Below are 55,229 nucleotides of genomic sequence, written 5' to 3' on the forward strand. Positions count from 1 at the left end.
ACAAGAAATAGGCTGCTTCGGCGGCCTCGTTTTGTTTGTGCCTCGCGCGCCTCAAGAAGCGTGAACACGGTCGCTCGAAGTTTGGAAACCGACCCGCAGAGCCAAAAGGGGTATGCATGAAGACCGCCAAAGACGTCCTGAAATCGATCAAGGACAACGACGTCAAATACGTCGACCTGCGCTTCACCGATCCGCGCGGCAAGTGGCAGCACGTCACCTTCGACATCAGCATGATCGATGAGGACATTTTCGCCGAAGGCACGATGTTCGACGGCTCATCGATCGCCGGCTGGAAGGCGATCAACGAGTCCGACATGTGCCTGATGCCCGATCCGGTGACCGCGACGATCGATCCGTTCTTCGCCGAGACCACCATGGTCATCACCTGCGACGTGCTCGAGCCGACCACCGGCGAGCCCTACAACCGCGATCCCCGCGGCATCGCCAAGAAGGCCGAGGCGATGGTGAAGTCGATGGGCGTTGGCGACACCGTCTTCGTCGGCCCCGAAGCCGAATTCTTCGTGTTCGACGACGTGCGCTTCTCCGCCAATCCCTACAGCACCGGCTTCCGCCTCGACTCCTCGGAGCTGCCGACCAACTCCGACACCGAATATGAAGGCGGCAATCTCGGCCATCGTGTCCGCACCAAGGGCGGCTACTTCCCGGTGCCGCCGCAGGATTCCGTGCAGGACATGCGCTCGGAGATGCTCGGCGCCATGGCCAAGATGGGTGTGAAGGTCGAGAAGCACCATCACGAAGTCGCCTCCGCCCAGCACGAGCTCGGCATGAAGTTCGACACGCTGACGCTGATGGCCGACCACATGCAGATCTACAAATACTGCATCCACCAGGTCGCGCACATCTACGGCAAGACCGCCACCTTCATGCCGAAGCCGGTCTTCGGCGACAACGGCTCGGGCATGCACGTGCACCAGTCGATCTGGAAGGACGGCAAGCCGGTGTTCGCCGGCAACAAATACGCCGACCTGTCGGAGACCTGCCTCCACTACATCGGCGGCATCATCAAGCACGCCAAGGCGATCAACGCCTTCACCAATCCGTCGACCAACTCCTACAAGCGTCTGGTCCCGGGCTATGAGGCTCCCGTGCTGCTCGCCTATTCCGCGCGCAACCGCTCGGCCTCCTGCCGGATCCCCTACACTGCTTCGCCGAAGGCCAAGCGTGTCGAGGTGCGCTTCCCCGATCCGCTCGCCAATCCCTATCTCGGTTTCGCCGCGATGCTGATGGCTGGCCTCGACGGCATCAAGAACAAGATCGATCCGGGTCCGGCGATGGACAAGGACCTCTACGATCTGCCGAAGGAAGAGCTGAAGCAGATCCCGACGGTGTGCGGCAGCTTGCGCGAGGCGCTCGAAAACCTCGACAAGGACCGCGGCTTCCTGAAGAACGGCGGCGTGTTCGACGACGATTTCATCGACGCCTATATCGAGCTGAAGATGACCGAAGTCGCCCGCTTCGAAATGACCCCGCACCCGGTCGAGTTCGAGATGTACTATTCGGGCTAGGCGGCCCGAACGACCACGACGCACGAAAGGCGCCCCTCGGGGCGCCTTTTTTGTGGTCATCGAGTTTCGTTCTGCGTCTGACTCCATTTCGTTCTCAAAGAACGAATCGGAATCGAGAAAACTGGCGCGCATCAATTCTTGATATCTGGTTTATTGCGCCCGAGAGATCGCGAGCGCTGTTGGTAATTCGCAGGATGCATTCAGCGCCGCGAAATCCATCCTGGAGACTAGTTCTCGTGCCTGTTTGCGAAAATCGCCAATCCTCCGCCGCCGGTCGCAACGATCGATAGCCTTATAGGCCTCGGCGCAGCCCCGCAGCTACGCCGCCGCGCGCTGCTTCGCCACCATGGCCTGACCGAACGCCTCGAACAGTTTTCGGTTGATCGGATTGTGCTGCGGGTCGTATTCGGCGTGCCATTGCACGCCGAGCGCAAAGGTCTTGGCTTCCGCGATGCGGATCGCCTCGATGGTGCCGTCCTCGGCAATGCCCTCGATCAGCACGCGCTTGCCGGGATCGAGGATGCCCTGGCCGTGCAGCGAATTGACCCTGATCTTGTCACAGCCGAGCAATTCCGCGAACGCGCCGCCCGGTGTCAGATCGACGTCGTGACGATCGGCGAACACCACTGTCGGGTCGGGATGGATCTCACCATTCTCAAGCCTTGGCATGCGATGGTTCATGCGGCCCGGGATTTCGCGGATCTCGGGATGCAGCGAGCCGCCGAAGGCGACGTTCATCTCCTGGAGGCCCCTGCAGATGCCGAACAGCGGGATACCGCGGGCAACGCAGGCGACCGAGAGCGCCAGCGCCACCTCGTCGCGGTGGATGTCGTAGGGCTCGTGCGCCTCACACGGATCGACGTTGAAACGGGTCGGATGGACGTTGGCGCGGGCGCCGGTGAGCACGATTCCGTCGACGGTATCGAGCAGCGCGCCGATATCGGTGATGTCGGGCGAGCCCGCGAACATCACCGGCAGACCGCCGGAAACCTCGGCCACGGCGCGCAGATTACGCTCGCCGACCATCTGGACCTGAAATCGATTCTCAACGCGATGGGCGTTCCCGATCACGCCGACGACCGGCTTTCTCATCTCCCGTTCAGACCTCTCGCCGAAGACGATTCTCCAAACATGCCCCTGGGGTGGAACAAATTCAACAGAAGGGTACGCGGGACGGCAATGCTATTTTCGCGCAAATGCCTCCCGGGCCACGATCGCGCCGCCAAGGGGCAGGCCGGCGGTCTTCAGCGCGGTCGCCGCCGGGTCGCCCGGCGCAGCCAACCAGGGCAGTTTCGTCTCGATTCCGCGCGTCACGGGCTCCCCGAGCGCGCCACCGAAATCGATCGGCCAAAGCCCGTTGGGCACTATTTCGGCGGTAAGGCCACGGAGTGCGTAACCGTCGCCCAGCACCGCCTCCACATGGTCGCCGGCGACAAGGCGCGCGGTCGTAGGGTCCAGGGGATCGCCAAAGCTCACCAGCGTGGGCATTAGGTCGCCCTGCACCGCGACGACGCCGGTCTGCCGGTTGAGCTCGTTGAACGAGACGCGGTTGCCTCGCGCAGCGCCATAAGCGCGGAGCGCGACATAGTTGATGTCGTCGAGATCGAGCTTCGCGCCCTGCTGATGCGCGAGCAATGCCACCACATTCTTTCCCCGGCCGAGGTCGACGAACACGGCCTCGCCGCGCATCGTGGTGCGGCCGCCCCGGCTATAGCCGCGATCGGGCACGACGGACAGAATGCCCGACCCGGTCTTGATCCCGTCAGGCGTCGTCACCTCGACCCCGAGGCGATATTTGTGACCGGGCCGATTGATCCGGATCTGGTCGCCAATCACGAGCACGGCCAGAAGCCCGAGCAGACCCACCCATTTGCTGATGAAACTCAAGCGCGCCCCACCTGTTCTCTCCTCGTCGGTCTGCACCGTTCATACGGCAGCGTCAAACCAGCGCGTTGACGCGGTCTTGATCAAAAGCGTGTTTGTCGAAAGAGTGCCCCCCGTTCCACCTAAAGGCCATTGCGTGATCACATTCCCGAATGAACGACCCCCGACCCGTTTTGATCTGGCTTGGGGCATTTCGGTCGGCGGCATCGGTGTGGTGCTGTTCGCCGTGCTGCTCGCGTTCTCCTGGTACTTCGCGACCACCCTGCTCCTGATCTTCGCCGGGGTGCTGCTGGGCCTTGGGCTCAACGCGCTGACCAACGCGCTTGGCCGGCACGCGCGTCTTCCGCATACGCTGCGGCTCGCGATCGTCTGCTTGGCCCTCGCGCTGATGCTCGCGGGCATCGCATATCTCGGCGGCGCCACCATCGCCGATCAGGCGGCGGGACTCAGCAAAACCATCAAATCCCAGATCGGCAACGTCAAATCATTCCTGGACAATCACGGCATCGACACCAGCTTCTTCGATTTCGGGAGCTCCGGACCCGGTTCGTCTCCCGACGCGCAACCGGAGCCGACGCCGTCGGCCGGCACGGCGTCGCGCGGGGCAATACCCGGCGCAGGCGCCCTTGCCTCCAGCGGCGGGGCGATCGTGAGCCAGACGTTCAAGCTGCTGCTTGGCACCATCCACGGCGTGGGAAACATCTTCATCGTGCTGTTTCTGGGAGTCGCCTTCGCCGCCCAACCCAGCGTCTATCGCGAGGGATTGCTGTTCATCGCGCCTGCAAAACATCGCGCGCGCACGGCCGTCATCATCGACCGCGTCAGCGAGACACTTGAACGATGGCTGATCGCACAGATGATCGTCATGCTCGCGGTCGGCGCGGTAACCTGGATCGGGCTTCTCATCATCGGCATCCCGGGCTCCTTCATTCTCGGGATTCAGGCGGGACTGCTCGGCTTCATTCCGACCGTCGGCGCCATCATAGCCGGCGTCGTGGTCGTGCTGGCGAGCCTCGCCTCAGGATGGATTCCGGCGCTGTCGGCGTTTCTCCTCTTCATGGGCGTCCACGCCATGGAGAGCTACGTGCTGACGCCCCTGCTGCAGCGGCAGGCACTGGACATTCCGCCGGCCACGCTGTTCGCGTTCCAGATCCTGCTCGGCGTCGTGTTCGGGATCTGGGGCCTGGCGCTGGCGCTGCCACTGGTCGCCATCGCCAAAGTCGTGATCGACCATTTCAAGACGTATGAAGCGCCGCCTCTGGCGGAGGCGGCCTGAGCCGCCTCAGGTGATGAGCACGGTTTCGGTGTGCTCCACCTCAGGCGGTGCCGCAAAATACTGGCCGACGAGGCCGCGCCATTCGGTGAAATTCTCGGAGCCGCGAAAATCGACGGTGTGGTTCTCGAGCGTCTCCCACTTCACCATCAGACGATAGCGCTGCGGCTTCTCGATCGACTTGTGCAGCTCGAAACCGTGAAAACCCTTGGAGCGGCCGAAAGCGGCCTTCGCCTTGGCAACGGCGGCCTCAAAATCCTTCTCGCTGCCCGGCTTGACGTCGATTTGCGCGATCTCGGTGATCATCTGTTTCCACCCATTTTGTTCGATGGGCGTGTCTACCGCAGCCCGCGACAAAGAAAAAGGCGCCGAAACGGCGCCCTGCCCGGTCCAAGAATGCAGATCACTCAGGCGAGCAGCAGAACGGTGCCCACCACCATCAGCGCACAACCGGCGAACAGCGCGAGCGGCCAGTAATTGCGGCCTTGCGTGTAGCGCCCCTGGGCGCGGCGCTCGGTGATCAGCGCGCTCTCGTATTCGTCCGCGGTCGAGAACAGGCACGCGAAGCCGCCGCGTGCCGAAGTCGCCGCGGCTTCGAGCGACATCAAGGCGGTCTGCGGGTTCTGTCGACGGATCGATTCCATGACCGCAATGGTAGGGATCGAATGGTAAACAGGGGATTACCGCGAGGCCTCCTTTGCCTAGGCCGTCGCCGGCTGCGCTTTGGACTGCGTGTTGGGCACGCCGATCCGCGCGGCGCTCTGGCGGCGCCAGTTCTCCAGCGACAGTGGCAGCTCCTCCGCCGACTCGACGCGGTTTCGGCCGCCGCGCTTGGCCTGGTAGAGCGCGGTGTCGGCCGAGGCCAGCAGCACTTCGAGCTCGGTGCCGGCCGGACCGCCGGCGACGCCGATGCTGACGGTGGTGTCGACCGGGCCCTCGTCGACGACGACGCCGGAGGTCTCGAAGGCCTCGCGCACGCGCTCAGCGACCAGCACGCCCTCCTCGAGCGAACACGGCAGGAGGGCGGCGAACTCCTCGCCGCCGATGCGACCCGACATGTCGCTGATGCGCAGATTGCTGACGACGACGGTCGAGAACAGTTTCAGCATCTCGTCGCCGGCGGGATGGCCGAACCGGTCGTTGATCGACTTGAAATGATCGATATCGAAGATCATCACGGTCACGGGACGTCCGGCCTTTGCCTCGCGCTCGATCACGCGCCCGCAGGCTTCCGAGAAGCCGCGGCGGTTGAGCATGCCGGTCAGCGGATCGGTGGAGGCGGCGGTCCGGTGCGCGGTGACGGTGCGCTCGGACACCAGCATGAAGATCACGAACACGGTGCCGACGGCATAAAGCACGAGCTCGACCGCGAACACGGTGACCCAGATGCTGCTGGCGAAACCCGCATCGTGCGGACGCAGGAAGCTGCCGAGCACGATCGGCAGCATCAAGACGCAGCCGTGCATCACCGGCACCACGAAGGCCGGCCAGCGCCGTTGCAGGCTCTTGCGTCGCTCGACCCAGAGCTCGCTGGCGGTCAACGCCGCATAGACCGACACGATGCCGGCGCCGACGATCATGCGCAGCATGGACGCGGCGGGATCGAGCAACGTGGCGGCAGCGACCCAGGCGAGCGCGCCGACCAGGAGACCCGGCCAATTCGGCTTGCGGCCGCGGAAGACGCGCGCCGCATTCCACACCATGCCGCACGCGACGAAGCCGACCGCGTTCAGCGCAAGGTAAAGATGCGGCCCCAATCTGTCGCCCGCCGCCGTCCAGAGCGCGACCGATGCGGCGCCGAGGAGATAGGCGGTGCCCCACCATTTCAGCGCAGCGCTATTCTCCTGCCTTCCGAAAAACACCATCATGGCGCCGAGCAGTGCGGCGACCATGGTGGCGACCAAATAGAGCGTGATGCTATCGAGCGACATCATGTCGGCCCCCTTCTAGACATAGCAGTTACGCGATCGGATCAACCGATTTGCGCGCCCTTCCAAAAGCGACGCTATGTCCCGCGGGTTCCATTCAGGTTTTCATGCGAGCCCAAGTTTTCAGGAAACACGCCATCAATTTGCATACAAACGAACAGCAAAAAGGGCGCTGAAATCAGCGCCCTTTTGCATCTCATTGAAGCCGCTTTCGCGACGAATGCGACCGATGCGATTAACGCTTCGAGAACTGGAAGGACCGGCGGGCCTTGGCCTTGCCGTACTTCTTGCGCTCGACCACGCGGGAGTCGCGGGTGAGGAAGCCGCCCTTTTTGAGCACGGTGCGCAGCTCCGGCTCGAAATAGGTCAGTGCCTTGGAGATGCCGTGACGGACGGCACCGGCCTGGCCGGACAGACCACCGCCGGCGACGGTGCAGATCACGTCATACTGGCCGGACCGCGCGGCCACGGAGAACGGCTGCTCGATCATCATGCGCAGCACGGGACGGGCGAAATAGACCTCGACCTCGCGCGCGTTGACCGTGACCTTGCCGGCGCCTGGCTTGATCCAGACGCGGGCGACCGCGTCCTTGCGCTTGCCGGTGGCATAGGCGCGGTTGAACTTGTCGACTTTCTTCTCGTGCTTGGGCGCGTCGGGCGCGGCCGCCGTCTTGAGCTGCGAGAGCTGGTCGAGCGACTGGATGGATTCGGCCATGTTATGCGGCCCTCGTGTTCTTGCGGTTCAACTTGGCGATGTCGATCTTCTCGGGCGTCTGGGCCTCGTGCGGATGATCGGCGCCGCCATAGACGCGGAGGTTGCCCATCTGGACGCGACCGAGCGGGCCACGCGGGATCATGCGCTCGACGGCCTTCTCGAGCACGCGCTCGGGATGCTTGCCCTCGAGGATCTGGCGCGCGGTGCGCTCCTTGACGTGGCCGACATAGCCGGTGTGCTTGTAATAGGTCTTCTGCTCGCGCTTGCGGCCGGTGAGAACCGCATGCTGCGCGTTGATGATGATGATGTTGTCGCCGCAATCAACGTGCGGGGTGTAGGTCGGGAGGTGCTTGCCGCGCAGGCGCATGGCGACGATGGTGGCGAGACGGCCGACGACCAGACCCTTGGCGTCGATCAGTACCCACTTCTTCGTCACCTCAGCCGGCTTTGCCGAAAAGGTTTTCATGTCAGAGTTTCCGTGAACGGGGAGCATCGGCGCGAACACCGCACCGGACTGGCGGTTTTCTAGAGAACAGAGGCGCCGCGGTCAATGCCCAAAGGCGGAATTTACTTGTTAAATATCAACGACTTGGAAATATGGTATTAAGATACCCGTAAAAAGTTCAAACGTTTGGAATGGAATAGGTCGAGGTGACATGCGCAATCGGATCGGGCGAGGTGCCGGACAATAGCTTCACCTCACCGACTGCGAGGCGCTTGCCGAGCTTGAGCAGCCGCGCCTCCGCCAGCACGTCCTGCCCGGGCTGGCCCTTGCGCAGGAAGTTAATGTTGAGATTGGTGGTCACCGCGAGCCCGATCGGCCCGATCGCGGACAACAGCACCACGTACATCGCGAAATCGGCGAGCGCCATCAGGGTCGGGCCGGACACGGTTCCACCCGGCCGCAGCATCTTTTCGCTATAGCGCTGACGCAAAAGGCAGGCCTGACCGTCCGCGCTCTCGATCGTGATGTCGTCGCCGCTGAAGGCCTGGGGAAACTCGTTGCGGAGGAACTGCTCGAGCTCCGCCACGCTCATTTTCGCTAACGCCATGCTGCCCCTCACCCTCGCTTCACGTCCCCTGTTACATTAAGTTATCTGCGTCATCCAATCGCAATAATCCAACCGGAAACGCTTTGATGTCCGTCCAGGCCGCCCGCGCCCCCTCCCCGCAACTGCCGATCCTGCTGCGCGAGACCGTCGGCCCTATCGCGGTCCTGACCCTGAACCGCCCGGCGGCCCGCAACAGCCTGTCGGCGGCGATGATCGCAAGCCTGCATGCCGAGCTCAACGAGATCCGCGACGACAAGTCCGTCCGCGGCGTCGTGATCGCGGCCAACGGTCCCGCCTTCTCCGCCGGCCACGACATGAAGGAGCTGACCGCGCGTCGCGGCGACCCGGATCGCGGCCGTGCCTTCTTCGCCGAGATGATGACCGCCTGCAGCGCGATGATGCAGGCGATCGTGCACCTGCCCAAGCCCGTGGTCGCATCCGTTCAGGGCATCGCCACTGCCGCCGGCTGCCAGCTCGTGGCCAGCTGCGATCTCGCGATCGCCTCGGAAGCAGCACACTTCGCCACTCCGGGCGTCGACATCGGCCTGTTCTGCTCGACGCCAATGGTGGCGCTGTCGCGCAATGTGCCGCGCAAGCAGGCGATGGAGATGTTGCTGACAGGCGAGCCGATCCCGGCCGCACGCGCTCGCGAGATCGGGCTCGTCAATCGTGTCGTCGCCGCCGGCAGCGAGCGCCATGCCGCCATTGCGCTCGCCGAACAGGTCGCGCTGAAATCCGCCTATACCGTCAAGCTCGGCAAGGAGGCGTTCTACCGCCAGGCCGAGATGAACCTTGCAGATGCCTATCGCTATGCGGCAGAGGTGATGACCGAGAACATGATGGCGCGCGACGCCGAGGAAGGCATTGGCGCCTTCATCGAGAAGCGCACGCCGACATGGCGGGATGAGTAATTCGTCATTGCGAGCGAAGCGAAGCAATCCAGAATCCCTCCTCGGAGACAGACTGGATTGCTTCGTCGCTTCGCTCCTCGCAATGACGGCGAAAGATGAGCCCGAAAAGATGAGCCAATGAACCACGACGCCTATCCCGACAATTACATCCGGGGCATCCTCAACAACGTGAAGTCGATCGCGATGGTCGGCGCTTCGCCTGCCAACGTGCGGCCGAGCTATTTCGCGTTCAAATATCTGGCCCAGCGCGGCTACGACATGATTCCGGTTAATCCCGGCCATGTCGGCAAGGAGCTGCTCGGAAAACCCTTCGTCGCCTCGCTGTCCGACATCGGCCGTCCGGTCGACATGATCGACATTTTCCGCAACTCCAGCCACATCATGCCGGTGGTCGAGGAAGCCCTCACGCTCGATCCGCTGCCGATGGTGATCTGGATGCAGTTGGGGGCGCGCGACGATGCGGCGGCGCTGAAGGCGGAATCGGTCGGTATCAAGGTGGTGATGAACCGCTGCCCCAAGATCGAATATGGCCGCCTGTCGTCGGAGATCTCGTGGATGGGCGTCAATTCGCGCACGCTGAGCTCCAAACGCGCTCCGGTACCGACGCAGGGCATGCGGCTATCCCTCAATCGGATGAGTGTCGGCGGCGGCGACACTGCGGCATCGGACCGCGCCGCCAAAAACAAGACCGAGCAAAGCTGACGCAATTGCGAAGGTTTCATTCGCGAACGCGACAATGCGTAGCACGATCGTTCCGATGTGAAGCCGCGCCTTGACGGCAGCCGCGGCGCCAATCAGCATGCCGCGCGATTTCAGACCACGAGAACAGGACGCCCTCAATGAGCGATCGCCTTCCGGGATTTTCGACCCTCGCCGTGCATGCCGGTGCACAGCCCGATCCCACCACCGGTGCGCGCGCGACTCCGATATATCAAACGACGTCGTTCGTCTTCAACGATGCCGACCACGCCGCCTCTCTGTTCGGCCTGCAGGCGTTCGGCAACATCTATACCCGCATCGGCAATCCCACCAACGCCGTGCTGGAAGAGCGCGTCGCGGCGCTCGAAGGCGGCACGGCCGCGCTGGCGGTGGCCTCGGGCCATGCCGCGCAGGTCGTGGTGTTGCAGCAATTGCTCCAGCCCGGCGACGAGTTCATCGCCGCGCGAAAGCTCTATGGCGGCTCCATCAACCAGTTCACCCACGCGTTCAAGAGCTTCGGCTGGAACGTGGTGTGGGCCGATCCCGACGACATCGCGAGCTTCGAACGCGCGGTCACGCCGCGCACGAAAGCGATCTTCATCGAGTCCATCGCCAATCCCGCCGGCAGCATCACCGACATCGAGGCGATCTCGACGGTGGCGCGCAAGGCGGGCGTACCGCTCATCGTCGACAATACGCTGGCCTCGCCCTATCTGATCCGCCCGATCGACCACGGCGCCGACATCGTCGTGCACTCGCTGACGAAATTTCTCGGCGGCCACGGCAATTCGATCGGCGGCATCATCGTCGATGCCGGCACTTTCGACTGGTCGACAGGCGGCAAATATCCGATGCTATCGGAGCCGCGGCCCGAATATCACGGCATCCGGCTCCAGGAGACGTTTGGCAATTTCGCCTTCGCGATCGCCTGCCGCGTGCTCGGCCTGCGCGACCTCGGACCCGCGCTGTCGCCGTTCAACGCCTTCATGATCCTCACCGGCATCGAGACATTGCCGCTGCGCATGCAGAAGCACTGCGACAATGCGAAAGCGGTCGCCGAATTCCTCGCCGGCCATCCGGCGGTGGCCGCGGTGAACTATGCGGGCCTTGCAAGCGACAAGTACAACCAGCTCGCGCGCAAATACGCGCCGAAGGGTGCCGGCGCCGTGTTCACCTTCAGCCTGAAGGGCGGCTACGATGCCGGCGTCAGCCTGGTGTCGAAGTTGCAGCTGTTCTCGCATCTGGCCAATGTCGGCGACACCCGTTCGCTGGTCATCCATCCGGCCTCGACCACGCACAGCCAGCTCGACGACGCCGCCAAGGTCAAGTCCGGCGCCGGCCCCGACGTGGTGCGGCTCTCGATCGGCATCGAGGACAAGGAAGATTTGATCGCCGATCTGGAACAGGCACTGGGCACGTAGCTGTCCTGGACATTCCGGGGCGCTTTGATGTGCCCCGGGAGTCCGGCTCCAGTTAACAGTCATTAACCATATCTGCCGCATACATCGTCACTGGATCGCCCCCTTTGATTCGGAGCCGACGATGCTGCGCTGGATGGTGCCTGCCCTTGCGGCGATGTTGACAGTCTCAGCTGCGTTCGCCGCCGATCTGCCGGCCACGCCGAGGCGGCGGGCCGCCGCTCCGCCGCAGGAGCCGCCGCAGGTCTATGTCGAGACCGATCCGGATGCGCTGATCTCGCCGGCCTACGGCATCGGCAGCTACGTCCGCAATTTACCGGGTACGCCACTGCTGCCGGGGTCGCACACGCTGCCGGGCTATTACGGCCGCCCCTGGGACTACGATTACCAGGGCGCGTATTACGGCGGGAAGCAGGTCGATTATTTCTGGCGCCTGCCCTACTCGTGCGGCATCTACGGCTATTGCTGAAGAGCAGATCCGATCAGCCGGCCTGACCGACGGGAACGGCGCGCGGCTGCGCTTCGGTTGCGCCACGCGGCGCGAGCCGCTCTGTCTGCATCACCGCAAGCGTCAGCACCACGATCGCAACTGCCTGATGCGCGAGCGCGAGATCGATCGGCACCTGGTTGAGCAGCGTGAGGATGCCGAGCACGCCTTGCAGGCTGACCGCGCCCAGCAGCAAGAGCGCGCCGCTTGCCGCAGAACCCGCGCGTGAACGGACCGCATCGAACGCGTGCAACGCCGCCAGCGCGAACAGCGCATAGGCCGTCATCCGGTGCTCGAACTGCACCGTCAGCACATTGTCGAACATGTTGCGCCACCACGGCGTCTCGAACCACAGCCGCTCCCCTGAGGGAATGAACGCGCCGTCGATCTGCGGCCAGGTGTTGTAGGCGCGGCCGGCGCGCAGGCCCGCAACCAGAGCACCAAAATAGATCTGGATAAAGGTCACCGCGAGGAGCAAGGCGCTGGTAAAGCGCAGCCGCGACGATGCTGCGATCTGCGGACGCCCGGCGAGCCGCCGCACCGTCCAGACGATGCCGGCGAAGATCACGAGCGCGAGCATAAGATGTGTCGCCAGCCGATATTGCGACACCTCGACGCGTTCGGACAGCCCCGAGGCCACCATCCACCAGCCGACCGCGCCCTGGAGGCCGCCGAGCCCAAACAATAGCCACAGCCGCCGCTTCAACTCACCGGACAGGCCGCCGCGCCAGAGGAAGAACAGGAACGGCAACAGATAGGCGACGCCGATGAAACGGCCGAGCAGCCGATGGCTCCATTCCCACCAGAAGATCTCCTTGAACTCGGACAGGCTCATGCCGGCGTTGAGTTCGCGATATTGCGGGATCGTCTTGTAGGCCTCGAAGGCCGCCGTCCACTGCGCTTCCGAAAGTGGCGGCACGCTGCCCGTGACCGGCTTCCACTCGACGATCGAGAGCCCGGATTCCGTCAGCCGCGTTGCGCCTCCGACCAGCACCATCAGCGCGATCAGCGCAGCCACTGAGATCAGCCACCAGCGCACGGCGCGATACGGCTCGGACGGGGCGGAATTCGTCGTCATTCGAGGCAAAACCAGAGCTTGAACCGGACTGCGTGCCCCTTATAGTCCCCCGCTCCCGCAGCGCAAGTTACGCGAAAGCCGCGATATTCCGTCATGACGATCCGCACTCGCAAGTTCCTCGGCACCATCCTGCTCCTGGTGCTCGCCACCGTCTGGGCACTGCTCGGCATGGCGCTGGCGCAGATGCCGTGGATCGCCGAATCCGGCTGGCGGCAGGCGATCTACTACGTGGTGGTCGGCATGGGCTGGGTGCTGCCGGCGATGCCGATCGTGAGCTGGATGCAGCGGCCGGACCGGGCCAAGTCGAGTTCGTAGCGCTTCCAGTTCGTAGCGCTTCTAGGTCCCAGCAGTGCCAGTCGGCTTCACCGGCGCAAAAGCGACCCCCGACACCAGCACCCGCATCATGCGCAGCGAGCGCACCCGGCCGTCCCAGGAAATGCGCGGCAGCGCGCGCAGATTGGTGCGTCCCTCCGCGTCCACCACGCCCGGGATCGTCGTCACCGCGCTGGCAAAGCCCGCCTCCTCCGCCATGATGACATGGCTGCGCCGGAACGAGGCGCGATCACCGAACGGAAAGGCGAGATGCCGGATGTCGCGATCGAAGGCCGCCTCCGCCACCGCCTTGCCCATCGTCATCTCGCGCAGTGCGGCCGCATCCTTCATGTTGGCGAGAACGGGATAGTTCACGGTCGCACTGCCGATTGTCACCAGCGGATCGGCCGAAAGCCTTGCCAGATCCTCCCAATTCATCGATGCCTCGCGTGAGAGCGCGGCAAGGTCGACCCGGTAGCGCGTGCAGAGGTCTGCGATCGCAGCCGACACATCCGCCGGCGGCAGCGAGCGCAGCCAGGCCTCGAGGAACGAAAACAGCGCCTGCTTCTCCGCGTTGCCAGTCACAGTGAAGCGCTGCTCCTTCTCGCCCATCAAGAGACTGACACGGCTCTCGCGCGCGATCACCTGTTCGAGTCCGAGCCACCAGGCCTCACCGACGCCGTCGGGAAACGCCGTGGGCACATAGATCGTGAAGGGCACGGCGTGGCGCGCCAGCACCGGATAGGCAAAGTCGATCAGATCCTTGCCGGCGCCGTCGAAGGTGAGTGCCACGAAGCGCCGCTGTTCCGACAGCGTCACCGCGCGCCGGCAGACCTCGTCCATGCCGACGAAATCATAGTTCCACCGCTTCAGCGCGCGAATGGCGCGATCGAGGAAATGCGGCGTGATCTCGTTCTCGCGCAGCGGCTGAAACCCGCCGCGCCGGCGCGACCGCACATGCGCAAAGCGCAGGATGGCGCCGGCTCCACGACTGCGCAGCGCAGCCTGGCCCGTGAACCAGGTCAGCTCAAGTCGCAGCCGTTCCAGCCATCTGTCGTCGGATGCCAATGTCCCACCTCGCGCCCGTCGGCGGCCGGTCCCCTCTTATAGTCATTACCCTTTGTTGACATTTCTTTGCAAAGGTCGGCCACAGGCCGAATTACGCATATTTTTGATTTCTCGACAGGTTCGCGAATGACCATGGCTGCGGCGATGCAAAGCCGGACGGCAGAATTGCCAGCGCAGTCGAAAGCGGGCCGCATCGCGCATGTCGATATCGTGACCGATCTCGGCGCGGCCGAGGCCGTCTGGCGCGCCTTCGAGCAGCCCGGTCATCTCTTCACGCCCTATCAGCGATTTGATCTGCTCAGTCCCTGGCAGCGTCTGGTCGGCGAGCAGGAACGCGCCCGCCCCTTTATCGTCATTGCCCGCGACTCCGAGCATCGGCCGCTGCTGCTGCTGCCGCTCTCGCTGCGCCAAAGCCACGGCGTGCGCACCGCCTGCTTCATGGGCGGCAAGCATACGACCTTCAACATGGGCTTGTGGAACGCCGAATTTGCAGCGCAGGTCGCCAGCGGTGATCTCGACGCGCTGCTTGCGCCGCTCAACGAACATGCCGACGTGCTCGCACTGACGCAGCAGCCGCTGCACTGGAACGACCAGCAGAACCCGTTCGCGCATTTGCCACGCCAAAGCGCGATCAACGGCTGCCCGCTGCTCACGATGGAACCGGGCGGTCCGCCGGCATCGCGGATCAGCAACTCCTTCCGCCGCCGCCTCAAGAGCAAGGAGAAGAAGCTCCAGGCGCTCGCCGGCTATCGCTATCATTTGGCGACCACCGATGCGGACATCACCCGCCTGCTCGACTGGTTCTTCCGTATCAAGCCGGCTCGGATGGCCGAACAGAAGCTGCCCAACGTCTTCGCAGAGCCCGGCGTCGAGCAATTCGTCCGCAGCGCCTGCCTTGCACCACGCGGCGACGGCCGCGTCATCGACATCCACGCGCTCGAATGCGACGACGAGGTGATCGCAATCTTCGCTGGCGTCGCCGACGGCCAGCGCTTCTCGATGATGTTCAACACCTACACGATGTCCGAGCACGCCCGCTACAGCCCCGGGCTGATCCTGATGCGCTACATCATCGACCGCTGCGCCGAGCGCGGCTACCGCTCGCTCGACCTCGGCATCGGCTCGGACGAGTACAAGCGGATGTTCTGCAAGGACGACCAGGACATCTTCGACAGTTTCGTTCCGCTGACGTCACGCGGAAAGCTCGCGGCCATGGCGATGTCCTCGCTGAGCCACGGCAAGCGGCTGGTGAAACAGAACCAGATGTTGTTCGACCTGGCGCAGCGGCTGCGGCGAGCGTTCGGGTAGCTCTCGCCATTGCACGACTGCCCACCTTCTCCCCTTGTGGGAGAAGGTGGCGCGAAGCGCCGGATGAGGGGTTGTATCAGCAAGTCAAAATGCGAGAGGCACGCGCGGAGAGAGACCCCTCACCCGTCTCGCCGCTATCGCGGCGAGCCACCCTCTCCCACAGGGGGAGAGGGTAAGAAACGCCTACGCCGCCACGACGCGCGGCGCGTCCCTCGCATCCGACGGCTGCACCGGTCTGTTCAGCATCGTCACTTCATTGAATCCGACGGCGCTGAGCTGCTCGCACATCAGTGCGCGCGCATCCGGCGCCATCGACGCGTCGGGCACGACGACGGCGCGGGCATTCGCCGTCAGGAGCTCCGCCGGAAGGTCGGAGGCACTGCCGGCATCGAGCAGCACGTGGTCGTAGGCGCGCAGCAGCGCGTCGATCGCGAGCGTCACGCGGGGCGACTGCAACAGGCTGCGATCGAAGCCGGGGCGGCCTGCCATGACCAGATGCAGCCGCGAGAGCTTGTCCCGGGTGATGATCTGCGCGAACGACGCCTCGCCCTGCATCAGTTCGGCGAGGCCGGGTGCCGAGGCATCGACGGACACGGCGGCCATGGTCGGCGAGGACGCGGCGAGATCGACCACGACGACCCGCGCATCGCGCGCCAGGTGCCGGGCCAATGTCAGCGTCGACAGCGTGATGGCTTCGCCGCTCGCAGTGCCGAGCACCGTGACCTTCTTCGCCATGGCTCCGGCGGCGCGCAGGCTGTCGGCCAGATGCTCGATCTCCGCGAATTCGGCGACATCGGCATCGGCCGTCATCTCCGGCTGCAGCGGCGCGGGTTCTGCCATGACCGGGTCGACGACCGGATCGGCGAAGGGCTCGACGACCACCGGTTGGACGATTTGTTCCTGGCGAGCCGACGCCCGCATGAGCGTTGGCGTGAACACCGCCACCGCACGGGGCGCGGTCTGGCGCAACAACTCTCCGGTGACGACGACGCCCGACGAGAGCAGCAGTGTCGCGATCGTCGCGATCAGCACGATCGGCAGCTTCTTCGGGTAGGCCGGCGTGTTCGAGACGACGGCGCGCGAGATGATGCGGCCATCCGTCGGCGCGGTGTCGATGGTCTCGCGGGTGTTGGCCTCACGGTACTTCGCGAGATAGGTTTCGAGCAGGTCGCGCTGCGCCTTGGCCTCACGCTCGAGGGCGCGGAGCTGCACGTCCTGGCCGTTGGTGGCCGTCGCCTGCTTCTTGAGCTGCTCGAGGCTCGCCGACAATTCCTGAACGCGCCCGCTGGCGGCACGCGCATCGTTTTCGAGCGTGCGGGCGAGCTTGGCGGCCTCGTCGCGGATCTGGGTGTCGAGGTCGGCGAGCTGCGCCTTCAACTCCTTGATGCGCGGATGGTTGCCGAGCAACGTCGACGATTGCTCGGCCAGCTGGGCCCGCAACGCCACGCGCTGCTGCGAAGGCGTGCGCATCGATTCCGAGTTCAAAATTTCCGACGATTCGATCGGTTTGCCGCTCTGGATCATCTCGCGGATCAGGCGCGCCTTGGACTCGGCATCGGCCTTGAGCGCGCGCGCATTGTTGAGCTGGGTGTTGACCTCGCCCATCTGCTGGTTCGATAGCGTCGTGTTGTTGGTGCCGACGAACAGGCTCGACTTGGAGCGGAAGTCCTCGGCCTTCGCTTCGGCCTCGGAGACATTCCGTCGCAGCTCATCGATCCTGCCGGCATACCACTGGCTGGCGTTTCGGGCCTGGTCCTGGCGCGCATCCTGCTGGAGCACGAGATAGCCGTCGGCGATCGAATTGGCGACGCGCACGGCGAGATCGGGATCGGCAGACTGGAATTCGATCACGATGACGCGTGACTTGTCGACGGCGTAGGCCTGGAGGCGCTCGTAATAGGCGTCCAGCACCCGCTCTTCCGGCGTCATCGAGAACGGATCGCGGCCGATGCCGACCAGCGCCGCAAGAGACTTCAGCGGCGAAACGCCTTGCAGCACCGGATCGAACTCGGGCCGCTCCGCAAGCTTGTTCTTCTTGATGATCTCGCGCGCGAGATCGCGCGACAGCACGAGCTGCACCTGGCTGGTGACGGCTTCGGCGTCGAGCGCCTGCCGTTCCTCGGCGCGATCGCTATTGGGCCGCAGAAACACGTTCTCACGGCCGTCGATCAGGATACGGGATTCAGACTTGTAGCGCGGCGTGATGAGATTGACGATTGCGATGGATGCGACGAGCGCCAGCACCGTCGGAACGATGATCCAGCCGCGCTTGCGCGCCAATGCCGCGCCGAGCGCGTGCAGGTCGATGTCGCCGGATTCGACTGGCGCCGACCGCGGAGCAACGGGCGCAGGCTTTGCTTCAATGCTGGGCTCGAGTTCAGCCCGCTTGGCTGCTGCCTTCGAGACAGCCCGCTTGACCACCGCCTTGTCCTTGCCGGCACGCCAGAACGCTAAACGCATCGAACACTCCCGCAGGCGCAACGCCACGAACCTACCTCAACCAGGGCGATTACACTCCATTAAGGTTGCCGCTGGGTTAATCGCAGCGTCGGGCGGCTCGCGCAGGTGCGTCCGTCACCGTTTGTTAACCACGAGGCCTCTTAATCCGTCTCGATATTTCGTCAGATTGTTCGAGCATTCGCCGTCGAGCGCTGGTTTTGATCATGCCCCCCTCTCCCGACCAGCCGCTTCGCATCCTGCACGCCGTGCGCGCTCCGGTCGGCGGCATCTTCCGCCACATCCTCGACGTCGCCAACGGCCAGGTCGATCGTGGCCATCACGTCGGAATTCTCGCCGACAGTCTCACCGGCGGTGAGCGCGCCGACAAGGCCCTTGCCGAGCTCGCACCGCGGCTGAAGCTCGGCGTGCACCGGATGGCGATCCGCCGCGAACCGTCGCCTGACGATGTCCTGGTCTGGTTTCGCTTGCGGCGCCTGATCGCCACGCTCAAGCCCGACGTCATGCATGGCCACGGCGCCAAGGCCGGCGCTTTCATCCGGATGCGGCGGCGATCCGACGACACCATCCGCATCTACACCCCGCATGGCGGCTCGTTGCATTATCCCCTCAACACCCTCAAGGGCGAGTTTTACGCGCGGCTCGAGCGTGCGCTGATGGATGCGACCGACCTGTTCCTGTTCGAAAGCGCGTTTGCCCGCGACACCTATCAGCGCATCGTCGGCAAGCCGAAGGGCGTGGTGCATTGCGTCTTCAACGGCGTGACGCCGGAGGAATTCGAACCTGTCGTCATGGCCGACGACGCCACCGACCTCGCTTATGTCGGTGAGTTCAGGCACATCAAGGGCGCCGATCTGCTGGTCGACGCGGTGGCGCGCCTGCACGAGGGCGGTAAGAAGGTCACGCTGACGCTCGGCGGTGACGGCGAGGAGACCGCGGCGCTCAAAGCGCAAGTCGAGAGGCTCGGCCTCTCCAGCGCCATCCGCTTCATCGGTCACGTCAAGGCACGCTACGGCTTTTCCAAGGGGCGGCTGCTGGTCGTTCCCTCGCGTGGCGATTCCATGCCCTATGTCGTGATCGAGGCCGGTGCCGCCGGGATACCGATGATTGCGTCCAAGATCGGCGGCATTCTCGAGATTTTCGGCGCGGAGAACCCGGCGCTGTTTGCGCCGAGCAACGCGGAAGCCATGGCGGAGGCGATCGCGGCCGCGCTCGACAATCCGCTGGGAACAGCGCAGCGCGCCTTGTCGCTTCGCGAGCGCATCTCCGCGCATTTCTCGCAGCAGGCGATGGTCGAGGGCGTGCTCGCGGGCTATCGCGACGCATTTACCAATCACTAACCATTCTTAAGACCCGCTTTAGAGAATCTTCCGATTTGTCCGATAACCCAAGCGCCAGGGGATACTCGCCCGGGACGCAAGGACGCGGCCCGCGGGTTTTTGGAATGGACGTGGACGCCCGTGGAACCGCTCAACGCACGCTCGATGCTCGATGCCGCGACCAGCGCCGCGGCGAAGCCGGCTGACCGGCCCTTTGTGGAGCGGCGTCAACGGCTCTCGGCCGCCGCGCTCGACGTCGTCAACCAGAAGGTCGCCCGCGCCTATTCGCCGATCGTGATCACCGGCTTCGTGCGCCTCGCCGATTTCGCGCTGCTGAGCCTCGTCGGCATCGTACTCTATCTCGGCTATGTCATGCCGCACGCCGGCTCCTTCAGCTGGATCTATCCCGCGCAGATCATCGCCGTCGCGGTCTCCGCCGTGGTCTGCTTCCAGGCCGCCGACATCTATCAGGTGCAGTTGTTCCGCGGTCAGCTCCGGCAGATGACGCGGATGATCTCGTCCTGGTCGTTCGTCTTCCTGTTGTTCATCGGCATCTCCTTCTTCGCCAAGTTCGGCAGCGAAATATCGCGGCTCTGGCTTGCCGCCTTTTACGTCCTCGGGCTCGCCGCGCTCCTCTGCGAGCGTCTGGTGCTGCGCTCGCTAGTGCGCGCCTGGGGGCGCGAGGGCCGGCTCGACCGCCGCACCATCATCGTCGGCTCCGACCGCAACGGCGAACAATTGGTCGAGGCGCTGAAGCAGCAGGAGGATTCCGACATCCATGTGCTCGGCGTGTTCGACGACCGCAACGACAGCCGCGCGCTCGACACCTGTGCCGGCGCGCGCAAGCTCGGCAAGGTCGACGACATCGTCGAATTCGCCCGCCGCACCCGCGTCGATCTCGTGCTGTTCGCGCTACCGATCTCCGCCGAGACGCGCATCTTGGAGATGCTGAAGAAGCTCTGGGTGCTGCCGGTGGACATCCGCCTCTCCGCACACACCAACAAGCTACGCTTCCGCCCCCGCTCCTATTCCTATATCGGCGAGGTACCGACGCTGGACGTGTTCGAGGCGCCGATCACCGACTGGGACCTGGTGATGAAATGGCTGTTCGACCGCGTGGTCGGCACCCTCGCGCTGCTCGTGGCCTTGCCGGTGATGGGATTGGTGGCGCTGGCCGTGAAGCTCGACAGCCCCGGACCCGTGCTATTCCGCCAAAAGCGCTTCGGCTTCAACAACGAGCGCATCGACGTCTACAAGTTCCGCTCAATGTACCATCATCAGGCTGATCCGACGGCCTCGAAGGTCGTGACCAAGAACGACTCGCGCGTCACCCGCGTCGGCCGCTTCATCCGCAAGACCAGCCTCGACGAGCTGCCGCAGCTCTTCAACGTGGTCTTCTCCGGCGATCTCTCTTTGGTCGGCCCACGTCCGCATGCGGTACAGGGCAAGCTGCAAAGCCGCCTGTTCGACGAAGCCGTCGACGGCTATTTCGCCCGCCACCGGGTCAAGCCCGGCATCACCGGCTGGGCCCAGATCAACGGCTGGCGCGGTGAGATCGACAACGAAGAGAAGATCCAGAAGCGCGTCGAGTTCGACCTCTATTACATCGAGAACTGGTCGGTGCTGTTCGATCTCGTCATTCTGCTGAAGACGCCGATCTCGCTGCTGACCAAGAACGAGAACGCGTATTGAGTTGAATTTTTCCGTCATGCCCCTCCTTGTGCGCTGTTGCGCACTGGGGCGGGGCATCCGGTACTCCGCGGCGCCGGCCGCTTCCGCAATAGACGCCGCGGAGTACTGGATCGCCCGGTCAAGCCGGGCGATGACAGCGGTATTTGTGGCGTACCAGTTGCGTAAACGTATGAGCGTGTGATGGCGTATGCGGCAACAGCCGGGGAGATGAATGCAGCGGTTCGGGCTGCGCCCGGCGTGTTGGCGCTCCAGCGCGCGCTGGTATGGCTGGTCGGCGCCTCCGGCGCGATCGTGTTCATCGAGCCGAGCCCCTACGAGATCGTGACGCTGCTGGCCACCGTCACCTTCTTCGCCACCGGACTGCGTCTGCGGCTCGCTTTGATGCCGCTGGTGCTGATGCTGGTCCTGCTCAATATCGGCTATACGATCAGCGCGATCCCGCTGTTCGAGCAGTCCGAGGTGGTGAGCTGGATTGCGACCTCCTGGTACATGGCGGTCACAGTCGTGTTCTTCGCCATGGTCACGTCGGAGGACACCGCCGCCCGGCTCGATATGCTCCGCCGCGGGCTCGTGATCGGCGCGATGGTCGCCTCGCTGTCGGCGGTCGCCGGCTACTTCCACCTGGTTCCCGGCGGCGACGACCTCCTCACGCTGTACGGACGCGCGCGCGGCACCTTCAAGGATCCGAACGTGCTCGGCGCCTTCCTGATCCTGCCGGCACTGTTCTCGCTGCAGAGCGTCGTCTCCGACAAGTTCGGCAAGGCGTTTCGCAACGTCATCGCCTTCGGCATCATGTCGCTGGCGATCCTGCTCGCTTTCTCCCGCGCCGCCTGGGGCGGGCTGGTGCTGACATCCGCCTTCATGCTGGCGCTGATGGTGCTGACCAGCCGCACCAACGCGCAACGCTCGCGTATCATCGTCATGGCGATCCTGGCCGCGGTGCTGGGCCTTGCGCTGATCGCGGTGTTGATGTCGTTCGATTCCACCGCCGAGATGTTCAAGCAGCGCGCGAGCTTCGATCAGAGCTATGACGAAGGCCGCTTCGGCCGGTTCGGGCGGCACATCCTGGGAGCGGAGATGGCGCTCGACCTGCCGTTCGGCATCGGCCCTCTGCAATTCCACCGCTTCTTCCCCGAGGACACCCACAACTCCTATCTCAACGCCTTCATGTCCGGCGGCTGGCTGTCAGGCATCTGCTATCCCGCGCTGGTCTTCACGACCGTCATCATGGGTGTCAGGCACATCTTCGTGCCCGTGCCCTGGCAGCGCGCTTATCTGGCGGTGTTCTCCGCCTTCGTCGGCACCGTCGGCGAAAGCTTCGTGATCGACACCGACCACTGGCGGCACTTCTGGATGATGCTGGGCGCGATGTGGGGCATGATCGCGGCTGCACAGATCTACAAGGCTAGGTCTGGCGACGAAGCTTCTTCAGCTTGAGATCGGGGCGTTTCTCCGGCGGCGTGTCGAGCAGGCCCTTCAGCGCCGCGGTCGCCGCGAGCACGCCCTTGTAGCCCTCATTGGCGAAGCGCAGCAGCAGGCGCAATTCCTGGTCGGAATAGCCGCCAAAAACCTTCTCCATCGCCTGCTGCATCGGCACGTAGAACTGGCCGAGCCTTTCGATCGCCTCCGGCACGACGGCAATGAAGACCTTGCGACGATCGGCATCGTCGCGCTCACGACGGACCAGGCCCGCCTTTTCGAGCCGGTCGACCACGCCGGTGATGGCGCCGGTCGTGAGCCCCGTGACTTCGGCGAGCCGGCCGGCGGTGACGCGGCCTTCGAGGTACAGGATGTCCATGCATTCGAGGTCGGAATTGGCGATTCCGGCAACGTTCGCAACGGTCTGGCCATAAAGCACGCCCTGCGCGGACGACCTGCGCATCGCCTCCTCGAGCTCCTGCAGCAGCGCGGCGCGCGCCTTCGTCCTTGACAAGGCAAACCTCGTATCTTAGTCGATATATATCTTAGTCACTAAGAGATTTAGCGACTGTAATTCTCCTAGCACCACGGAAACGTCGGGAGCAAGCCATGTCCTATCGTCCTCGCAAGGCCCTGATCATCGGCGCCGGCATCGCCGGCCCCGTCGCGGCGGTCCTGCTGCGCCGCGCCGGCATCGAGTCCGCGATCTACGAAGGCTGGCCCTATTCGAAAGGCATCGGCGGCGGCCTTCAGATCGCGCCGAACGGCATGCAAGTCATGGACGAGATTGGCCTTTCCAATGAGCTGATCAGCCGCGGCTCGATCGCGGAATCGTTCGACTTCTATTCGCAAGCCGGAGAGAGGCTCGGCTCGATCAATCGCGACATGGCGCGGCGCTTCGGCCAGCCCGCGGTCAATGTCTGCCGCGCCACGCTGAACGAGATGCTGATCGACAAGGCCTGGTGCGCATGCGTTTCACTTTATTTCGAGAAGCGCCTGATCAAGATCGAGGATCGCGCCGACCAGCCGATCATCGCCTACTTCGCCGACGGTACCACGGCCGAAGGCGACTTCGTGATCGGCGCCGACGGCGTGCACTCGGTGACGCGGCGCCAAGTCGTCCCGGACGGGCCGCAGCCGTTCGATACCGGACTGATCGGCTTCGGCGGCTTCGTGCCGCACGCCGTCCTGGATGGCCGGCCGATCGGCCGGCACGTTGAAACCACGTTCGGACAGAGCGGCTTCTTTGGCTACGGCTATTGCAGCCCCGATCCGAACGACGGCGTGATGTGGTGGAGCACGCAACCCGCGCACGGCATGGACGCGGCGATGTTTCGCGCGCTCGACCATGCAACGCTGAAGCAGCACCTGCGCGGCTTCCACCGCGGCTGGCACGATCCGATCCCTGGCATCATCGAGGCAGCCGAGAACATCGTGGTCACCGACACGCTCGACGTCGCCACCCTGCCGACCTGGTCGCGCAAGCGCTCGCTGCTGATCGGCGATGCCGCCCATGCGACCAGCCCCCATGCCGGCCAGGGCGCCTCGCTCGCGCTGGAGGATGCGATGCGCCTCGCCCGGTTGATGCAGCAAGGCCGGGAGCTCGGCGCCACCTTCCAGGCCTTCGAGGCCGAACGGCGCCCGCGCACGGAAAAGATCGTCGCCATGGCCCGCCGTAACGGCAACAACAAGCGCGAGTTCAGCGCCACCGGCGCGTGGATTCGCAATCAGATGATGAAATGGCTGCTGCCGCTGGGCGCGAAAAGCATGGAGTTCATGTACGCCTACGACGCGCGGGCGGTGTAGTGGCACGAACGCTGTCATGCCCGCCTTGTGCGCACTTGCGCACCGGGGCGGGCATCCAGTACGCCGCGGCCTCTCGATTCAATCGGTGCCGTCTCTGGAATACTGGATCGTCCGGTCGAGCCGGACGATGACACCGTGATTGCGGCAAGTGACCGCCTCTACTTCTCCACCGCGAACGTCAGCCCGGCATTCTCGACCAGCCGCTTGATCAGCTTGTGCTGCATCGCCGCGCCCGGGGTCCAGAAGCCGGCTGCGACGTCAGTCGTGTCCCGCAGCATGCAGATGGCGCATTCGGAGATCATCTTCGAGGTCGAGCCGTAGCCGGGATCGCGGTCGCCGGTGACGCCGGCGCGAACCATGCGGCCATCGGGTGCGATCGCGACATAGAGCAGATCGAACAGACCGTTTTCACGCTCTTCCTTCGACGGCCCCTCGCCCGGCTTCGGTGCGTCGGGGCCGGTCTTGCCCGCATTGGCAGCCATCACGAGCTTGGCGTTGGCCTCGCCCTTCTCGCCGGGACCGGTCAGGACCATCTCGTCGTAGACGAAGTCCTGGCCGTAGGGGAATCCCATCAGCATGTTGGAGCGGTGAACGTTGCGCGTGTTGATCAGCGCCATCGTGAACGGCGCGGCCCAGGATTGCAGATCCTCCTCGAAGGCGGCCCTGTTGCCTTTCGGCTGCTTCGGGCCGGTGAAGCCGGGCGTCAGCGCAAAATGATCGTTGAGAATGGCGACAAGGCTGAGATCCTTGGCCACCGCATCGAAGGTCGCCTTAGCGCTGGCGGCGGTGCCGCCCGAGAGCGTGCCCCGCATGTCGCGCACACGCCCTTTCACCCGCGGGGCCGGCGCGCCGAAGACACGTTTGGCCTCTTCCTGGACGAAGAACGTACCGAGCTCGAACGGCACGGAATCGTAGCCGCAGGAAAACACGATCCGCGCGCCGCTCTCTTTTGCAGCCGCCTCGTACTTGTCGATCATCTGGCGCATCCAGATCGGCTCGCCGCAGAGGTCGAAATAATCCGTGCCCGTGGCCACGCAGGCGGCGAGCAGTTCTTCACCATAGAGCTGATACGGGCCGACGGTGGTGATCACCGACATGGTCTGCTCCGCCATCGCCTTCAGCGAAGCCGCATCCGACGCATCCGCGACAATCAACGCCGTATTCCCGGGCGCGCCGATCGCATCGCGGACCGATTTCAGCTTGCCGAGGCTGCGGCCTGCCATCGCCCATTTGAGCGCGTGGTCGCTCTTGTAACGCTGGGTCAGGTATTCGGCGACGAGCTGGCCGGTAAAACCGGTCGCGCCATAAACGACGATGTCGAATTTCGCAGAGCTCATGATCCGCCTTTGCTTTACTTCTTCGCGTAGCTCACGCCCATGCCGGCACGGACGTCGCTTTGAATACCATAGGGCGGGATCGGATAACGCAGGCCGTTCTTCGCCAGCGCCTTCATGCCCACAACCGCCTTGGCGAGATGTTCCGGCTTCAGGGCCATCAGCATCTCCTCGTCCGGCACGCCGCCATAGCGCCGTTCGGCGTAGCATGGCAAGGACAGGCTGGGCTCACCGCTCTTGAGCGCCCTGCCCCAGGAATCGGCGCAAGCGGTCTCGCCGACCACGCCCCATTCGAACTTCTTGTAGCCGGTGTATTGCAGCCCGTTGATCAGGATGATCATCTGCCCCGGCGTCGCATAGACGAGACAGATGTCGGGCGGATCGAGCCGGCCGCTCGCCAGCGGACTGACCGCGAGCGCCTGATATTGCCCGAACGGAACCACATCCAGCGCCTCCTGGCGCTTGCGTGCGTCCTCCGCGGTGCCGTGCCAGACCCCGACATAGTTTTCGCCGGCGAGCCATTTCTCGTCCTGCGGTGCAAGGCCGATCACCGCGCGGCATTGTGCGCCGACGAGATCGTCGGCCGTGATGCCCACGGTCCAGCCCAGACGCGCGGCCATGCTGACGATCTGGTCGGTGGTGTGGACCGCGTTCGGCCGCCGGACTTTCGGAATTGCCTCCATGTCCGCGGTCCGCGTGAACAGCTTCATGCCGATCACCGTGGTCTTCAGCCGCAACAGGCTGTTGAGATCGGCGACGAGGCCGGCAAGATCGATGCTGTCTGCACTCTGCTGTTGCATGGCGTCCTCCGGGGCCGGCGACCGTGAGCCGGTGCTGTTATTGCTTCTTGAACGGTTCTAGTCCTTCGTCGGTCCCGGGAGCAACTCGCCAGTCCGGCCCATCAGGTGGTAGGCGACGAGCCCGATCCATTCGCGCACGGCGACCTCGGTTCGGCCGAGCCCGTCCGTGCCGACATTGGTGAAAGAGAAGAGATCGTCACGCCCGCCCATTCGCCAGTCCACGGGATAGGCTTCGACGTCGAATCCCGCCTTGCGAAAGATTCCCATCGAACGCGGCATGTGAAAGGCCGACGTGACCAGGAGCCAGCGTTCGCCCGCCTTCGGCGCCACCAATTGTTTGGTGAAGATGGCATTCTCGTAGGTGTTGCGGGAGTCCCGCTCGAGGATCAGGCGCTGCTTCGCGATGCCCAGATTCTCCAGGATGGGCGCGGAGTAGTCGGCCTCCCGGGAGTCCGTCGAAACCAGGTTCGCGGTGCCCCCGGTGAAGACAATGCGCGTGTTCGGATAGCGGCGCGCGAGCTCGGCCGGCGCAAACAGGCGATCGGCCGCGTGCGCGACGACCGGCGTGCGGTGCGCCGCCGACAGATCGGTGTCGATCGAGCCGCCGAGCACGATGATGCCATCGGGCGCACCGCGCGACGGATCCCACGGCGGAAAACGCGACTCCAGCGGATAGAGCAAGAGGTTGCCGAGCGGCGAAAACGCGGCGAGCGCCAGCAGGATCAGCGTGGCCGCGGCGAGCTTGCGGCCGAAGGCGGCAAAGCGCGTCGCCATCAGGACGACCGAGACGATTCCGAGCTCGATCATCAAGTTGATCGGCAGCACCGCTGCGCCGAGGGTCTTGGACAGGACAAAAAGCAGGGGAGCCTCGCTGGAATGATCGTGCCTGTTGCGCGCGGGCTTGACCCGCCCGTCGATCTTCAGAAAGCTTCTTGGAAGAGGATCGATTGCCTGGTCAAGCCCGGGCCTGTGAAACGGACGGACGCCACATGACCCATCACCACCTGCATTCCAGCCCCGAGACCTGCCATTGGGGGTTCTTCGAGGCTGCGCTCAAGCCCGTCCTCACCATCGCGAGCGGTGACGAGGTCACGGTCGACACCATCAGTGGCGGTCCGGACATGCTGCCCGACCGCAGCAAATTTCACATTCCGCCCGAGATGCACGAGGTTCATGCCCAGAACGAGCGCATGCTGCCCGGCCACATCCTCACCGGCCCGATCGCGCTCGAGGGCGCCGAGCCCGGCGACGTGCTCGCGGTCGAGATCCTCGACGTCCAGCTCCGGCAGGATTGGGGCTGGAACATGATCAAGCCGCTGTCCGGCACCCTGCCCGACGATTTCCACGAGACGCGCATTCTGAACATCCCGCTCGACCGTTCCCGGATGGTCGCCCGCATGCCGTGGGGGCTGGACCTGCCGCTCAAGCCGTTCTTCGGCGTGATGGGCGTTTCGCCGCCGCCGGCCTGGGGCCGCATCTCCTCGCTCGTTCCTCGCGCCATGGGCGGCAATCTCGACAACAAGGAGCTTGGCGCCGGGGCGACGCTGTATCTGCCGGTGTTCGTCCCGGGCGCGCTGTTCTCCTGCGGTGACGGCCATGGCGTGCAGGGCGACGGCGAGGTTTGCGTCACCGCGATCGAGACCGCGCTTCAGGGCCGCTTTCGCCTGACGCTGCGCAAGGACCTCAGGCTCGATTATCCCCGTGGCGAGACGGCGACGCATTACATGACCATGGCGATGGACCCCGATCTGGACCAGTGCGTGGTGCGGGCGCTGCGCGACATGATCGTGCTGCTCGGCGAGAGGCGCAATTTGTCGCGCGAGGACGCCTATACGCTGTGCAGCCTGGCGGCCGATCTGCGGGTGACCCAGACCGTCAACGGCTCCAAGGGCATCCATTGCATGATCGAAAAGACGATCGTGCACGGCTGAGCCGACCAGCCCACTCCTGACCGGTCGAAGCCACGCCGCCGCCGGCCTGCCGCGCGGCGTGCCTTGTCATGCCTAAATTTCCCTCGCGATTCCAACGGGCTGACCAGGCGCCGCAGCCTGCATTTGACTTCTGCCTCCAAACCTAAATAGAGTCTTAATCATAACTTTTATGTACCCGAGTAAGAGGCTAGCGTTCGGCCATGGCCACCGAAAAAGCCGAGACTGACCGCATTCCCGTAACCTTGGCGCTCTCGACCATCACCTATCTGGAGAAGCTGGTGAGACAGGGCACCCACGGCACCAGCGTTCCCGGCGTCGCACGTACCTTGATCGAGGAAGGCATCCGTCTCGCCATCAAGGACGGGCTTTTGTCGATTCGCGACAATGGCAGGACGTGAGCGCGCGCCGAACGTGAGGCGGACGGATCTCGAGAGGCGGATGGCCGACATCTGCAACCTGGGACCGTTACACATGCCTGTTCTCTCACCCACCTGGACCGACGAACGCATCGAACTTCTGAGGCAGCATTTCGAGGCCGGGCTCTCCTGCCGCGAGATCGCCGCCGACATTGGCGTCAGCCGCAACGCCGTGATCGGCAAGCTGTCTCGCCTCAATCTCACGCGCGGCCGAACCATCGACGATCGCAAGGTTCACGACAGGGGCCTGGCGCCGGCGCGCGCGCCGCGGACCGTGCCGCGGCTGCAATATGAGATGCTCGCCACGATCTACGGCGAGACCGGTGCGCCGATGGTCACCGGTCCGATCGACGACGCCAATCGCTGCTCGCTACTCGAGCTTGCCGAGAACCGCTGCCGCTGGCCGATCTCGACGCCTGGCGCGGACGATTTCTGCTTCTGCGGCAACTCCGCACCCGACGGCCAGTCCTATTGCGCCGGCCACAGCCGCCTCGCCTACCGGCCGAATTCCCGCGCGCGCGTCATGCGCGGCTAGAGCCAAGTCCTGGAGGCGAGTCCTGGAGCCATGCCCAAAACGAAAAACCTCCGGCAGGGCATTGCCGGAGGTTTCTGGAGGTTTAGCATCAAGTCAGAGCCGCAACTTTCGTCATCGGCTGGAAGTAATATAGCTTAGTAGCTCAGGTAAGTAAATAAATTTGGGCCCATCGATTCGCATGGCACGTCTTCGCCGCCCGCACGCGCCGGATTTTCCGAAGGCCCGCTCGCAAAGAAGCCCACCTCATAAAAAAGCCCCGGCGGTGTCCCGCCGGGGCTGCGTCCTATCCGAAGGTCTTGAGCTTACCAGTTGCGCTGGGCGCGAACCAACAGGCTGTAGGTGTCCTGGTCCTTCAGCTCATAGGTCGCCGCGGGCTTGGCAACGCTGGTGAGCGCCGGCGTGGTGATCACGCCCGAGTACTTCTGGTCAAGATGGCTGTAGGTGAAGTCAGCCGAGAAGGTCAGGTTCTTGATCGGGGTCCAGCGGGTGATGACACCGATCTGGCCGATGTTGAAGTCCGGGTTGCAGGCGCCGGTCAGGGTCGCGAACGCGGCGCTGCCGCAGATCATGCCCTTGGCGGTGCCGCTGTAGTTGACGGCAGCCCACGCACCATAAAGCGCCGAATTCCAGTACGGGCTCCAGTTGTGAGTGTAGGCCCCACGGAAGCCGTAGGTCTTGGTCAGCTCGAGGCCGCTGCCGGGTGCGAACACCGCGTCAGACACGCCGGCGAAGCCGATGCTCTGATACGCGCCGCCCGAACCGCCGAACATCGAGTAGCTGGTCGCTGCCAGCTCCTGGAAGTTGTAGCGGCTCGCGCCGTCGGTGTAGACGCCCGAGATGTTGATCACGTCGCCTGCACCGGTCGGGATGTTCTTGATCGACAGCGCCAGCTGGACGGCCCAGCCCCACTTGTCTTCAGGATGACCGGTAACTTCGCTCGCGCCGTAATAGCCGACGTGGTTGTCGTGCGCAGCGACCGAGGCCTGGAACAGGCCCCAGGCCTGGTCGACGCGGAGCGTGCCGACGAGATCGGGGGAGCGGGTGCCGCCGAGATCGTTGGAGCCGTAGGCACCGCCGAGGACGCCGGCGGTGGACATGCCGGCCGTATTCCAGAGCGCGGTCTGGAACACCTGCGTCTGGTCCTGGGCCGAGACGATCGCCGTCACGCCCTGGCCGAGATCGGCGGTGTAGGTGAACTGGGCAACACCGTTGGTGGTGCCGCTGCCGCCGACGAGCTGGTCGAAGTTGTTGCCGGGATAGTTGATCCAGGGCGCGTCGAACTGCGACACGGCCTTACCCATGGTGAAGCCGGCGAACTGGATGAAGGCGTAGTAGACGCCGAGCGCGCCGCCCGAGATCGTGCCGTCGGTGCCGTTGACGGCGCCGCCGCTGGAGCCGATCAGGCTCGTGCCTGCGGCGTTGAGGCCGAGCGTACCGCTGTACTGGGTCGCACCCGTTCCCGAACCGGCGCCGACATAGTTGCCGGTCGTCCAGGTGAAGACCGCATCGAAATAGGTGCGGACCACGCCGTACTCGGTTGCGGTGCGGGTGTCGATGTTGAGATCTTCACGAGCGCGCATCGAGTAATAGTTGGTCAGGCGGTTGTTGGCCGCGAAGACGTTGTTGTACTGGGCGCTGTAATTGCCGCCGGCATTGAGCGCCACTTCGGCACGCAGATAGCCGCCCAGCTTGATGCAGGTGTCGCTGCCCGGGATGTAATAGAAACCCGCGCCGTAGAGCGAGCAGACCTTCACATACTCGACCGCCTTGGCCTTGACCGGAAGATCAGCTGCCTGAGCTCCACCGACGGCGATCAGACCCGCCGCAGTGCCGAGCAAAAGGCTCTTCACCACTTTCATATTAAAACCTCCAAGTTGCTCATTTTACGAAGACCGGACCGTGAGGCCCCCCAAGATCCCCGTCTTTGAAATCCGCTCGGCCGCTTTGCGCTTCGAACACACCCTCTTTCGACGCGAGGGACGTGAGCAAACCACCTGCAACGGGACGATCGAGTACCCCCACCGCCACGAAGCAATATGCCTGCGCCTTTCGGTAATCAAAATACCTTATTTAGTCAGCTTTGTCGGTTTTGCTAAACCTGTGCCCCGTTCGCAACACCATTGCGAACCGATTCCGTGAGCTGATCATCTTTGTAGTTTTACTGACAAAATTACCCTGCTCTGCACTTGCGTCAGAGCAGGCTTGCGTGGACTATGGCTTGCACGACACCGGCCGCATACAAATCAGATCACGGGAGTGACGCTGTGTCAGCGACGAGGAAAGAAGGGGCGCGCCTCCGCACCATCGGCAATCTGGATATCATCAGGCGCTTCACCTGGGAGATATCGTCGATCAACATGTATCTGGAGGAGCTGCGTCAGTTCTGGGCGAGAACGCTCGGCATCAGCGGCCCGCAATGGCTGATCCTGATGGCGATCTCCGACCTCGACAAGGACGACGGCATTCCGGTCAACGTCGTCTCGAAACTGCTCCACGTCGATCCGTCGTTCGTCACCACCCAGTCCAAGCTGCTCGAGAAGAAGGGCCTGTTGCGCCGCCGCCCCTCGCCGACCGACGCAAGGGTGGTCCGACTATCACTGACCGAGAAGACGCAAAAGCACCTGGCGAGCCTCAACGAGCAGTACAAGACGATCAAGGAATTCGTCTTCCAGGAGTTCGACGAGAAAGAGCTGACGGAATTCACCACCAAGCTCGCGATGTTGAAGACCCGTCTCGAAAAGGCCTGCGTCCGCCTGACCCTCGACTTCTGAGGCGACGTTCTCAGATGCGCCGCGCGGCGCCGAGCCGCGATTCCAGCCAATCGAAGATGTATTCATTGGCAAGGCTCGGATTGTCCGCATGGGCCTGCGCCGCGCCGGTTTCGGCCGCGGTGAACACCTTCAACATGACATCCGAACTGCCGAGCCGGGAGGTCTGGACGATCTGACGCGCCCGATCGGCCTTGAGCCAGCCGTCCTCGCCGAGCGTGATCAGCACCGGACAGTCGGCGCTGGAGGCCATCAGCGGAGCGTGCGGCACCGGGACGATGCTGACGTCGCTCATCGCGAATCGGCTGGCAAAGAAGGCCCGCTCGTGCAGGTCCCACAGGCCGCCATCGCAGACGGCGGCGGCAAGCCGCGGCTCCTGCAGCACCGCGCGCGCCACGAAGGAAGAGCCCCAGCCATCGGCGACGATCGCGACGCGCTCGAAGTCGACCTCGCTGCACGTCTCCAGATAGTCCATGACGCACGGAATCGCACTCTCGAGATCCCGGCGCCGCAACAGCGCGTCGAGATAATCGTCGCGCTGGTCGCCGAACAGGTCCAGCGCCAGCAGCGAAAAGCCGCGCTCGCGGGCGTGCGGCGCGAGCTTGAACAGAAACTCTTCCTTGCGATGGCCGGGCTCGCCGATGCAGATCACGGTCGGGGCTCGCACGCGTTCCAACGGCGCGTGCGCGGGCAGGAAATAGCCCTGCAACGAATGTCCGTCGAGCCAGGGTATCGTCACGACTTCCCCGGCAGGGTCGCGCGCGGCGAGGAAGCGGCGGGCGCAATCCTGCATCGCGAGGACCGCGACCCAGCGGCGCTCGTCCGCCTGATCGAGCGGCATTGCGGCCGCGCTGTAGTAATTCATGGCGCGGAGCCAATTGCGCTGCGCGGTCGCCCTGTGACCTTCCGCGAACGCGGCCTCGGCACGATGGCGATTGGTCTGCGCCAGCTTCTTCCACTCGCGATGCCAGGACTGGTCGTCGCCCCGCTTCAGCTGCCGCGCGATCATCAGGCATTCGGCGATCGTGGCGCCGCCGTCCTGGGCCGCGGTGAGGAGCCGCGTGAACTCAGCGGAGATGTCCTCTCGCTCCGGGCAAAGGATCCAGTCGTCGGAGAGGCATGCGGGTATCATCGGGAGCTACGCTCTGGTCATCGCCTTACACGTGACTGAATAAACTATTTTGGTTCCCTGACCAAGCTGCGGCGCGCCCAATGAGAGCCGTTCGAGATCACCATCGCTTGAACGCAGGGATGTGTCGCATGCGTGACATTCCACAATGCGTCAGGAGTGGCCGACACGGCCAAGAAACGCCGGCAGCGAACTGGCAAGAGGTGGCACGTGAAATTGCCTGCGCGCCTCTTGCCATGATGCGCATCATACCTATATCGGCGCGCGCTCGTCGCCTGCGTCAGCCGAGCCGCCAGCCGACCTCCTGCGTGAAACTTTCGTAGAAGGCGCGGTCGTAGGCCTGCTCCGGCGTAGCACGAACGCGCTCGTCAAGGCGCTTTGCATCCTCACCCACGAGAATGCGCCATTGCTCCGCCTTGACCCCGCCGAGGATGATCCTGGCGGCCTGAGCCGCCGTCGTCGGCGCATCCTCGAGGAAGCTGCGGGCGCGCTCGGCGAACGCCGCCTGGATGTCCTCGTCCGACATCTTGTCGGCATCCGGCACGCCGGCCGCGACCATGCGCTTGCGGGTCAGCGCGACCTCGTCGCCGTTGAGCCGCTCCGAGCCGTCGGCGCTCTGCACCTTGCGCGAATTGGAGACGATCGAGGTGCCGATATGGCCGGGCATCACCACCGAGCATTTGACATGCGGCGCGTGCAGGCGGAGGTCGTTGATGAGCGCTTCGGTAAATCCCTTCACGGCGAACTTCGCCGCGCTGTAGGCGGTGTGCGACTGGTTCATGCCGATGGAGGCCCAGAAGCCGTTGACGCTCGCGGTGTTGACGATGTGGGCCTCGTCGGCCGCGACCAGCATCGGCAGGAAGGTGCGGACGCCGAGATAGACGCCGCCCCAGCAGATGTTGAAGGTGCGCTCCCACTGCTCGCGCGTGTTGGTGAACAGGCTGCCGCCGCCGCCGATGCCGGCGTTGTTGAACAGGAGGTGGATCCGGTCGGTCTTCTGCTGCTCGGCGAGCTCGTCGCGGAATCGCTTGAGATGATCCTCGATCGAGACGTCGGCGACATGGGTGGTGACGCGCAGGCCCTGCGGCAGCTTCTCGAGCTCGCACAGCCGCTTGGTCTCGGCCATCGCGGCTTCCGAGACGTCGCACATCGCGACATTGCAGCCCTCGGCGACGAGCTGCCGCGCGAGCTCGCGTCCCATTCCCGTGCCGCCGCCGGTGATGACGGCGATCTTTCCTGCAAAATCCTTCATGGGACTTTCGGCCCCTCCCCTGTCGGTATGTTTCTTCATGGCTACGCCGCGTGCATCGAAGCGCGCACAAAATGTAGCAGCGCCGCATCCGCAGGTAAAAGCGGATCGGCGCTGCCATGTTCATCAGGGATTTCGGGGCGCGGACTATTCGGCCGCCTCGACGCGCCGCCCGTTCAACGCGCCGAGGCCGTCCAGCGCCTTGCGGATCGCCGCCTGCTGCGCGCTTGAGGGCTCCGGCATCGGCGCGCGCGGGTAAGTCCTGGGCAGGCCCTGCAGCCTCTGCGCATAGCGCGTGCAGGCCGGGAGATTGTCGGCGATGACAGCGTTCCACAGCGTCAACAGCTTCTTGTGCAGATCGAGCGCGCGCGGATGGTCACCCGCCTTCACCGCATCCCACAGCGCGACGGAGGCATGCGGCGCGGCGGTCAGGATCGCGGCGATCGAGCCATGGGCCCCCAATGTGTAGGACGGATACATCAGGGCATCGACCGCGCTGTAGATCAGCTTCTCCGGCGCCATCATCATGAGGTCCGCGAACAGTTTCAGATCGCCCGCACTCTGCTTGACGCCGACCACCAGCGGCACCTCGGTCATGATCCGCGTCAGCAGCGCCGGGGAAAGATAGGACCACGGCACCACGTTGTAGATGATGATGGGCATGCCGGTCTCGTCCGCCATGGCGCGGAAATGCGCCACCATCGCCTCGTCGTCTGGCTTGAACAGATAATGCACCGGCGTGACCTGGAGCGCTGCGACATTCATGTCGCGCACCAGCTTGCCGCGGCGGATCGCATCGCGGGTGGAGTCGACGATGATGCCGGCGATGACGGGAATGCGCCCCTTCACCGCGGCTACCGTCGCCTCCATCAGGTCGCGATATTCCTCGTGATCGAGCGTATGCCCCTCGCCGGTCGAGCCGCCGGCCGCGACGCCGTGTGCGCCGGCGCCGATCATCCAGTCGACCTGGGCTGCTACGAGGGTGTAGTCGATTTCGCCATCCTTCCGGAACGGCGTCGTCATCGGCGGGATTACGCCGGTCGGTCGTGTCTTCATGGTCTGCCCTCGCGTTTCCATATCTGGCGGTCCCGATCTTTTGGCGGGTGGCCGCGGTCTGAAAGCCTAGCGGCTACAAGCGGCCTGTGAAGCGCCACCGGCGCGGCGCTGCTCCCAGCATTCGACATCCCTGCGGTTATTATTGACCCGGTTCCCCGTATTTGCCCGGCTTCGGTTTAGGGGCAATTTTTTTACAATCCGAATCGTTAAATGGAGTCCGGACGCTGGGTCGAGTCGGCCAGGTCAGCGTGTTGTTTGCGTCACAGGCTCTGGCACTCCGCTTGCATCCTCTTCGTGGTCAGAAACTACCGATGAGGTGACTGGAATGTTCGTGACCGTCGTTGCCGTGCTCTGCCGGCTGAGTGCAGCCAGCTCAGGCAGTTGCATCGAGGAAATCGTGACCGACAGCAACATGACGCCCGAGATGTCGATGATGCAGTGTGCGATCGGCGCACAGGCTCCATTGGCGAAATGGATGGGCGAGCATCCGATCTACCACGCCAACTGGCGGCTCGATCGCTACAAATGCGTTCCGGGTCGCTACGAGGTCAAGGGCCACGCCTAAGGGCCCGCAAAACTACTGATACCAAGACGACGGACCAAGACTAAAAACGAGGAAACGCCCCGGAGGCCGACTGGTCTTTCCGTGCGGGCATCGACAGCGCCAGCCCCCATTGCGGCGGCGCGCTTTGTGACAACGATCACACCTTCCCCTTAAGCCACCGCCCGCAGAATGATCGCACGCGCGCCTCGCCCCTCCGGCGTCGGCATCAGCGCGTAATTGTGCGGCTGGTCACGGAGCAGATGCAGCTCGACCGGCACGCCCGCCGCCCGCGCCCCGGCATCAAACTACAGAGTGGCTGATCCAGGTTTGAGTCGAGGGAGCCCATCAATTACTCGAGCGACGACGCTCAGCATGCTAGTCGCAAAGATTCGAGCCTCGACCAGTCTTTCGTCTTGTTCAAGGTCCAGCTGTAAGACTGACGCTAACCATTCGGCCTTGTTTCTGCGGGAAAAGCTCCTGCAAAAGCCTTCTAGCTCTCCCTCCCTTAAGATCAGAAGACCTATGGCCTGCGACGCAACACATATCTTCTCGAAGGCATTGATCAAATCTGAATCGGCAAATCCTCGATACCCGTCTTCTTTGATCCTTTGCCAAGGTGAAGCGCTCTTTCCCATCTCAGCTATTTGCTTCCGAGATTGGTCCGCAATGGCTTGGCTATTCCGCAACACAGCAGCGATCCGTTCAAGCTCCAGCGCGACTTCTATGGTTGAAGGCTCCAATCGTTTTGATTTCACTTTGGTTATCCCTATAGGTGAACCAGTGAACCAACGACATGAGTCAACTTGGAAGTGAATTGAAATGGACAGGACACTAATGTGTAGACAGGAAAAAGAGAGAGAAAATAGAGCACAAGAGAGACCGCGCCCAACTGCCCGGGGTACCACGACGGTGGTAAATGGTAAGGGCGGGGCTACAACGCAACAAATAGAAAGAAATCGCTGCGCCGCCCGACGTAGGCTTCACAATCGTTATCGCCTGGGCCAGCCTATCAAGAAGCCAGTGGCCTTGTTTCTGAAGGTAGAAAGGGTAGGAGCAGCGAGCACACCCCGAAGCGGATCCATAATCGCGATGTAGTCGGTGTTGTCCCGCTGAATCCCATAAGCGACGACTACATGAGCTGGGTTTTTCCCTTCCATTACTATGTAGAGATGGTTCCCGGACGTCCCCGCCAGAGGAAACATCTTTTCGTATACATAGTCGAACGTGAGGTCGGCTCTGTCGATTTCCTCGTAATCCATGTTGATCGAGAGGCTGTTTGCAATCTCACCAAAGTACACAAGATCGAGCGCATTTCCATTGCAGTACATCTGAAACATTTGGATGATTGAGCAATATGACCAACTGACCCCGCGAGTGGCTTCAAGCCAGGAGCTAAGGGCGCAAGCCCAACACACGGGCAGTGAAACTTCGTCGTCGCCAGTTCCTACCGATGGTTGCTTTACAATTCGGGGTTTCGATAGACGATACGTGACCATCTGATACCCTCATTCCCGACAGCATGATCCCCAGATCAAAGCCCGTACTAATGTGTCTTCATTGTTGCTGCTAAGTTCAAGCGCAGGCAAGAATTGTATTGCGGCCAACCGAAGCCGTTCTTCAATCCGCTCGAAGCCCTCGAAGCCGTCCATTAATCCGCGCGCTCGTTCGCACCGAATCGCAGCGCCCTCGCGCGCTGGATTGCAGCGCCTTAGTTCTGCTGACTAGTGCTCCGTTACGCTGCGTTACGCTAATTGCAGCACTTTTTCATGGATTCGAACCCCTTCTTTTCGAGGGCTTCCAGAGTTGCGTAAATCGTCGCCATCGGAACCGCCTTGCGCACCGCAGAAGGGCATACGTCGCCTGGCCGTTTGCCGTTTAGGGCCGCCTCCAATGCGGCAACCTTTTCCTCAAGCGCCTTCGTCCGATCAGGTATCGTCCCGAGTTCCTTCCATAGCGGTACGTCGTTTAGCCACTTACGGACGTCGTCGATTACTCCGATTGCCCTACCGCCTGGTGTGCGACTTGGAAATCAGATAGGTGAGGAACGATGCGCATGCTCCGATAAAGAAGATCGCGTCAGCTTCATCAACGTCCGCTTCAGCCTCACTTAAGAGCGCATGTCGGATGCCCTTCTCATCGCTCGTATATCCATAGAGTGATAGGAACGCCTTTTTAAGCGCCGGATGGAGAGCAATCCTCTGTTCTAATCCCGACAATGCCTTCGAAAGATCGCCAGTAGGTTCGAGCACGCGCGCAACTGACTCCGCTGCGCTGATACTTTCACGAACGCTTGCTGGGTAATCTCCTTCGGTGAGTTTCGAAGCAGCATTTTTTAAGTGAGTTTTTGCGCCACCGAATTGCGAAGCAGATAATGCTGCGTTCGCCTGGATAAGCGCGTCGGCTTCCTCTGTTGAGGCAGTCGGCCAGAACACACCGTCTTCAATGCGGTAAGCCGCGCGGCAGTTCTCTAATACCAACTGAACTGCTGGACCGAGATCAGGCGGACAATTTGGGTGCCGAAGAACAGCCTAAAGCCAACCGTACACCTTGTGGCATTCGGCTTTTTCGAACAAGTCACCGATCTTGGTGACGATCCCGTTCGGATTGAATTTGTCGATGCGAACGTGGTGGTGGTCGACATGCAGATCCTTCAGAATTCTGGACCAGTTTCCACGATAATGGAGAATGTCGGTGTAGGCTCGATCAAGCCTTGCATGAATGCAGGCCCAAAGCTTCGCCCGAAGTTCTCGACTAAGTTCCTTGCGGTCGAGCTGCGCCGGGAGAGGTGCCAAACCCTCGCTTGTTCAAAGGTCAGCGATCTACGATCCGAGGTGCCCATGTGCCTGGCTCCGGGCGAATCAACGCGCGATGGTGGTACGCCCCACGTACACGCGGGCAAGCTGTCGTTGGTTATCCGGGCTATTCACATCCCGGCGACATAAGCCCGTTACCCTATCCGTTACCCTTGAGAAAATCCGGACGCCCTGAAGTCCGGCTAAGTTTTGGTCGGAGCGAGAGGATTTGAACCTCCGACCCCTAGTCTCCCAGGCGCGGGGCAGTCTTTGATTTTGCTCACCAATTTATGGCAAATGGCAAACTAAACCGGCACTGAATCCCCTTGCCTTTCTATCTATTGTGGCAAAGGAATCGGTGGCATGCAAGGCGATCCAAAGGCGCGCTGTTAAGATCGACTATCGATGATGCGCGTCAGGATGGCGTGTACGACCATTGAGGCCGTCGGACATCAGTAGTCCATTTTGCGCCTCGCGATTTTGCGGAACTACGGGTTGTCAAAAACCCGGTTTCCTTGAGCTTCCGCAGGTTTTCATATTCGCTCGACGTTCCGAATTCCCGGCGCTTTTTGAGCATTTGTTCGCGGCCGTTCAGTTCGATCCAAAGGTAATAGGGTAGGTCGCCGGCTGTCGCCCGAGGAGGACGTGAGATCAATGATGGCGTACTCGATTGATTCGCGATCGGCGATGCAAGTAGGTAGACGTCGGATTGCAGTTTCCGCAAGCGGCCTTCGAGCACGACGAGATCCATGGCCGGATGCTGTTTCATCAAGTCGACCAACGCTTGCGCGACCACCAGTGCATTGCGGGAAGCGGTCGAAGCTCTGAGCCGCTCGTCGATGGCACGCCACGTTTCTTCCGTGACCGCAACTGGCGCCCCGGCCTCACGGCCGAGAACGGGCTCCGCCGCATGAACGCCCCCCGAAAACAGCAGGGCCGCGAAAATCGCGAAAATCCGCATCGTCGCTACCTGCATTTGCTGAATCGGCCGCTCGCGCGCAACATTGTCGGCGGACCATCTCTCGAATCAAGCGCTTCCGGGCGCCAGGGTTAACGCTATCGGCGCGAAGATGCCGTGAGTCGCTACGTCGTCGGTCTTGTGCAAACTTCGATGGCATTAACTTCCATGTTGGCGGTTAAGTCGCGCCCACGACTCGGTTAAAGCACTGAATGAGGTGCGAATATTTTGTCGAGATCGAGTGACTATGATACGCGTAGCAAGGTTGGTCTCGCTTAGACCCCTGCAATGGTATTTGTCTTTCGCTTCTTGTGGATCGCGCGTTTGAAAATGGTCACCTCCTGATTGATGACGATCTTATTGTTCGCATCGATTGGGATCGGGTGACCCGATACGCATAATCCCGCACACCGTGCAAGCCATTCCCGATTGCGGGAGCTTTGAGGTTTGCTTCCAGGACGGCCGCCCGAGCCAATATTTCTATTGGGATGACAACCCCGGCCGCCGATCCATCACGATCGGGCTCAGCCAAGAGGATGCTTTGAACCAGGCCAAGGAACTGACCCGCACCGAGCGCGACAAGCTGATCAAAGCCAAAGGTTGAGCTGGAGCCTCACCGGAGCAGCTGCCGTCCGGCGCCTGACCCAGACGCAGTGGCCTTTTGAAACTTAGGACAGGAACATTCCTGCATTTGCCAAGCTTTCCCGATGCCCTTCCCTAAGGGCGCCCCCCAAATGGCCCCAGCTCAATGCCCCCAACATAACCGCGAGCTGGGGCCTTATTTCTTTACGAGGCTATGGCCCAAGAAAAAGCCCCAGCCCCAGGCCGCCGCTTGCCACAGCGCGCGGATCGGCGCCCCGAGAATCTTCACAGCCGTACCGCAGCCGCAGAACGCGACGGCCGAACAGCCGGCGGGATGCTCGACAGTCTCAGCGCGACCGACGGAAGGCGCGAAGCGTTCCGGATTGCGTCCTCAATCTCCTGGTCGGTTGCGAGCGGATCGACAGCGTTTCGGTACCCGCCACATCGGACAGGCGCACTTTCAGATCAGCGATTGACATGCACGCCCCCGGGAATTGTTCGACGTCTCTCCGCCGTGTCACGCCTCTTTTGACCCTCGCCTTTGTCGATTGATGGCGCCGAGGTGCCCGCTGGACGTCGCGGATTCTGGAAATGGAAAACCCGCCCGCGTGGGAGACAACACGCGGGCGGGTTGGAGGGAGCGGCAACGTTCGAGGCCGCCGCTCACCGGGTACTTTCGACACAAGCCCCCGGCGGGTGAAAGCTCTCCGGCCAGTGACGGCATTAAAAACCGATTTGCGTAATTACTTTCAATCGCTTGAGCAAAAAACTGAAGGCGTCGGGGGATAACCGGAGGATAACTTCCAAAGCTGCCCGAGCGCCCGGGCTGCGCCCGGCCAGTTTTTCCAGCCGAAAAGCAGCGCGTTTTTGCTGGTTGACCGACGACGAAGCCGATAGGTACAAAGATACATTCTATGCGGTTGGCCGGGCTAGAGCGGACCAATGGGCAATTGTCGCGTTCTGATTGTGGAAGATGAATACTTCATCGGAGAGGAGTTGGCCGAGGCACTCCGAGCGTTGCATATCCATACCCTCGGTCCGATTGACGACATTGAGGAAGCTGTTTCTATTTCACTCGCGAGCTTCGATGCCGCCGTGCTCGACATAAACCTCCATGGATCAATGGCCTATTCCTTCGCCGACACGCTGACCGATGCCGGCAAGCCTTTCGTCTTTACAACAGGCTATAGTCGCGAGTTCATTCCTGACCGCTTCCACGATGTGACCAGGTAGCAGAAATCTTTCGACCCGAGCGAAGTGGCGGCGGCGGTTGTCGCTCTTCTGCGTAGAACTGGAATGCTTTCGTGATGCGGCTATGAAGCTTCTCACCGAATACCTTGAGCGGGCAATCCAGTTGGAAAAAATGGCGGCTGAGGAGTCGGATTCAGAGTTCAAGAGGGACCTGCTAAAGCAAGCGGGCGCCTATCGCAACTTGCAGCGAAACGGGCCGCGCTATACGGCCTCCCGCCTCCAAGCCCGCCAAAGCCGACGGATCTGGATAAATAGCGGATTAAACGGCTGAACGTTGCCTCGTCGAAACAGGCCCGGGAGGAACACAAAGCTACGCCGCGCATTCCCGATAGATGCCAAGATATTTCTTTCACGTCCACGACACGCCAAGCAAGGCGAAGAGTTGCCGGACGACGAAGCGGCATGGCGGGAGGCCACGACCCTCGCAGGCGCTCTGTTCAAGGAACATCGATGGCAAGTTTCGCCCCGGCGAAGAATGGAGTCTGGAAGTGACAGACGCAGCGACCAGCCTGTTTTTCGAATTTGCATAAGCAGCTGGCGAGCCCGCTAGGTTGGCTTGCCGGATTCCTTCAACAGCTTGCCAAGGGAGGCTGGCGACCGGAGATTCGGCGCGCTCAGCCAATCGCTTATCTGCGCCGCCTGTTCGGCTTGCCGAACTCTCTTCATCAGAAGCTCACGCTCGGTGCCAGGTGGCAGTTGCTGGGCGGCCTCGCGAAGCTTGGTCGCTTGATCCATAAGCCGCTCCCTAAAGGACCTTTCGTGCTTGATATGACGACGCCGCTCGCCCATCGGATCCTCGCTTCACTGCAATACTCTGCCGCAATTGACACTTTAAAGCCGAGCTTCAATATAGGTTCCAATTGTCGAACGGGGTCTGTTCTTTGGAATCGTGACTCTGTTAGGAACGGCTCAAACTGCGCAGGATTAGCGATGTGCTCGCACGAGAAGCAGTTATGGCTGATGAAGAAGACCGGGAAGCAAAACGCATCCGAAGGCTTGTCCTCGAAGTCGGGCAATCCGCGCAGCAAATCTCGGAAACGGTGAAGCAGACCCGGCAGATCATAGAGCAGAGCGAACGGATTCTAAAGCAATCTGACGCTGCCGCGAGAGTTCTCAAGAGCCGTCGGATTTCAAACTAAGGGGCGACACGGCATCAGTACTCCTTGTGGAAGACGAATCCTTCATCCGAATGATGGTCGCAGACATGTTGGCCGAGTTGGGCCACACGGTCGGGGGAGAGGCGAGCGATCTGGCAAGCGGTCTCAAGCTCGCAGTTGCACCCGGTCTCGATGCCGCCATTCTGGACGTAAAGCTCGGCAGCGACAGTTCAGAAGCGATTGCTGAAACTCTGCATAAGCGCGGTATTCCATTCGCCTTCGCGAGCGGATACGGCGTGGAAGGCGTGCCCGAACCCTTTAAGGATCACCCCGTCCTGCGGAAGCCCTTTCCAGTGGAAGAGCTTGAACGCTGCTTGGCGCGCTTGCTGGGCTAACAAATGCCCATGGTTTCCTGCATCACGCAAGATCATCTTCGGAGAATGGCTTGCGCAGCATAGGGAAGCCGAACAAGGACTCGTGGAAGAATGATGAGCACTATCTGAAGCGCCCCCGGGCAGCATGGGGACGGTTGCCGGCAGCCACGGTGACCGATGACATGGCAGCCGAGCTGCTGGATGAGATCGCAGAGACCGCACCTGTGAGTGCGAACCGAACGCAATCAGTACTGCACAAGATGTTTAGTTGGGCGAAGCAGCCGGGCCGAAAGCTTGTGCAGACCAACCCCCTCGCTGATCTCGAACGCCGGGGCGGTAAGGAAAAGTCGCGTGACCGCGTCTTGACCGATGATGAAGTCAGAACGTTGTGGTGGGGCCTCGATCACCCCGGCCTGCCGGCAGACCGTGAGGTGGCGTTGGCGCTGAAGGCAATCTTGACGACCATGGTCCGCCCGTACCAGGCGGCGCTGATGGAGCGAGCTGAGCTGATCGGAATCGATATGATGACGCCCAATACAGCATGCCACGTCACCGGGTGAAGAAACGCCGGGAGGTAATCGTTCCGCTGTCCGACTTGGCTGTTGAGGTGATCAAGGAAGCCATCAGCGGCGACGACCAGACCGTGGTTTTCCCGTCGAAGTTCAGCGATGGTGAGAGTCGCGGCCTTGCGCTTCAGCTCGCCGAGTTCAACGAGGTCGGCAGTGTTGGCTGCCAGTTCAGCCAAGATCTTGTCGCAGAACCTCGCTTGCGAGTTTCGCACGCCAGTAAAGGCCTCCTTGAAGTGGGCATCGTGCTTGCCCTTGATCTTCCAGCAATCTGCCTCGAACTGCGTGCGCAGCGCCCGGAGCTCTCCCCGCTTACCAGACGAAGCGTCCGCTGCACCCAGCGTGTCCGCCAACTGCGCAATGCCATCGTCAAGATCTTTGACTTTGCCTTGGCCTTGTCGATCTTGTCGAGCGTCTCCGCCGCAGCGGCACCGAGGGTGAAAATCCCGGGAAGTTGCGTCGCGAAGTTGCGCTCCACAAAGTCGCGATTGTAGACGCGACAGGCGAGCGCCACACCCTTCTGCCACGTCAACGTGCAGGAGGCGTGGGAGGCGGGATCATTGATAATGCGAGAGATCGTGGTCTTGCCGGCCCCGTTTGTGCCGAAGACGAAATTGATCTGCTTAAGTGGAGCGAGCTTCTCGCCTCCAACCGAATAGGTTGCGCAACCCGCAATCTTGATTTCTTGAAGCACCGAATCCCCCAGAGCTGCCCGGAGGATACCTCCTTTTGCAAAGGGTGACGAGGAAGATCTACCTGCGCGTGTAGCTCAGTACCGCCCCAAACGGATGATAGAAGGGATCAATTCTGGCGCCTTCGTCAAGCGTCGCTCGCGAATCCGGCAAATACCCAGCCGAGCCATCAGAATTGTTGACGGTCGTCGGCATTGGCTCACCGCCCCTGGAAGACTGCTGGTCGCCGCTCGATGAAGGACTGAATGCCCTCTCGCGCGTCGGCGCTGTTGAGCACACGATCACGAATCGCGGGTATGCAGCCGATCGCGGCCGCCTCGCCCTGCTCGGCATATTTCGCGGCCGCCTCTTTGGTCACCTGGATCCCGAGCGGCGCGTTACGCGCAATGATCGCCGCAAGCTCCATGGCACGAGCGATCTGCTGGCCAGCCGGTACGACCTCCTGAACGAGGCCGATCTCGCGAGCCCGCTGCGCGTTGAATTCGTCGCAGAGGAAAAGATGATACATGGCGTTACCCCAGCCCGCACGGGATAGGTACCGGAAGTGCGCGCCGCCTAGCGGGGCGATGCCACGCTTCGCTTCCATCTGGCAGAACCGGCTGTCGTCGGCGGCGACCACGATATCGCCCGCCAGCATCAGTTCGATGCCCACCGTATAAACAATCCCTTGAGTTGCTGTTACTATCGGCTTCCTGCAGCGCTTGCTGAGGCCGAAAACGTCGACATTGTCTTCCTTGATGTTCCTTTTTTCCGCGTTTGGTCCAAAGAACTTCGGCATGTCGAGCCCGGCGGTGAAGTCCCTGCCCTCTGCGCAAATGACACCAACCCAGTAGCTGTCGTTGTTGTGCAATTCGGTCAGGGCGTCCGAGAGCAAATCCATCATCAAGGGCGAGAAGGAATTCTTCTTCGCGGGATTGTCGATGATGATCTTCAGGATGTGATCATGCGTCTCGGTGCGGATTGTGCCCTCGGTGGTCATTTCGGTTCCTCCTGTTATCTGTCGTTCTTGATGGCAAGCGCGGTACGGATCGCGGCGGCCCGCTCCGACGGGAATGCGGCCGCGCCCTCATCGAGAATATCGAGGAACGACAGGACCCCGCCCCGTGAACCCCAACATCCCTCCTCGATAATGCGAAAGTTGACCCACCAGCTTGGTGCGGGCTCATTCATGTCGCAGGCATCCGCTAGAGCCCTAAGTACATTGCGAATGACTGTGGCGCGATCATCCCGCGTCCAGCAGCAGTCCATAACCACGACATCCACCACCATGACGTCGCTTGGCTGGTCGGACAGCAATTCTCCGCCGTGGGCAATCATGTCGAGCGACCGCTCGAGGAAATGGACCTGATAGCCACGCCGCGCCTGAGGAACGAGCCGTCCAACCTCCGGTACCAGCACAGCATCAGTCAGCGTCTTCGCCAGTACGCGCCGCTGCTCGCCGGTCAGTCGCCCTTGCGGAGTCATCACATGGATAAACGTCATCTGCATCTCCTGACCGTCGCCAATTATGTCAGATGACATAACTGCACAATGCTCTGGCTATGTCAATCGTCATATTCTATGTTCGATGGCACGAGGTGCCTTATGACGTCTGATACGAAAGCGAAAATGGTGGCCGGAGCCGCCGATCTGATGAGCCGCCGCGGCGTGAATGCAACCAGCATGCGCGAAGTCGTGCGTCACACGGGCACGCCGCGCGGATCGATCAGCCATCATTTTCCAGGCGGCAAACAACAACTTATCGAAGACGCCATTGCCTTCGCAGGAGCCCAGGTCAGCGGTCCGCTGCAGCATCTGACCAACGCACGCGGGGCTATCGCCGGCTTGCGCGCCTTCATCGCACTCTGGAGGAAAACTCTGGAGCAGACGAACTACCGGGCCGGCTGTCCGATCCTCGCGGTCGCTGTCGAGCAATATGTCAGCGAGACGACGGAGAGAGAGAGCGTCGGCGAACAGGAAGTGCAGCGTCATCTGCTGGATCTCGCTCAGCGCGTATTTGCAGACTGGCAGCAGATCCTGTCCGCTGCGCTGAAGCGGGAAGGCCTCGCCGCGCCGCGCGCGCGGCGCCTCGCAACACTCGTAGTCGCATCGGTCGAAGGCACGGTCGCGATGTGCAGGGCCGCACGGAGTGCGCAGCCTCTGGAGGAGGTCAGCCAGGAGCTCGAGCTCCTGCTGAAGGGTGCGATCGAAAAGCAATAGCCAGCTGCACCTCGTCCAAAAATATTCACTGCCAGTTCGCTCACTTGTTCAGAAGTGCCAGAAATTTACGAGGTTGATCCCGCCAACCCTTGGCGGACCATGCCCAACAAGCGCACCAACCCTGCCGACTCACTCAATCCGCAAACCGACCGAATTGATGACATCTCGCCATTTCGGGATTTCCTGGTCCATGAACTTCGACAGATATGCGGGACTGTTCGACGGCGCCGGGATAATCCCTTGGGCTTCGAGGATCGGTTTGATGGAGCTGTCGTTCATGGCGGCCACGAAAGCCGCATTGAGCTTTTCGATGATCGGCTCCGGTACGCCTTTGGGCACGACGACACCGAAGAAGACGCTCACGTCGAATCCCTTGAGACCCTGTTCATCGAAAGTAGGCACGTCGGGTAACACCGGCGTGCGTTCGATCGTCGTAACCCCAAGCGCGCGAAGCGTTCCCGCTTTTATATGAGGTGCCGAGACGAAGATGTCGGCGAAGCTCATCTGTACCTGGCCGCCGATGAGATCGTTTATCGCGGGTGCGCCGCCACGGTAAGGCACATGCAGGATATCGGTGCCGGCGATGGCGTTGAACATAACTCCGGCGAGATGAGTAGATGCACCATTACCGGACGAGGAGAAGCTCAGTTTCCCGGCATTCGATTTCGCATACGAGATCAACTCTTGCACATTGCTCGCGGGCACAGAGGGATGAACCGAGAGCACGTTAGGCAGTTTGCCGATCATGATGACGGGATCAAAACTCCTGACCGGATCATAGTTCAGCTTTGTGTACAGGCTCACATTGATGGCAAGCGGCCCAGACGTCCCAAACAGAAGGGTATAACCGTCAGCTGGTGCGGCTGCTACGAAGTCGGCGCCCACATTAGCGCCGGCGCCAGCGCGGTTTTCGACGATGACGGGCTGGCCAAGTCTGGATCGGACCCCTTCAGCCAGAGACCTCGCCAAGGCGTCCGTAGGCCCGCCGGCGGCAAAAGGTACGACGAATTTTATTGATCCCTCTGGATATTCCGCCCTCGCAATCGTGGGCGTGAACAGCGCAGTGATCGTCACAATAAGCAATTTGCGGCAAACGCCGATCAACCCCATAGGTTTCCCCCCTTCTTTTGAGGCAAGGCTGGCGCCACCGCGGGTCCCAGCCTCTAGACCGTTGAGTGTGGCGATCGCGACATGCTTCAGGCAAAATGGATTCTGCCTGTTCGATCGGATCACGCGTACTTCACTGTCACGGTGCCGAAGGGCCCAAAATCGGCGACGAACGTCTCGCCGGCCTTCGGTCTCAACATTCCGGTCAGTGTACCGGTGCTGATCATCTGCCCTGCCTTCAAGCCGATGCCGGCCCGAGAGAGTTCGTTGGCCAGCCACGTCACCGGCACGATCGGATGATCCAGCGCAATCGCTGCAGTGCCCTTTCGCCTCGGTGCCCCGTTGCAGGTCAGGACGACCTCTTGGCCGGCAATATCACGCTCCCGCCAATGCTCGATCGGCGAACCATAGGCGATCGTCCCGCTGCCGGCCCCGTCCGCAAGGATGGCGGCCAGAGGAGGAAACGCCGCGTCGTGGACGAAGCGACATTCCGCCAGTTCCACACCTGGATGCAGCGAGGCAACGGCCTCCCTGACTTCTGGGAAGCCGTAAGGCGTATCACGTGGCGGAAGATCAGCACCAAGCAGCGCCTGATATTCGACTTCCGGAATGGGACTACACTGACGGGCATGCTCAACCGTAACCGGCGATTGCTTGATCAGCGGCGCGTATACCCGGCCGTAGATTGGCGAGTCAGTGCGCAACGCCTTCTGCAGGTCAGCTTTCATTGCGGCGATCTTCCACCCCGCCACCTCCCAGCCGAGCTCTTCCTCCACCATGCGGGCAACCCGGTAGGCCGTCTCCTTGTCCGGGGGGAGCAATCGGACGTCCAGACCACTCTGCTGCCGGCCTTCCTTGCGGAGGGTCGCCAGAAGTCTAGCGAGTTCGCGCTGCGATCCTGTGTCCATTTGTTAACCCTGCACCAGAGAGATGGCTTGCGCGAAAGAGATCGGTACGTCGGCAAGGAGCAGGTCGATCGCGGCATCTTCCCACCGCTGAGCATCCAAGTTCATCGGAGAACGCTCTGCGGCACGATGCTCAAGGACGAACCGCGACAGCAGAAGGCGCCGGGCGTCGCCACCATTTTTCCCCAAACGAGCGCCTTCCGACGCGAGCAAAGCCGCAGTAATCGCATGGTAAAGCTTGGCGGAAGCGATTCTGCTGAAGCGTTCGTTCTCCGGATTGGTTGCGACATCCTGCGCGAATCGCACGGCATCGGTCACTGCACTAGAAAGCCGGGTACGGTACTGTCCGGGCAGACCGGGCGCATTCTCCAGGCACGCGCCAATATCCTCCTGCAATGCCTTATGGGCGCCCAGCTTTCCGACGGCGCGCTGCACGGCGTCGAGGGCGTTGATGTTGCTGGTGCCTTCCCATAACAGACCGAGATGAGCATCTCGAATGAGCCGGGCATTCGGCCAATCCTCAATGTAACCGTTCCCGCCTCTCGTTTCCATTGCACCGGTCGCGACGGTGACATTATCGCGGCAGGCCCGGTATTTGACGATCGGCGTAAGAAGCCGCAGCACCCTCTCCGATGCCGTTGCGGAATAGAGCAGCGCCGAGAGCGCCTGCTCGGTCGGCACCATGAGCTTGAGGAGCTGACGGCGCATGAGCGGATGATCGATCACCGGGCGGCCAAAGGCATTGCGGTGACGGGAGGCCTGCAGCGCCTCGTTGAGACAACGGCGCATCATGCCGGCGGCACGGGCGAGATGCGACACGCGGCTCGAATTCACCATCACGAGCATGTGCTTCAGGCCCTGATCGAGTTCGCCCAGCTGGTAAGCGACCGCGCCCTCGAACACGATCTCGCCGCTCGCCATCGTGCGGCTGCCGAGCTTGTCTTTCAACCGCACGATCCGGTAGGAATTGCGGCTGCCGTCGGGCAGCGTCTTGGGCAACAGGAAGAGACCGAGGCCGCGGCCGCCCGCCGTTGCCCCCTCAGGCCGGGCAAGCAGCACGGCAAGCTCCGCATCCACGTTGGAGCAGAACCATTTCTCGCCGTGGAGCTTCCAATGTTCACCAACGCGAACCGCGGTCAGTTCCGCCGCACCCACATCGGAGCCGCCGGCCTTCTCCGTCATGAACTGCGCACATTTGAAAAGAGCCGCCGGATCCTGACTCCACATCCGCGGAAGATATCGCTCGCGCAGTTCGTCCGTGCCGAAGCGACGGACCAGTTCCGAAGAGCTGTCGGTCAGATTCACCGGGCACAGCAGGCCGAACTCGGCCTGTGCGAACAGGTAGTGAAACACGTATTTCGCGATTGGCGGCATCGCCGAGGGCCAGCCGAGAACGCCGCCGCGGTTGCACATCGCATGCATTCCGAATTGTCCGAACGCAATCCGCTCCATTTCCCGGTAGGCCGGATGGTATTCGACCCACTCCTCATCGCGGCCATAGCCATCGCGAGGATGCAGGACGGGCTGGTGACGCTCGGCCTGATCGGACAGATCGTACAGCTTGCCGCCGGCCAGTTCTCCGAGCTCATTGAGATGCGGCTTGAGATGCGCCAGCAATGGCGCGTCCATGTAGAGCGGAAGCAGGTCCTGAACGCTCCGGTCGATGGAATAGTAGTTCAGCCCACGGCATGTGGGCGCCAGGGCGGCCGAACGCTGGGCCGATGCTTCGCGGCTCGCCAAACCGACGTGAATGGTCATGAGCTTCCTCCCCGGATGGATATGTCTTGGGCTGGGCGAGCCTGGCCAGCTTTGGGGGTATGACTTGACACGGTCGCGCGCAAACGACTTCTTGTGAGGGCGGCTTGAGCCAAACTCAAGGCGCGATCACCCCGCGGGCGGTTATCATGGCATCACGACGTCTTCCTCCCTTACATGCTGTCCGGGCGTTCGAAGCCGCAGCACGACATCTGTCGATCACGCGAGCGGCTGACGAGTTGAATGTCACGGTCGGAGCCATCAGCAGACACGTTCGCGCCCTTGAAGCGCGCATGGGCACGGCGCTTTTCCTGCGTGGGTCGCGTGGGCTAGTCTTGACCGCGCCAGGCAAAGCCTTCGCGGATTCCGCGCGCGAGGCCCTGGACCGGATTGCGGATGCCGCAGAAGGCCTGCATCTCAGACGGTTCAGGCGCTTGTCTGTCGGCGTCTACGGATTTTTCCTGTCCCGCTTTCTCCTGCCGATGTGGCCCAGCCTCAAGTCGACACATCCGGAATTGGAGTTCGATCTGCACACCAGCGCCAATCCTGTCGACCTCCTTGCCAGCCGCTACGACGCCGTGATCGCCGTCTCGGACGGACAACACAGAACCGGCCTGGTGACCCGGACCTTGCTGCCGATTGCCACTGTACCGGTTTGCTCGCCCGATCTGTTGAAGGATGGCGCGCTGGACTTCACTTCCGTTCCGCTTCTGCACAACAGGCCGCGGCCCGACGATTGGCGACGTTGGCTGGACCATGCGCAGCTCACCACCGTGCCCGTCCAGGGCGGGAGCAGCTTTGAAAATCTGGGTTTGGCCATCGAAGCTGCGGCTGCCGGGCTTGGCGTCGCCATCGCAATCGAGAGTCTCCTCGCTGCAGACCTTGCGCAACTCAACCTGGTCAGAGCGCATTCCATCGTCCGTCCGACGCGGCGCCACTTTGTGCTCGAATACGAACAACGGATGGCGGACGACCCGGGCGTCATTGCGTTCGCAAACTGGCTGTGCGGCGCCTGCAAACAGCAGGGGAAGAACAAGCCAGCAGCCACAAAGGCGACGCGCAAGGCGGTCTGATCGCTTGTTGCGTTATCGGGTGTTGAGTTTCACTCAAGGCGCACCGAAAAAACCTCGTTTGCTAGTCTGAACCGGCTCTGACACAGACCCTTTCATCACGTCGCGATGATGGGGAAACACTGATGAGGCTGGTATTCGGGATGCTCCTCGCCGGAGCCACGATCTGCGGAAGCGCGCCTGCTCGCGCGCAGTTCTCCGGCGACATCGTCAAGATCGGCGTGTTGACCGACATGTCCGGCATCGTTTCGAATGCCACCGGCGAAGGCTCGGTCGTCGCTGCTCAATTGGCGGCGGAAGAGTTCGGCAATCGGGCCGCTGGAAAGCCGATCCAGATCGTCTTCGCTGACCACCAGCTGAAGCCCGACGTCGGTGCCAGCATCGCCCGTAAATGGTTCGAGCAGGATGGCGTCGATACCATCGTCGACATCCCGAACTCGGCGGTTGCGCTGGCGGTTCAGGAAATCGCGCGCACCCGCGACCGCATCGTCCTGTTCTCGTCGCCAGGAACCACGGCGCTCACGAACAAGTTTTGCTCCCCTACCAGCATCGCCTGGACATTCGACACCTACGCACTGGCGCGCGGCACCGCGAAGGCTGTAGTCGAAGGCGGCGGCAAGAGCTGGTACTTCGTCACCGCCGACTACGCCTTCGGTCACCAGTTGCAGAAGGATGCAAGCGCGGTAGTCGAAGCCAATGGCGGCAAGGTTTTGGGAGCCTCGGCTCATCCACAGGGCACGACCGACTTCGCTTCCTTCCTTCTGCAAGCGCAGGCCTCCAAGGCAAACATCGTCGGTCTGGCGAACGCCGCCGGGGATACGGTCGCAACCATCAAGCAGGCCGAAGAATTCGGCCTGACCGCCGGCGGACAGAAGATGGCAGCGATGCTCCTGCTGCTCACCGATGTCCACTCGCTTGGCCTGCAGGCGACGCAAGGAACCTTCCTCACGACTCCATTCTACTGGGATCTCAATGATGAGACCCGAGCCTGGTCAGACAAGTTCGCCGCACGTCGCAAGGGGCAGCGGCCGACGTTCATGCAGATTGGCGTCTACGAGGCCGTCCGTCACTATCTGCAGGCGGTGGAGGCGACCGGCTCGGACGACGCAAACAACGTGATCGCCAAGATGCGGGCAACGCCGATCGAGAGCGCCTTCACCCACGGCGCCACGATCCGCGAGGACGGCCGCGTCGTTCGCGACATGTATCTGGCAGAAGTCAAGGCTCCAAAGGACTCCAAGGGAGAGTGGGACCTCTACAAGATCCTGCGCACGATCCCGGCTCAAGACCTGACCATTCCGCTGGCCGAAAGCACCTGCCCGCGCCTGAAGCACTGAGCGACACCCGACACCCGACTCCAACATCCGAGGACAATCATGACGACGCCCGAAAGCGAATGGCAGTACCCCTATGGCACCAAGCAGCGCTATCACCTCCAGCACGTGCATCTGTTTGCATCCAACGTCGATGCGACCATAGAGTTTTATAGGAAATGGTTCGACGCGGAGGTGATGTGGGATGGAGATGTCGCGGGCGCGCGTAACGTTTTCATCAAGGTCGGCATTGGTGCCCTGCATCTCTACGATCAGCTTCCGCGCGGCGAGGGCAAGAACGCGGTCCATCACCTGGGCATGCAGGTCGTCGGCATCGACGAGCTCTACGAACGCATGACCGCCGCGGGCCTTCATATTCCCAATCCCATCCGCCGTCTCGGCGGAGGTGGCGGCTATTTCATGCTTGGCGGACCCGATGGGGTCGTCATCGAGATTTTCGAACCAGGCAAGCTCCGCGAGCCGGTAGTTCGCGACTACTATGGCTTCGGGGGATGAGGCCCGTGGACATCGCTCCTCCGCTCGAGACCGTCGCTGACGTTGTTACCGTCCATGCTGCGAGAATTCCTGCCAGGAATGCCCTGACATTCGTGGACGTGACGGCTGACGGTGCTTACCGGACCGAGGAGCGCTCCTACGCGGAGCTGGAGCGAAACGGCGCTGCGCTCGCGAAGCGTCTCGCAGCGCTTGGCCTTCGGCGGGGCGATACTTTCGCCCTGATGATGGCGAATCATCCGGAATTCGTCGAAGCGATGCTGGCGGCGGCAATGCTGGGAGCGGTCTTCGTGCCGATCGATCCCAGAACGATCGGTGAGAAGCTGAGCTTCATGCTGTCACATGCCGGGTGCCGCGGCGTGATCTGCTCACCCGAATGTGCAGCCGCCATCGCCGATCTCGGCCGCAATGATCTTTCCTGGGCCGTGATCCTTACAGGGCGAAGCGCTTGGCCTCCCTCGATCGCGCGGGTGAACCTGGCGTACGGGGACGTCTTGAAGGAAGGCGGGTCCTGTGACCGCGTCAGCGTTTCATCGATCGACCCCATGATGCTGATGTTCACCTCGGGCACAACGGGCAACCCCAAAGCCGTCGTGATATCCCACGGCGCCTATATGAGCCGGGCGCGCGGCATGCACGGGATTGAGCTCAACGTCGACGATATTCTCTACACCGGCCTTTCCTTGACGCACATCAACGCACAGGGAACGCTTCGCATCGGCTTGACGGCAGGCCTGCCGGTCGTTGTCAGCCGCAAATTCAGCAAGCGGCATCTCTGGCCGATTTGCCGGAGATTTGGTTGCACGATGTTCAACATTCTCGGGGGCATGATTCCCGAGATTTACAGCATACCAGAAGCTCCCGATGATGCCGATAATCCGGTTCGCCTCATCATCAGCGCCGGCATGCCACCCGACCTCTGGAAGTAGTATGAGCGCCGCTATGGCGTGAGGATCTGCGAGATCTACGGCTCGACCGAGCGTGGCGGCGCCCTCACCAACCCACCAGGCACCGGGCCGATCGGAAGCTTGGGCAAGCCGCCCCCCGAACTCGAAGCCGGCGTATTCGATGACCGATCGTCAGTCCCTCGTCGACGATTACGCGGTGTATCGACCGCGCCCACGGTTGAAGCCCCGACCGACCCCCTGTATCGACCGAGGCAGCACGCATGCAGCCGGCTGACATCAACACGCTGCCGCAGGTGCCTCATGCACCGTTGCCCGCCATTGCCCTGTCAATTGACGAGGGCATCGCGACGATAACGTTCCAGCCTCACGTGCGGGAGCTGACGGGAGCAGAAAAGAAGGCCATCCTGGCCGCAAATCGAATCCGGGTTTTCATTGACGCCCGCGTCGCCGGCAACTTGTCGGGGCCGCAGCCCGAGCCGATCAAGCTTTCCGATTATCCAGCCGACACACTGCGGTTCTGCGTCCAACACACCACGCTCGTCTGTGTGGGAGTCGTCGATTGTCGTAAAGAACACTCGGCAGAGGAAATCGAATCGCTGCTGAGGCAGTTCGACGGGAAGGACGTCGAGGACAGTCGCTTTGTGATCAGGATGCTTACCGATGCGCCGTACGATGTCGGCGATTATATCTCCCGACACAGGCCGCATGTACCGTTTCGTGTCGCCTCGCCGCATTACACGGAGACTGAGGAGAGCGACGCGTAATGCGACGATGTCGTTAATGCCTCCCTGCAGTAGCGGCCTTCTGGCCGTGGTGGTTCGCAACCGCGCCAACCCTCGACGAGATTCGAGCATCTGACCACAGACCGGGTCGCCGAGCTGCATCGCTTCAAAGCGAAAGCCCGGCCGGAGTGACGAGCTCCGAACCGGGCTTATAAGGTTTTGCAAGTGACCAATATACATGAAGACCGCGCGCAACACAATGTTGTGCCGTTTACCCGTGCAGACGCGCCTTTGCTCTATAGGGCCCACGA

General features: G+C 62.4%; 60 protein-coding genes. 30 read left to right on the forward strand and 30 right to left on the reverse strand.

Going from position 1 to position 55,229, the window contains the following annotated elements:
* Positions 1-116: 116 nt before the first annotated feature.
* Positions 117-1,526, forward strand: a complete 1,410-nt coding sequence (glnA, locus tag IVB19_RS20130) for a type I glutamate--ammonia ligase (protein ID WP_007603494.1) — start codon at positions 117-119, stop codon at positions 1,524-1,526.
* Positions 1,527-1,844: 318 nt separating this feature from the next.
* Here the strand turns inward: glnA and IVB19_RS20135 are convergent, their stop codons facing one another.
* Positions 1,845-2,618, reverse strand: a complete 774-nt coding sequence (locus IVB19_RS20135; protein WP_018455114.1) for a gamma-glutamyl-gamma-aminobutyrate hydrolase family protein — start codon at positions 2,616-2,618, stop codon at positions 1,845-1,847.
* Positions 2,619-2,708: 90 nt separating this feature from the next.
* The gene (locus tag IVB19_RS20140; RefSeq protein ID WP_085353583.1) at positions 2,709-3,413 is read right to left on the reverse strand and encodes a hypothetical protein; all 705 of its coding nucleotides are present in this window, start codon (positions 3,411-3,413) and stop codon (positions 2,709-2,711) included.
* A gap of 136 nt (positions 3,414-3,549) precedes the next feature.
* Between IVB19_RS20140 and IVB19_RS20145 the strand changes: the two genes are divergently transcribed.
* Positions 3,550-4,686, forward strand: coding sequence for an AI-2E family transporter (locus IVB19_RS20145; RefSeq protein WP_039799329.1), 1,137 nt, complete (start codon positions 3,550-3,552; stop codon positions 4,684-4,686).
* A gap of 6 nt (positions 4,687-4,692) precedes the next feature.
* On the opposite strand, the gene IVB19_RS20150 is transcribed toward IVB19_RS20145, so the two are convergent.
* From IVB19_RS20150 to IVB19_RS20175, 6 genes are all read right to left on the reverse strand, one after another.
* Positions 4,693-4,989, reverse strand: coding sequence for an antibiotic biosynthesis monooxygenase family protein (locus IVB19_RS20150; RefSeq protein WP_018455117.1), 297 nt, complete (start codon positions 4,987-4,989; stop codon positions 4,693-4,695).
* Positions 4,990-5,090: 101 nt separating this feature from the next.
* Positions 5,091-5,327 carry a hypothetical protein gene (locus IVB19_RS20155; RefSeq protein ID WP_018455118.1) on the reverse strand — a complete coding sequence of 79 codons (237 nt, stop codon included), beginning with the start codon at positions 5,325-5,327 and terminating at the stop codon, positions 5,091-5,093.
* 57 nt (positions 5,328-5,384) lie between these two features.
* Entirely contained in the window at positions 5,385-6,617 is a 1,233-nt protein-coding gene (locus IVB19_RS20160) for a GGDEF domain-containing protein (protein WP_247385786.1), read from the reverse strand.
* Positions 6,618-6,846: 229 nt separating this feature from the next.
* Positions 6,847-7,326, reverse strand: coding sequence for a 30S ribosomal protein S9 (gene rpsI / locus IVB19_RS20165; protein WP_007603485.1), 480 nt, complete (start codon positions 7,324-7,326; stop codon positions 6,847-6,849).
* 1 nt (position 7,327) lies between these two features.
* Entirely contained in the window at positions 7,328-7,792 is a 465-nt protein-coding gene (gene rplM / locus IVB19_RS20170) for a 50S ribosomal protein L13 (RefSeq protein ID WP_018455120.1), read from the reverse strand.
* A gap of 157 nt (positions 7,793-7,949) precedes the next feature.
* Positions 7,950-8,378: a PaaI family thioesterase gene (locus tag IVB19_RS20175; RefSeq protein WP_007603483.1), complete on the reverse strand. Its 429-nt coding sequence runs from the start codon at positions 8,376-8,378 to the stop codon at positions 7,950-7,952.
* 86 nt (positions 8,379-8,464) lie between these two features.
* Here IVB19_RS20175 and IVB19_RS20180 point away from each other — a divergent pair, with 86 nt between their 5' ends.
* The 4 genes from IVB19_RS20180 to IVB19_RS20195 all read left to right on the forward strand — a co-directional run bounded on the left by IVB19_RS20180 (position 8,465) and on the right by IVB19_RS20195 (position 11,875).
* Positions 8,465-9,289, forward strand: a complete 825-nt coding sequence (locus IVB19_RS20180; protein WP_204511362.1) for an enoyl-CoA hydratase — start codon at positions 8,465-8,467, stop codon at positions 9,287-9,289.
* A 117-nt stretch (positions 9,290-9,406) separates the two neighbouring features.
* Positions 9,407-9,991: a CoA-binding protein gene (locus IVB19_RS20185; protein WP_018455123.1), complete on the forward strand. Its 585-nt coding sequence runs from the start codon at positions 9,407-9,409 to the stop codon at positions 9,989-9,991.
* A 137-nt stretch (positions 9,992-10,128) separates the two neighbouring features.
* Positions 10,129-11,409, forward strand: a complete 1,281-nt coding sequence (locus tag IVB19_RS20190) for an O-acetylhomoserine aminocarboxypropyltransferase (RefSeq protein ID WP_085353375.1) — start codon at positions 10,129-10,131, stop codon at positions 11,407-11,409.
* A 121-nt stretch (positions 11,410-11,530) separates the two neighbouring features.
* Entirely contained in the window at positions 11,531-11,875 is a 345-nt protein-coding gene (locus IVB19_RS20195) for a hypothetical protein (RefSeq protein WP_247385784.1), read from the forward strand.
* A gap of 13 nt (positions 11,876-11,888) precedes the next feature.
* Here IVB19_RS20195 and IVB19_RS20200 read toward each other — a convergent pair whose 3' ends face one another.
* Positions 11,889-12,971, reverse strand: a complete 1,083-nt coding sequence (locus IVB19_RS20200; protein ID WP_247385782.1) for a COX15/CtaA family protein — start codon at positions 12,969-12,971, stop codon at positions 11,889-11,891.
* 93 nt (positions 12,972-13,064) lie between these two features.
* Between IVB19_RS20200 and IVB19_RS20205 the strand changes: the two genes are divergently transcribed.
* The gene (locus IVB19_RS20205) at positions 13,065-13,286 is read left to right on the forward strand and encodes a DUF2842 domain-containing protein (RefSeq protein WP_007603477.1); all 222 of its coding nucleotides are present in this window, start codon (positions 13,065-13,067) and stop codon (positions 13,284-13,286) included.
* A 21-nt stretch (positions 13,287-13,307) separates the two neighbouring features.
* Here IVB19_RS20205 and IVB19_RS20210 read toward each other — a convergent pair whose 3' ends face one another.
* Complete coding sequence (locus IVB19_RS20210; protein ID WP_018455127.1) at positions 13,308-14,351, reverse strand: polysaccharide deacetylase family protein; 1,044 nt, start codon at positions 14,349-14,351, stop codon at positions 13,308-13,310.
* Between the two features lie 126 nt (positions 14,352-14,477).
* On the opposite strand from IVB19_RS20210, the gene IVB19_RS20215 reads away from it, so the two are divergent.
* The gene (locus IVB19_RS20215; RefSeq protein WP_085353381.1) at positions 14,478-15,659 is read left to right on the forward strand and encodes a GNAT family N-acetyltransferase; all 1,182 of its coding nucleotides are present in this window, start codon (positions 14,478-14,480) and stop codon (positions 15,657-15,659) included.
* 183 nt (positions 15,660-15,842) lie between these two features.
* On the opposite strand, the gene IVB19_RS20220 is transcribed toward IVB19_RS20215, so the two are convergent.
* Positions 15,843-18,119: a GumC family protein gene (locus IVB19_RS20220; RefSeq protein WP_085353383.1), complete on the reverse strand. Its 2,277-nt coding sequence runs from the start codon at positions 18,117-18,119 to the stop codon at positions 15,843-15,845.
* A gap of 203 nt (positions 18,120-18,322) precedes the next feature.
* Between IVB19_RS20220 and IVB19_RS20225 the strand changes: the two genes are divergently transcribed.
* The 3 genes from IVB19_RS20225 to IVB19_RS20235 all read left to right on the forward strand — a co-directional run bounded on the left by IVB19_RS20225 (position 18,323) and on the right by IVB19_RS20235 (position 22,564).
* Positions 18,323-19,456: a glycosyltransferase family 4 protein gene (locus IVB19_RS20225; protein ID WP_085353585.1), complete on the forward strand. Its 1,134-nt coding sequence runs from the start codon at positions 18,323-18,325 to the stop codon at positions 19,454-19,456.
* A 120-nt stretch (positions 19,457-19,576) separates the two neighbouring features.
* The gene (locus IVB19_RS20230) at positions 19,577-21,127 is read left to right on the forward strand and encodes an undecaprenyl-phosphate glucose phosphotransferase (RefSeq protein WP_018455131.1); all 1,551 of its coding nucleotides are present in this window, start codon (positions 19,577-19,579) and stop codon (positions 21,125-21,127) included.
* 180 nt (positions 21,128-21,307) lie between these two features.
* Positions 21,308-22,564 (forward strand): O-antigen ligase family protein, encoded by a 1,257-nt coding sequence (locus IVB19_RS20235; RefSeq protein WP_026232883.1) that lies wholly within the window; start codon positions 21,308-21,310, stop codon positions 22,562-22,564.
* On the opposite strand, the gene IVB19_RS20240 is transcribed toward IVB19_RS20235, so the two are convergent.
* Positions 22,533-23,009: a MarR family winged helix-turn-helix transcriptional regulator gene (locus IVB19_RS20240; protein ID WP_051112981.1), complete on the reverse strand. Its 477-nt coding sequence runs from the start codon at positions 23,007-23,009 to the stop codon at positions 22,533-22,535. The two genes, IVB19_RS20235 and IVB19_RS20240, sit on opposite strands and share 32 nt — an antisense overlap.
* Before the next feature lie 146 nt (positions 23,010-23,155).
* Between IVB19_RS20240 and IVB19_RS20245 the strand changes: the two genes are divergently transcribed.
* Entirely contained in the window at positions 23,156-24,352 is a 1,197-nt protein-coding gene (locus IVB19_RS20245; RefSeq protein WP_018455134.1) for an FAD-dependent monooxygenase, read from the forward strand.
* Positions 24,353-24,510: 158 nt separating this feature from the next.
* Here the strand turns inward: IVB19_RS20245 and IVB19_RS20250 are convergent, their stop codons facing one another.
* Genes IVB19_RS20250 through IVB19_RS20260 form a run of 3 tightly spaced genes read right to left on the reverse strand, consistent with a single transcriptional unit; the run spans position 24,511 to position 27,311 of the window.
* Entirely contained in the window at positions 24,511-25,689 is a 1,179-nt protein-coding gene (locus IVB19_RS20250; protein ID WP_085353387.1) for a saccharopine dehydrogenase family protein, read from the reverse strand.
* A gap of 14 nt (positions 25,690-25,703) precedes the next feature.
* On the reverse strand, positions 25,704-26,486 hold the full coding sequence (locus IVB19_RS20255; RefSeq protein WP_085353389.1) for a DUF169 domain-containing protein: 783 nt from the start codon (positions 26,484-26,486) through the stop codon (positions 25,704-25,706).
* Positions 26,487-26,543: 57 nt separating this feature from the next.
* Positions 26,544-27,311 carry a YdcF family protein gene (locus IVB19_RS20260; protein WP_473356854.1) on the reverse strand — a complete coding sequence of 256 codons (768 nt, stop codon included), beginning with the start codon at positions 27,309-27,311 and terminating at the stop codon, positions 26,544-26,546.
* A 164-nt stretch (positions 27,312-27,475) separates the two neighbouring features.
* Between IVB19_RS20260 and IVB19_RS20265 the strand changes: the two genes are divergently transcribed.
* The 3 genes from IVB19_RS20265 (at position 27,476) to IVB19_RS20275 (ending at position 29,368) form a co-directional block, all read left to right on the forward strand.
* Positions 27,476-28,417, forward strand: coding sequence for an acetamidase/formamidase family protein (locus IVB19_RS20265; RefSeq protein ID WP_018455138.1), 942 nt, complete (start codon positions 27,476-27,478; stop codon positions 28,415-28,417).
* Positions 28,418-28,617: 200 nt separating this feature from the next.
* Complete coding sequence (locus IVB19_RS20270; protein ID WP_007603456.1) at positions 28,618-28,815, forward strand: hypothetical protein; 198 nt, start codon at positions 28,618-28,620, stop codon at positions 28,813-28,815.
* A 73-nt stretch (positions 28,816-28,888) separates the two neighbouring features.
* Positions 28,889-29,368 (forward strand): GcrA family cell cycle regulator, encoded by a 480-nt coding sequence (locus IVB19_RS20275; protein WP_018455139.1) that lies wholly within the window; start codon positions 28,889-28,891, stop codon positions 29,366-29,368.
* Positions 29,369-29,670: 302 nt separating this feature from the next.
* On the opposite strand, the gene IVB19_RS20280 is transcribed toward IVB19_RS20275, so the two are convergent.
* On the reverse strand, positions 29,671-31,227 hold the full coding sequence (locus tag IVB19_RS20280) for a porin (RefSeq protein WP_247369835.1): 1,557 nt from the start codon (positions 31,225-31,227) through the stop codon (positions 29,671-29,673).
* A 405-nt stretch (positions 31,228-31,632) separates the two neighbouring features.
* On the opposite strand from IVB19_RS20280, the gene IVB19_RS20285 reads away from it, so the two are divergent.
* Positions 31,633-32,139 (forward strand): MarR family winged helix-turn-helix transcriptional regulator, encoded by a 507-nt coding sequence (locus tag IVB19_RS20285; RefSeq protein ID WP_007611061.1) that lies wholly within the window; start codon positions 31,633-31,635, stop codon positions 32,137-32,139.
* 10 nt (positions 32,140-32,149) lie between these two features.
* On the opposite strand, the gene IVB19_RS20290 is transcribed toward IVB19_RS20285, so the two are convergent.
* The 3 genes from IVB19_RS20290 to IVB19_RS20300 all read right to left on the reverse strand — a co-directional run bounded on the left by IVB19_RS20290 (position 32,150) and on the right by IVB19_RS20300 (position 35,570).
* On the reverse strand, positions 32,150-33,268 hold the full coding sequence (locus IVB19_RS20290) for an alpha/beta hydrolase family protein (protein ID WP_247487616.1): 1,119 nt from the start codon (positions 33,266-33,268) through the stop codon (positions 32,150-32,152).
* Between the two features lie 277 nt (positions 33,269-33,545).
* On the reverse strand, positions 33,546-34,517 hold the full coding sequence (locus IVB19_RS20295) for an SDR family NAD(P)-dependent oxidoreductase (protein WP_247487618.1): 972 nt from the start codon (positions 34,515-34,517) through the stop codon (positions 33,546-33,548).
* Positions 34,518-34,661: 144 nt separating this feature from the next.
* The gene (locus IVB19_RS20300) at positions 34,662-35,570 is read right to left on the reverse strand and encodes a dihydrodipicolinate synthase family protein (protein WP_247487620.1); all 909 of its coding nucleotides are present in this window, start codon (positions 35,568-35,570) and stop codon (positions 34,662-34,664) included.
* A 325-nt stretch (positions 35,571-35,895) separates the two neighbouring features.
* Between IVB19_RS20300 and IVB19_RS20305 the strand changes: the two genes are divergently transcribed.
* Entirely contained in the window at positions 35,896-36,135 is a 240-nt protein-coding gene (locus IVB19_RS20305; RefSeq protein WP_162496319.1) for a hypothetical protein, read from the forward strand.
* A 284-nt stretch (positions 36,136-36,419) separates the two neighbouring features.
* On the opposite strand, the gene IVB19_RS20310 is transcribed toward IVB19_RS20305, so the two are convergent.
* The 3 genes from IVB19_RS20310 to IVB19_RS20320 all read right to left on the reverse strand — a co-directional run bounded on the left by IVB19_RS20310 (position 36,420) and on the right by IVB19_RS20320 (position 38,591).
* On the reverse strand, positions 36,420-36,869 hold the full coding sequence (locus IVB19_RS20310; RefSeq protein ID WP_204511372.1) for a hypothetical protein: 450 nt from the start codon (positions 36,867-36,869) through the stop codon (positions 36,420-36,422).
* A gap of 234 nt (positions 36,870-37,103) precedes the next feature.
* Complete coding sequence (locus IVB19_RS20315) at positions 37,104-37,451, reverse strand: hypothetical protein (RefSeq protein WP_247819840.1); 348 nt, start codon at positions 37,449-37,451, stop codon at positions 37,104-37,106.
* 666 nt (positions 37,452-38,117) lie between these two features.
* Positions 38,118-38,591, reverse strand: a complete 474-nt coding sequence (locus IVB19_RS20320; RefSeq protein ID WP_085355305.1) for a hypothetical protein — start codon at positions 38,589-38,591, stop codon at positions 38,118-38,120.
* Between the two features lie 36 nt (positions 38,592-38,627).
* On the opposite strand from IVB19_RS20320, the gene IVB19_RS20325 reads away from it, so the two are divergent.
* Entirely contained in the window at positions 38,628-39,056 is a 429-nt protein-coding gene (locus tag IVB19_RS20325) for a hypothetical protein (protein ID WP_018456779.1), read from the forward strand.
* Between the two features lie 265 nt (positions 39,057-39,321).
* On the opposite strand, the gene IVB19_RS20330 is transcribed toward IVB19_RS20325, so the two are convergent.
* Positions 39,322-39,882, reverse strand: coding sequence for a hypothetical protein (locus tag IVB19_RS20330; RefSeq protein ID WP_247819841.1), 561 nt, complete (start codon positions 39,880-39,882; stop codon positions 39,322-39,324).
* Positions 39,883-40,276: 394 nt separating this feature from the next.
* Here IVB19_RS20330 and IVB19_RS20335 point away from each other — a divergent pair, with 394 nt between their 5' ends.
* The 3 genes from IVB19_RS20335 (at position 40,277) to IVB19_RS20345 (ending at position 41,968) form a co-directional block, all read left to right on the forward strand.
* Entirely contained in the window at positions 40,277-40,468 is a 192-nt protein-coding gene (locus IVB19_RS20335; protein ID WP_247819842.1) for a hypothetical protein, read from the forward strand.
* Positions 40,469-41,388: 920 nt separating this feature from the next.
* A complete protein-coding gene (locus IVB19_RS20340) occupies positions 41,389-41,679 on the forward strand; it encodes a response regulator (RefSeq protein ID WP_247819843.1) in 291 nt (96 codons plus the stop codon).
* 82 nt (positions 41,680-41,761) lie between these two features.
* The gene (locus tag IVB19_RS20345; protein ID WP_247487624.1) at positions 41,762-41,968 is read left to right on the forward strand and encodes a hypothetical protein; all 207 of its coding nucleotides are present in this window, start codon (positions 41,762-41,764) and stop codon (positions 41,966-41,968) included.
* Positions 41,969-42,243: 275 nt separating this feature from the next.
* Here IVB19_RS20345 and IVB19_RS20350 read toward each other — a convergent pair whose 3' ends face one another.
* The gene (locus IVB19_RS20350) at positions 42,244-42,432 is read right to left on the reverse strand and encodes a hypothetical protein (protein WP_247487627.1); all 189 of its coding nucleotides are present in this window, start codon (positions 42,430-42,432) and stop codon (positions 42,244-42,246) included.
* 218 nt (positions 42,433-42,650) lie between these two features.
* On the opposite strand from IVB19_RS20350, the gene IVB19_RS20355 reads away from it, so the two are divergent.
* The 3 genes from IVB19_RS20355 to IVB19_RS20365 are packed head-to-tail and all read left to right on the forward strand — an operon-like array spanning position 42,651 to position 43,728.
* A complete protein-coding gene (locus IVB19_RS20355; RefSeq protein WP_247487629.1) occupies positions 42,651-42,836 on the forward strand; it encodes a hypothetical protein in 186 nt (61 codons plus the stop codon).
* A 50-nt stretch (positions 42,837-42,886) separates the two neighbouring features.
* Positions 42,887-43,189 (forward strand): response regulator, encoded by a 303-nt coding sequence (locus IVB19_RS20360; RefSeq protein WP_247819844.1) that lies wholly within the window; start codon positions 42,887-42,889, stop codon positions 43,187-43,189.
* 50 nt (positions 43,190-43,239) lie between these two features.
* The gene (locus tag IVB19_RS20365) at positions 43,240-43,728 is read left to right on the forward strand and encodes a site-specific integrase (RefSeq protein WP_247487633.1); all 489 of its coding nucleotides are present in this window, start codon (positions 43,240-43,242) and stop codon (positions 43,726-43,728) included.
* A gap of 133 nt (positions 43,729-43,861) precedes the next feature.
* On the opposite strand, the gene IVB19_RS40710 is transcribed toward IVB19_RS20365, so the two are convergent.
* The 3 genes from IVB19_RS40710 to IVB19_RS20380 form a co-directional block, all read right to left on the reverse strand.
* Positions 43,862-44,428 (reverse strand): AAA family ATPase, encoded by a 567-nt coding sequence (locus tag IVB19_RS40710; protein WP_524536667.1) that lies wholly within the window; start codon positions 44,426-44,428, stop codon positions 43,862-43,864.
* A gap of 197 nt (positions 44,429-44,625) precedes the next feature.
* Positions 44,626-45,405 (reverse strand): crotonase/enoyl-CoA hydratase family protein, encoded by a 780-nt coding sequence (locus IVB19_RS20375; protein WP_247487637.1) that lies wholly within the window; start codon positions 45,403-45,405, stop codon positions 44,626-44,628.
* Positions 45,406-45,419: 14 nt separating this feature from the next.
* Complete coding sequence (locus tag IVB19_RS20380; protein ID WP_247487639.1) at positions 45,420-45,908, reverse strand: tautomerase enzyme; 489 nt, start codon at positions 45,906-45,908, stop codon at positions 45,420-45,422.
* A gap of 102 nt (positions 45,909-46,010) precedes the next feature.
* Here IVB19_RS20380 and IVB19_RS20385 point away from each other — a divergent pair, with 102 nt between their 5' ends.
* The gene (locus IVB19_RS20385) at positions 46,011-46,625 is read left to right on the forward strand and encodes a TetR/AcrR family transcriptional regulator (protein ID WP_247487641.1); all 615 of its coding nucleotides are present in this window, start codon (positions 46,011-46,013) and stop codon (positions 46,623-46,625) included.
* A 129-nt stretch (positions 46,626-46,754) separates the two neighbouring features.
* Here the strand turns inward: IVB19_RS20385 and IVB19_RS20390 are convergent, their stop codons facing one another.
* The 3 genes from IVB19_RS20390 to IVB19_RS20400 are packed head-to-tail and all read right to left on the reverse strand — an operon-like array spanning position 46,755 to position 50,395.
* The gene (locus IVB19_RS20390) at positions 46,755-47,858 is read right to left on the reverse strand and encodes a Bug family tripartite tricarboxylate transporter substrate binding protein (protein WP_247819845.1); all 1,104 of its coding nucleotides are present in this window, start codon (positions 47,856-47,858) and stop codon (positions 46,755-46,757) included.
* Positions 47,855-48,640, reverse strand: a complete 786-nt coding sequence (locus IVB19_RS20395; RefSeq protein ID WP_247487646.1) for a 2-keto-4-pentenoate hydratase — start codon at positions 48,638-48,640, stop codon at positions 47,855-47,857. The genes IVB19_RS20390 and IVB19_RS20395 overlap by 4 nt, the downstream gene beginning before the upstream one ends.
* A gap of 3 nt (positions 48,641-48,643) precedes the next feature.
* The gene (locus IVB19_RS20400; RefSeq protein WP_247487647.1) at positions 48,644-50,395 is read right to left on the reverse strand and encodes an acyl-CoA dehydrogenase family protein; all 1,752 of its coding nucleotides are present in this window, start codon (positions 50,393-50,395) and stop codon (positions 48,644-48,646) included.
* Between the two features lie 104 nt (positions 50,396-50,499).
* Between IVB19_RS20400 and IVB19_RS20405 the strand changes: the two genes are divergently transcribed.
* The 5 genes from IVB19_RS20405 (at position 50,500) to IVB19_RS20425 (ending at position 54,960) form a co-directional block, all read left to right on the forward strand.
* Positions 50,500-51,465, forward strand: a complete 966-nt coding sequence (locus tag IVB19_RS20405; RefSeq protein ID WP_247487649.1) for a LysR substrate-binding domain-containing protein — start codon at positions 50,500-50,502, stop codon at positions 51,463-51,465.
* Positions 51,466-51,587: 122 nt separating this feature from the next.
* A complete protein-coding gene (locus IVB19_RS20410) occupies positions 51,588-52,799 on the forward strand; it encodes an ABC transporter substrate-binding protein (RefSeq protein WP_247819846.1) in 1,212 nt (403 codons plus the stop codon).
* Positions 52,800-52,838: 39 nt separating this feature from the next.
* A complete protein-coding gene (locus IVB19_RS20415; RefSeq protein ID WP_247487653.1) occupies positions 52,839-53,291 on the forward strand; it encodes a VOC family protein in 453 nt (150 codons plus the stop codon).
* Positions 53,288-54,217, forward strand: coding sequence for an AMP-binding protein (locus IVB19_RS20420; protein WP_247819847.1), 930 nt, complete (start codon positions 53,288-53,290; stop codon positions 54,215-54,217). The genes IVB19_RS20415 and IVB19_RS20420 overlap by 4 nt, the downstream gene beginning before the upstream one ends.
* 239 nt (positions 54,218-54,456) lie before the next feature.
* Positions 54,457-54,960, forward strand: a complete 504-nt coding sequence (locus IVB19_RS20425; RefSeq protein ID WP_247819848.1) for a hypothetical protein — start codon at positions 54,457-54,459, stop codon at positions 54,958-54,960.
* Positions 54,961-55,229 lie beyond the last annotated feature (269 nt).

The organism is Bradyrhizobium sp. 187 (assembly GCF_023101005.1).
Taxonomy (GTDB): domain Bacteria; phylum Pseudomonadota; class Alphaproteobacteria; order Rhizobiales; family Xanthobacteraceae; genus Bradyrhizobium; species Bradyrhizobium canariense_D.

Bases quoted from the DNA above. Each gene is read 5' to 3' on its own strand.
- rplM (WP_018455120.1), bottom strand. From the start codon at position 7,792: ATGAAAACCTTTTCGGCAAAGCCGGCTGAGGTGACGAAGAAGTGGGTA.
- IVB19_RS20270 (WP_007603456.1), top strand. From the start codon at position 28,618: ATGGCCACCGAAAAAGCCGAGACTGACCGCATTCCCGTAACCTTGGCG.
- IVB19_RS20265 (WP_018455138.1), top strand. From the start codon at position 27,476: ATGACCCATCACCACCTGCATTCCAGCCCCGAGACCTGCCATTGGGGG.
- IVB19_RS20255 (WP_085353389.1), bottom strand. From the start codon at position 26,486: ATGCAACAGCAGAGTGCAGACAGCATCGATCTTGCCGGCCTCGTCGCC.
- IVB19_RS20200 (WP_247385782.1), bottom strand. From the start codon at position 12,971: ATGACGACGAATTCCGCCCCGTCCGAGCCGTATCGCGCCGTGCGCTGG.
- IVB19_RS20245 (WP_018455134.1), top strand. From the start codon at position 23,156: ATGTCCTATCGTCCTCGCAAGGCCCTGATCATCGGCGCCGGCATCGCC.
- IVB19_RS20215 (WP_085353381.1), top strand. From the start codon at position 14,478: ATGACCATGGCTGCGGCGATGCAAAGCCGGACGGCAGAATTGCCAGCG.
- IVB19_RS20350 (WP_247487627.1), bottom strand. From the start codon at position 42,432: ATGGATCAAGCGACCAAGCTTCGCGAGGCCGCCCAGCAACTGCCACCT.
- IVB19_RS20385 (WP_247487641.1), top strand. From the start codon at position 46,011: ATGACGTCTGATACGAAAGCGAAAATGGTGGCCGGAGCCGCCGATCTG.
- IVB19_RS20340 (WP_247819843.1), top strand. From the start codon at position 41,389: ATGGGCAATTGTCGCGTTCTGATTGTGGAAGATGAATACTTCATCGGA.
- IVB19_RS20225 (WP_085353585.1), top strand. From the start codon at position 18,323: ATGCCCCCCTCTCCCGACCAGCCGCTTCGCATCCTGCACGCCGTGCGC.
- IVB19_RS20220 (WP_085353383.1), bottom strand. From the start codon at position 18,119: ATGCGTTTAGCGTTCTGGCGTGCCGGCAAGGACAAGGCGGTGGTCAAG.
- IVB19_RS20355 (WP_247487629.1), top strand. From the start codon at position 42,651: ATGGCTGATGAAGAAGACCGGGAAGCAAAACGCATCCGAAGGCTTGTC.
- IVB19_RS20195 (WP_247385784.1), top strand. From the start codon at position 11,531: ATGCTGCGCTGGATGGTGCCTGCCCTTGCGGCGATGTTGACAGTCTCA.
- IVB19_RS20300 (WP_247487620.1), bottom strand. From the start codon at position 35,570: ATGAAGACACGACCGACCGGCGTAATCCCGCCGATGACGACGCCGTTC.
- IVB19_RS20330 (WP_247819841.1), bottom strand. From the start codon at position 39,882: ATGCAGGTAGCGACGATGCGGATTTTCGCGATTTTCGCGGCCCTGCTG.
- rpsI (WP_007603485.1), bottom strand. From the start codon at position 7,326: ATGGCCGAATCCATCCAGTCGCTCGACCAGCTCTCGCAGCTCAAGACG.
- IVB19_RS20345 (WP_247487624.1), top strand. From the start codon at position 41,762: ATGAAGCTTCTCACCGAATACCTTGAGCGGGCAATCCAGTTGGAAAAA.
- IVB19_RS20155 (WP_018455118.1), bottom strand. From the start codon at position 5,327: ATGGAATCGATCCGTCGACAGAACCCGCAGACCGCCTTGATGTCGCTC.
- glnA (WP_007603494.1), top strand. From the start codon at position 117: ATGAAGACCGCCAAAGACGTCCTGAAATCGATCAAGGACAACGACGTC.
- IVB19_RS20315 (WP_247819840.1), bottom strand. From the start codon at position 37,451: ATGTTTCAGATGTACTGCAATGGAAATGCGCTCGATCTTGTGTACTTT.
- IVB19_RS20180 (WP_204511362.1), top strand. From the start codon at position 8,465: ATGTCCGTCCAGGCCGCCCGCGCCCCCTCCCCGCAACTGCCGATCCTG.
- IVB19_RS20280 (WP_247369835.1), bottom strand. From the start codon at position 31,227: ATGAAAGTGGTGAAGAGCCTTTTGCTCGGCACTGCGGCGGGTCTGATC.
- IVB19_RS20185 (WP_018455123.1), top strand. From the start codon at position 9,407: ATGAACCACGACGCCTATCCCGACAATTACATCCGGGGCATCCTCAAC.
- IVB19_RS20240 (WP_051112981.1), bottom strand. From the start codon at position 23,009: ATGCGCAGGTCGTCCGCGCAGGGCGTGCTTTATGGCCAGACCGTTGCG.
- IVB19_RS20150 (WP_018455117.1), bottom strand. From the start codon at position 4,989: ATGATCACCGAGATCGCGCAAATCGACGTCAAGCCGGGCAGCGAGAAG.
- IVB19_RS20305 (WP_162496319.1), top strand. From the start codon at position 35,896: ATGTTCGTGACCGTCGTTGCCGTGCTCTGCCGGCTGAGTGCAGCCAGC.
- IVB19_RS20190 (WP_085353375.1), top strand. From the start codon at position 10,129: ATGAGCGATCGCCTTCCGGGATTTTCGACCCTCGCCGTGCATGCCGGT.
- IVB19_RS20250 (WP_085353387.1), bottom strand. From the start codon at position 25,689: ATGAGCTCTGCGAAATTCGACATCGTCGTTTATGGCGCGACCGGTTTT.
- IVB19_RS20290 (WP_247487616.1), bottom strand. From the start codon at position 33,268: ATGATACCCGCATGCCTCTCCGACGACTGGATCCTTTGCCCGGAGCGA.
- IVB19_RS20295 (WP_247487618.1), bottom strand. From the start codon at position 34,517: ATGAAGGATTTTGCAGGAAAGATCGCCGTCATCACCGGCGGCGGCACG.
- IVB19_RS20420 (WP_247819847.1), top strand. From the start codon at position 53,288: ATGAGGCCCGTGGACATCGCTCCTCCGCTCGAGACCGTCGCTGACGTT.
- IVB19_RS20205 (WP_007603477.1), top strand. From the start codon at position 13,065: ATGACGATCCGCACTCGCAAGTTCCTCGGCACCATCCTGCTCCTGGTG.
- IVB19_RS20175 (WP_007603483.1), bottom strand. From the start codon at position 8,378: ATGGCGTTAGCGAAAATGAGCGTGGCGGAGCTCGAGCAGTTCCTCCGC.
- IVB19_RS20415 (WP_247487653.1), top strand. From the start codon at position 52,839: ATGACGACGCCCGAAAGCGAATGGCAGTACCCCTATGGCACCAAGCAG.
- IVB19_RS20360 (WP_247819844.1), top strand. From the start codon at position 42,887: ATGATGGTCGCAGACATGTTGGCCGAGTTGGGCCACACGGTCGGGGGA.
- IVB19_RS20275 (WP_018455139.1), top strand. From the start codon at position 28,889: ATGCCTGTTCTCTCACCCACCTGGACCGACGAACGCATCGAACTTCTG.
- IVB19_RS20395 (WP_247487646.1), bottom strand. From the start codon at position 48,640: ATGGACACAGGATCGCAGCGCGAACTCGCTAGACTTCTGGCGACCCTC.
- IVB19_RS20425 (WP_247819848.1), top strand. From the start codon at position 54,457: ATGCAGCCGGCTGACATCAACACGCTGCCGCAGGTGCCTCATGCACCG.
- IVB19_RS20135 (WP_018455114.1), bottom strand. From the start codon at position 2,618: ATGAGAAAGCCGGTCGTCGGCGTGATCGGGAACGCCCATCGCGTTGAG.
- IVB19_RS20400 (WP_247487647.1), bottom strand. From the start codon at position 50,395: ATGACCATTCACGTCGGTTTGGCGAGCCGCGAAGCATCGGCCCAGCGT.
- IVB19_RS20375 (WP_247487637.1), bottom strand. From the start codon at position 45,405: ATGACCACCGAGGGCACAATCCGCACCGAGACGCATGATCACATCCTG.
- IVB19_RS20160 (WP_247385786.1), bottom strand. From the start codon at position 6,617: ATGATGTCGCTCGATAGCATCACGCTCTATTTGGTCGCCACCATGGTC.
- IVB19_RS20410 (WP_247819846.1), top strand. From the start codon at position 51,588: ATGAGGCTGGTATTCGGGATGCTCCTCGCCGGAGCCACGATCTGCGGA.
- IVB19_RS20380 (WP_247487639.1), bottom strand. From the start codon at position 45,908: ATGACGTTTATCCATGTGATGACTCCGCAAGGGCGACTGACCGGCGAG.
- IVB19_RS20235 (WP_026232883.1), top strand. From the start codon at position 21,308: ATGGCGTATGCGGCAACAGCCGGGGAGATGAATGCAGCGGTTCGGGCT.